60 protein-coding genes and 2 tRNA genes (2 of these 62 cut by a window edge) are annotated in these 57,671 nt (G+C 51.1%); 20 read left to right on the forward strand and 42 right to left on the reverse strand.

The features are described from left to right. Nucleotides 1-641: the 5' portion of a spermidine synthase gene (locus L9P87_RS08550; RefSeq protein ID WP_237444258.1), read on the reverse strand. 118 nt of this gene lie to the left of the window's left edge; 641 of the gene's 759 nt are visible here — the first part of the coding sequence; its start codon is at nt 639-641; its stop codon lies off the left edge, out of view. Nucleotides 642-925: 284 nt separating this feature from the next. Between L9P87_RS08550 and L9P87_RS08555 the strand changes: the two genes are divergently transcribed. From L9P87_RS08555 to L9P87_RS08580, 6 genes are all read left to right on the forward strand, one after another. Continuing rightward, nucleotides 926-2,098 carry an acetate kinase gene (locus L9P87_RS08555; protein ID WP_237444259.1) on the forward strand — a complete coding sequence of 391 codons (1,173 nt, stop codon included), beginning with the start codon at nt 926-928 and terminating at the stop codon, nt 2,096-2,098. A 34-nt stretch (nt 2,099-2,132) separates the two neighbouring features. Then, a complete protein-coding gene (gene pta, locus L9P87_RS08560; RefSeq protein ID WP_237444260.1) occupies nt 2,133-4,250 on the forward strand; it encodes a phosphate acetyltransferase in 2,118 nt (705 codons plus the stop codon). Nucleotides 4,251-4,392: 142 nt separating this feature from the next. Further along, nucleotides 4,393-5,073, forward strand: a complete 681-nt coding sequence (locus L9P87_RS08565) for an outer membrane protein (protein ID WP_237444261.1) — start codon at nt 4,393-4,395, stop codon at nt 5,071-5,073. A 69-nt stretch (nt 5,074-5,142) separates the two neighbouring features. Next, a complete protein-coding gene (locus tag L9P87_RS08570; protein WP_237444262.1) occupies nt 5,143-6,084 on the forward strand; it encodes a D-hexose-6-phosphate mutarotase in 942 nt (313 codons plus the stop codon). Further along, the gene (arfB, locus tag L9P87_RS08575) at nt 6,084-6,497 is read left to right on the forward strand and encodes an alternative ribosome rescue aminoacyl-tRNA hydrolase ArfB (RefSeq protein ID WP_237444263.1); all 414 of its coding nucleotides are present in this window, start codon (nt 6,084-6,086) and stop codon (nt 6,495-6,497) included. The genes L9P87_RS08570 and arfB overlap by 1 nt, the downstream gene beginning before the upstream one ends. A gap of 19 nt (nt 6,498-6,516) precedes the next feature. Beyond that, a complete protein-coding gene (locus L9P87_RS08580; protein WP_237444264.1) occupies nt 6,517-6,864 on the forward strand; it encodes a HopJ type III effector protein in 348 nt (115 codons plus the stop codon). Nucleotides 6,865-7,117: 253 nt separating this feature from the next. Here the strand turns inward: L9P87_RS08580 and L9P87_RS08585 are convergent, their stop codons facing one another. The 11 genes from L9P87_RS08585 to L9P87_RS08635 form a co-directional block, all read right to left on the reverse strand. Beyond that, nucleotides 7,118-9,457: a TonB-dependent receptor gene (locus L9P87_RS08585; protein WP_237444265.1), complete on the reverse strand. Its 2,340-nt coding sequence runs from the start codon at nt 9,455-9,457 to the stop codon at nt 7,118-7,120. A gap of 359 nt (nt 9,458-9,816) precedes the next feature. Beyond that, nucleotides 9,817-10,239, reverse strand: a complete 423-nt coding sequence (locus L9P87_RS08590) for a group II truncated hemoglobin (protein WP_237444266.1) — start codon at nt 10,237-10,239, stop codon at nt 9,817-9,819. Nucleotides 10,240-10,249: 10 nt separating this feature from the next. Then, nucleotides 10,250-11,545: a Tol-Pal system beta propeller repeat protein TolB gene (gene tolB, locus L9P87_RS08595; protein WP_237444267.1), complete on the reverse strand. Its 1,296-nt coding sequence runs from the start codon at nt 11,543-11,545 to the stop codon at nt 10,250-10,252. Next, nucleotides 11,542-12,291, reverse strand: a complete 750-nt coding sequence (locus tag L9P87_RS08600) for an energy transducer TonB (protein WP_237444268.1) — start codon at nt 12,289-12,291, stop codon at nt 11,542-11,544. The genes tolB and L9P87_RS08600 overlap by 4 nt, the downstream gene beginning before the upstream one ends. A gap of 5 nt (nt 12,292-12,296) precedes the next feature. Then, a complete protein-coding gene (gene tolR / locus L9P87_RS08605; protein ID WP_237444269.1) occupies nt 12,297-12,710 on the reverse strand; it encodes a protein TolR in 414 nt (137 codons plus the stop codon). 31 nt (nt 12,711-12,741) lie between these two features. Further along, on the reverse strand, nt 12,742-13,452 hold the full coding sequence (tolQ, locus tag L9P87_RS08610) for a protein TolQ (protein WP_237444270.1): 711 nt from the start codon (nt 13,450-13,452) through the stop codon (nt 12,742-12,744). Nucleotides 13,453-13,546: 94 nt separating this feature from the next. After that, on the reverse strand, nt 13,547-13,942 hold the full coding sequence (ybgC, locus tag L9P87_RS08615; protein WP_237444271.1) for a tol-pal system-associated acyl-CoA thioesterase: 396 nt from the start codon (nt 13,940-13,942) through the stop codon (nt 13,547-13,549). 45 nt (nt 13,943-13,987) lie between these two features. After that, nucleotides 13,988-15,007, reverse strand: coding sequence for a Holliday junction branch migration DNA helicase RuvB (gene ruvB, locus L9P87_RS08620; RefSeq protein ID WP_237444272.1), 1,020 nt, complete (start codon nt 15,005-15,007; stop codon nt 13,988-13,990). 15 nt (nt 15,008-15,022) lie between these two features. Continuing rightward, a complete protein-coding gene (gene ruvA / locus L9P87_RS08625; protein WP_237444273.1) occupies nt 15,023-15,643 on the reverse strand; it encodes a Holliday junction branch migration protein RuvA in 621 nt (206 codons plus the stop codon). A gap of 57 nt (nt 15,644-15,700) precedes the next feature. Then, complete coding sequence (ruvC, locus tag L9P87_RS08630) at nt 15,701-16,222, reverse strand: crossover junction endodeoxyribonuclease RuvC (RefSeq protein WP_237444274.1); 522 nt, start codon at nt 16,220-16,222, stop codon at nt 15,701-15,703. Nucleotides 16,223-16,356: 134 nt separating this feature from the next. Further along, nucleotides 16,357-16,704 carry a DUF1820 family protein gene (locus L9P87_RS08635; protein WP_237444275.1) on the reverse strand — a complete coding sequence of 116 codons (348 nt, stop codon included), beginning with the start codon at nt 16,702-16,704 and terminating at the stop codon, nt 16,357-16,359. A 175-nt stretch (nt 16,705-16,879) separates the two neighbouring features. Between L9P87_RS08635 and miaB the strand changes: the two genes are divergently transcribed. The 10 genes from miaB to L9P87_RS08685 all read left to right on the forward strand — a co-directional run bounded on the left by miaB (nt 16,880) and on the right by L9P87_RS08685 (nt 27,828). After that, the gene (gene miaB / locus L9P87_RS08640; protein WP_237444276.1) at nt 16,880-18,235 is read left to right on the forward strand and encodes a tRNA (N6-isopentenyl adenosine(37)-C2)-methylthiotransferase MiaB; all 1,356 of its coding nucleotides are present in this window, start codon (nt 16,880-16,882) and stop codon (nt 18,233-18,235) included. Nucleotides 18,236-18,303: 68 nt separating this feature from the next. Further along, entirely contained in the window at nt 18,304-19,299 is a 996-nt protein-coding gene (locus tag L9P87_RS08645; protein ID WP_237444277.1) for a PhoH family protein, read from the forward strand. Further along, a complete protein-coding gene (gene ybeY / locus L9P87_RS08650; protein WP_237444278.1) occupies nt 19,299-19,757 on the forward strand; it encodes an rRNA maturation RNase YbeY in 459 nt (152 codons plus the stop codon). The genes L9P87_RS08645 and ybeY overlap by 1 nt, the downstream gene beginning before the upstream one ends. A gap of 61 nt (nt 19,758-19,818) precedes the next feature. Further along, entirely contained in the window at nt 19,819-20,655 is an 837-nt protein-coding gene (locus L9P87_RS08655) for a CorC family transporter (RefSeq protein ID WP_237444279.1), read from the forward strand. A gap of 26 nt (nt 20,656-20,681) precedes the next feature. After that, complete coding sequence (lnt, locus tag L9P87_RS08660) at nt 20,682-22,154, forward strand: apolipoprotein N-acyltransferase (protein WP_237444280.1); 1,473 nt, start codon at nt 20,682-20,684, stop codon at nt 22,152-22,154. Between the two features lie 218 nt (nt 22,155-22,372). Next, nucleotides 22,373-24,967 carry a leucine--tRNA ligase gene (leuS, locus tag L9P87_RS08665; RefSeq protein WP_237444281.1) on the forward strand — a complete coding sequence of 865 codons (2,595 nt, stop codon included), beginning with the start codon at nt 22,373-22,375 and terminating at the stop codon, nt 24,965-24,967. Between the two features lie 107 nt (nt 24,968-25,074). Continuing rightward, nucleotides 25,075-25,686 (forward strand): LPS-assembly lipoprotein LptE, encoded by a 612-nt coding sequence (locus L9P87_RS08670; RefSeq protein WP_237444282.1) that lies wholly within the window; start codon nt 25,075-25,077, stop codon nt 25,684-25,686. A 6-nt stretch (nt 25,687-25,692) separates the two neighbouring features. Further along, nucleotides 25,693-26,706 carry a DNA polymerase III subunit delta gene (gene holA, locus L9P87_RS08675; protein WP_237444283.1) on the forward strand — a complete coding sequence of 338 codons (1,014 nt, stop codon included), beginning with the start codon at nt 25,693-25,695 and terminating at the stop codon, nt 26,704-26,706. A gap of 79 nt (nt 26,707-26,785) precedes the next feature. Beyond that, nucleotides 26,786-27,310, forward strand: coding sequence for a hypothetical protein (locus L9P87_RS08680; RefSeq protein WP_237444284.1), 525 nt, complete (start codon nt 26,786-26,788; stop codon nt 27,308-27,310). A gap of 92 nt (nt 27,311-27,402) precedes the next feature. Further along, on the forward strand, nt 27,403-27,828 hold the full coding sequence (locus L9P87_RS08685) for a globin (RefSeq protein ID WP_237444285.1): 426 nt from the start codon (nt 27,403-27,405) through the stop codon (nt 27,826-27,828). On the opposite strand, the gene L9P87_RS08690 is transcribed toward L9P87_RS08685, so the two are convergent. The 27 genes from L9P87_RS08690 to tsaE form a co-directional block, all read right to left on the reverse strand. Continuing rightward, nucleotides 27,823-29,061, reverse strand: coding sequence for a serine hydrolase domain-containing protein (locus L9P87_RS08690; protein ID WP_237444286.1), 1,239 nt, complete (start codon nt 29,059-29,061; stop codon nt 27,823-27,825). The two genes, L9P87_RS08685 and L9P87_RS08690, sit on opposite strands and share 6 nt — an antisense overlap. 151 nt (nt 29,062-29,212) lie before the next feature. Next, nucleotides 29,213-29,770 carry a hypoxanthine-guanine phosphoribosyltransferase gene (locus L9P87_RS08695; protein ID WP_237444287.1) on the reverse strand — a complete coding sequence of 186 codons (558 nt, stop codon included), beginning with the start codon at nt 29,768-29,770 and terminating at the stop codon, nt 29,213-29,215. A gap of 126 nt (nt 29,771-29,896) precedes the next feature. Then, a complete protein-coding gene (ureG, locus tag L9P87_RS08700; RefSeq protein WP_237444288.1) occupies nt 29,897-30,529 on the reverse strand; it encodes an urease accessory protein UreG in 633 nt (210 codons plus the stop codon). 26 nt (nt 30,530-30,555) lie between these two features. Further along, nucleotides 30,556-31,269: an urease accessory protein UreF gene (locus L9P87_RS08705; protein WP_354001892.1), complete on the reverse strand. Its 714-nt coding sequence runs from the start codon at nt 31,267-31,269 to the stop codon at nt 30,556-30,558. Next, nucleotides 31,223-31,717 (reverse strand): urease accessory protein UreE, encoded by a 495-nt coding sequence (gene ureE / locus L9P87_RS08710; protein WP_237444290.1) that lies wholly within the window; start codon nt 31,715-31,717, stop codon nt 31,223-31,225. The genes L9P87_RS08705 and ureE overlap by 47 nt, the downstream gene beginning before the upstream one ends. Nucleotides 31,718-31,767: 50 nt before the next feature. Then, nucleotides 31,768-33,471, reverse strand: coding sequence for an urease subunit alpha (gene ureC / locus L9P87_RS08715; protein WP_237444291.1), 1,704 nt, complete (start codon nt 33,469-33,471; stop codon nt 31,768-31,770). Beyond that, nucleotides 33,464-33,793, reverse strand: coding sequence for an urease subunit beta (locus L9P87_RS08720; protein WP_237444292.1), 330 nt, complete (start codon nt 33,791-33,793; stop codon nt 33,464-33,466). Before L9P87_RS08720 ends, ureC begins: the two co-directional genes overlap by 8 nt. Before the next feature lie 8 nt (nt 33,794-33,801). Continuing rightward, entirely contained in the window at nt 33,802-34,104 is a 303-nt protein-coding gene (ureA, locus tag L9P87_RS08725; protein WP_237444293.1) for an urease subunit gamma, read from the reverse strand. Between the two features lie 13 nt (nt 34,105-34,117). Next, nucleotides 34,118-34,981 carry an urease accessory protein UreD gene (locus tag L9P87_RS08730; protein ID WP_237444294.1) on the reverse strand — a complete coding sequence of 288 codons (864 nt, stop codon included), beginning with the start codon at nt 34,979-34,981 and terminating at the stop codon, nt 34,118-34,120. A gap of 96 nt (nt 34,982-35,077) precedes the next feature. Further along, on the reverse strand, nt 35,078-35,515 hold the full coding sequence (locus L9P87_RS08735) for an SRPBCC domain-containing protein (RefSeq protein ID WP_237444295.1): 438 nt from the start codon (nt 35,513-35,515) through the stop codon (nt 35,078-35,080). Between the two features lie 167 nt (nt 35,516-35,682). Then, nucleotides 35,683-36,723, reverse strand: coding sequence for a quinolinate synthase NadA (nadA, locus tag L9P87_RS08740; protein ID WP_237444296.1), 1,041 nt, complete (start codon nt 36,721-36,723; stop codon nt 35,683-35,685). Between the two features lie 113 nt (nt 36,724-36,836). Then, nucleotides 36,837-36,912, reverse strand: a tRNA-Lys gene (locus tag L9P87_RS08745). Nucleotides 36,913-37,125: 213 nt separating this feature from the next. Further along, nucleotides 37,126-37,201: transfer RNA gene (locus tag L9P87_RS08750), tRNA-Lys, on the reverse strand. 128 nt (nt 37,202-37,329) lie between these two features. Continuing rightward, the gene (ybgF, locus tag L9P87_RS08755; RefSeq protein ID WP_237444297.1) at nt 37,330-38,082 is read right to left on the reverse strand and encodes a tol-pal system protein YbgF; all 753 of its coding nucleotides are present in this window, start codon (nt 38,080-38,082) and stop codon (nt 37,330-37,332) included. Nucleotides 38,083-38,110: 28 nt separating this feature from the next. Beyond that, on the reverse strand, nt 38,111-38,623 hold the full coding sequence (locus tag L9P87_RS08760) for an OmpA family protein (protein WP_237444298.1): 513 nt from the start codon (nt 38,621-38,623) through the stop codon (nt 38,111-38,113). 244 nt (nt 38,624-38,867) lie between these two features. Further along, on the reverse strand, nt 38,868-39,461 hold the full coding sequence (locus tag L9P87_RS08765; RefSeq protein WP_237444299.1) for a TetR/AcrR family transcriptional regulator: 594 nt from the start codon (nt 39,459-39,461) through the stop codon (nt 38,868-38,870). 234 nt (nt 39,462-39,695) lie between these two features. Next, entirely contained in the window at nt 39,696-40,994 is a 1,299-nt protein-coding gene (locus L9P87_RS08770; protein ID WP_237444300.1) for an adenylosuccinate synthase, read from the reverse strand. 33 nt (nt 40,995-41,027) lie between these two features. After that, entirely contained in the window at nt 41,028-42,206 is a 1,179-nt protein-coding gene (locus L9P87_RS08775; RefSeq protein ID WP_237444301.1) for an ATP phosphoribosyltransferase regulatory subunit, read from the reverse strand. Between the two features lie 34 nt (nt 42,207-42,240). After that, entirely contained in the window at nt 42,241-42,429 is a 189-nt protein-coding gene (locus L9P87_RS17905; protein ID WP_354001885.1) for a DUF2065 domain-containing protein, read from the reverse strand. Between the two features lie 143 nt (nt 42,430-42,572). Continuing rightward, nucleotides 42,573-43,448 carry a protease modulator HflC gene (gene hflC / locus L9P87_RS08780; protein WP_237444302.1) on the reverse strand — a complete coding sequence of 292 codons (876 nt, stop codon included), beginning with the start codon at nt 43,446-43,448 and terminating at the stop codon, nt 42,573-42,575. Further along, complete coding sequence (hflK, locus tag L9P87_RS08785) at nt 43,449-44,612, reverse strand: FtsH protease activity modulator HflK (RefSeq protein ID WP_237444303.1); 1,164 nt, start codon at nt 44,610-44,612, stop codon at nt 43,449-43,451. Nucleotides 44,613-44,745: 133 nt separating this feature from the next. After that, nucleotides 44,746-46,059: a ribosome rescue GTPase HflX gene (gene hflX, locus L9P87_RS08790; protein ID WP_237444304.1), complete on the reverse strand. Its 1,314-nt coding sequence runs from the start codon at nt 46,057-46,059 to the stop codon at nt 44,746-44,748. Nucleotides 46,060-46,077: 18 nt separating this feature from the next. Beyond that, entirely contained in the window at nt 46,078-46,326 is a 249-nt protein-coding gene (gene hfq / locus L9P87_RS08795; protein ID WP_237444305.1) for an RNA chaperone Hfq, read from the reverse strand. Nucleotides 46,327-46,566: 240 nt separating this feature from the next. Then, nucleotides 46,567-47,556, reverse strand: a complete 990-nt coding sequence (gene miaA, locus L9P87_RS08800) for a tRNA (adenosine(37)-N6)-dimethylallyltransferase MiaA (RefSeq protein WP_237444392.1) — start codon at nt 47,554-47,556, stop codon at nt 46,567-46,569. A gap of 126 nt (nt 47,557-47,682) precedes the next feature. Further along, nucleotides 47,683-49,545, reverse strand: a complete 1,863-nt coding sequence (mutL, locus tag L9P87_RS08805; protein WP_237444306.1) for a DNA mismatch repair endonuclease MutL — start codon at nt 49,543-49,545, stop codon at nt 47,683-47,685. A 48-nt stretch (nt 49,546-49,593) separates the two neighbouring features. Beyond that, a complete protein-coding gene (locus L9P87_RS08810) occupies nt 49,594-50,958 on the reverse strand; it encodes an N-acetylmuramoyl-L-alanine amidase (RefSeq protein WP_237444307.1) in 1,365 nt (454 codons plus the stop codon). 98 nt (nt 50,959-51,056) lie between these two features. Further along, complete coding sequence (gene tsaE / locus L9P87_RS08815) at nt 51,057-51,506, reverse strand: tRNA (adenosine(37)-N6)-threonylcarbamoyltransferase complex ATPase subunit type 1 TsaE (protein WP_237444393.1); 450 nt, start codon at nt 51,504-51,506, stop codon at nt 51,057-51,059. A 214-nt stretch (nt 51,507-51,720) separates the two neighbouring features. Here tsaE and queG point away from each other — a divergent pair, with 214 nt between their 5' ends. Beyond that, nucleotides 51,721-52,803, forward strand: coding sequence for a tRNA epoxyqueuosine(34) reductase QueG (queG, locus tag L9P87_RS08820; RefSeq protein ID WP_435531796.1), 1,083 nt, complete (start codon nt 51,721-51,723; stop codon nt 52,801-52,803). An 8-nt stretch (nt 52,804-52,811) separates the two neighbouring features. Here queG and orn read toward each other — a convergent pair whose 3' ends face one another. Beyond that, the gene (gene orn, locus L9P87_RS08825; protein WP_237444308.1) at nt 52,812-53,354 is read right to left on the reverse strand and encodes an oligoribonuclease; all 543 of its coding nucleotides are present in this window, start codon (nt 53,352-53,354) and stop codon (nt 52,812-52,814) included. A gap of 186 nt (nt 53,355-53,540) precedes the next feature. Between orn and rsgA the strand changes: the two genes are divergently transcribed. From rsgA to asd, 3 genes are read left to right on the forward strand one after another with little or no spacing between them, the layout of a single operon-like run. Next, on the forward strand, nt 53,541-54,563 hold the full coding sequence (gene rsgA / locus L9P87_RS08830) for a small ribosomal subunit biogenesis GTPase RsgA (RefSeq protein WP_237444309.1): 1,023 nt from the start codon (nt 53,541-53,543) through the stop codon (nt 54,561-54,563). Nucleotides 54,564-54,574: 11 nt separating this feature from the next. Further along, a complete protein-coding gene (locus L9P87_RS08835; protein ID WP_237444310.1) occupies nt 54,575-55,408 on the forward strand; it encodes a sulfurtransferase in 834 nt (277 codons plus the stop codon). A gap of 23 nt (nt 55,409-55,431) precedes the next feature. Continuing rightward, nucleotides 55,432-56,283 carry an archaetidylserine decarboxylase gene (asd, locus tag L9P87_RS08840; RefSeq protein ID WP_237444311.1) on the forward strand — a complete coding sequence of 284 codons (852 nt, stop codon included), beginning with the start codon at nt 55,432-55,434 and terminating at the stop codon, nt 56,281-56,283. A gap of 37 nt (nt 56,284-56,320) precedes the next feature. On the opposite strand, the gene epmA is transcribed toward asd, so the two are convergent. Further along, nucleotides 56,321-57,283, reverse strand: a complete 963-nt coding sequence (epmA, locus tag L9P87_RS08845; RefSeq protein ID WP_237444312.1) for an EF-P lysine aminoacylase EpmA — start codon at nt 57,281-57,283, stop codon at nt 56,321-56,323. 85 nt (nt 57,284-57,368) lie between these two features. After that, nucleotides 57,369-57,671, reverse strand: the 3' portion of a protein-coding gene (efp, locus tag L9P87_RS08850) for an elongation factor P (RefSeq protein WP_237444395.1). The gene runs 267 nt beyond the window's last position; only the last 303 of its 570 coding nucleotides appear in the window; its start codon lies beyond the right edge, outside the window; the stop codon is at nt 57,369-57,371.

Genomic DNA, 57,671 nt, shown 5'->3' on the forward strand with positions numbered 1-57,671 from the left:
ACTATAGTCGCCTTGGTGGCAATAATAATCCAGTTACCACTGGCCGTAGAACAAACCCGCACATCACCAAACAACCGCTGCAATACATCTTTCAGGGTCTGGTCATAACGATGCTCCTGCCAACAGTTGAGTACCAGTACACCGCCGGTTTTTAAACGCAGGTGGCATCGCTCGATAAATTCGGCCTCGGTCTGTCGTGCATCAACGCCCTCTGCGGTATAAATATCAGCAAACAAAATATCTGTTTTTTTCTGTGAGCAATCCTGCAGGAATGCATTGGCATCAGCATTGATCACCTGCAAGCGCTTGGAACGGGGTAGTTGGAAATATTTATAGGCCAGCACAATCACCTGCTGACGAAGTTCAATAGCCCGTATTTTAACACCCGAAAAACAATGATGTACCGCCGTGACCAGGCAGCCACCACCCAAACCAAGTACGATGATATTCTTCGGGCTATTAAACAAGAACGCCAGACACATCGCCTGGGTATATTCGTGCTGCAAGACCGCCGGAGCAGACTTTAATTGACAGCTTTGCTCGTCCTCTAGGCCAAAGGATAAGTAGCGATATTCAGGGCTGTCTATCACAACCAGCGGGCCAAAAGGATCAAAGCCCCGGTGTATTTCTTTGCCGTTCATTTTTGCCCTGTGGTATTCGAAGGTAAATTAGATTACAGATATTAAACCAACTAACTGACTGAGTTAGGGTTTCCCCCTATTGCTCACCCTTTTTGAGCGCACTATTATTACACAATGTTAACAACGGCAATTCATGTCCCGCCTCGAGAATTCTATACCGCATTGAAGTTAGAAGCATCGTCAATCAGCGACTATGCTAATAATTGTTTTTATTGGCGTCTTTATTCAGTAAGTTCGAGAACGTCACACCCATTCATTTTTTAACAACGTAAATGGCCATCACTATGAATAACTGGATTTTGGTTTTAAACGCAGGCAGTTCAAGCCTTAAATTTGCCCTCGTCGATGCAATCACCGGTGACAGTGGCTTCGAAGGATTAGCCGAGCGACTCGGCAACACCGATGCCGTTATCACCATTAAATCCAACGGCAATAAAAGTGAGAGCAAAATAGCCGATGGAAAGATGGCTTCCGCTATCGCCATGGTCATGTCAGCACTGCCGGCCGACACCGTACCCGCCGCCATCGGCCATCGTGTGGTTCACGGCGGTGAAAAGTTCCGTCAATCGGTCGTCATAGACGATAGCGTCAAGGCGGGAATTAAAGATTGCGCCAAACTCGCTCCGCTGCACAACCTGGCTAATTTAGAAGGTATCGAGGCCGCCCAACAAGCCTTCCCCAACCTTCCTCAGGTTGCTGTTTTTGATACCGCTTTCCACTCCCAGTTAGAGCCTCAGGTTTACCAGTATGCCATCCCACAAAGCCTCTACCGCGACCATCATATCCGCCGCTACGGCATGCACGGCACCAGTCACCAATACGTTGGCGAACAGGCTGCCATCGCTCTCGGCCAAGATTTTAACAACATCCAAATCATCACCGCTCACCTCGGTAATGGCTGTAGCGCCAGCGCCATACGAAACGGCCACTCTGTCGATACCACCATGGGCATGACGCCACTCGAAGGCCTGGTCATGGGTACTCGCTCCGGCGATGTCGACCCCGGCATTATTCTCTGGCTGGCACAGCAGCAGGGCATGGATGGCGACCAACTGTCAGATTTATTGAACAAAAAATCGGGGCTACTCGGCCTCAGTGAATTGACCAACGACTGCCGTGGCATCGAAGAAGCTGCCGCCGAAGGTCACGCTGGCGCCAAGCTGGCGCTCGATGTTTTTTGTTTCCGTTTAGCGCGGACTATTTCTGCCTTAACCGTGGGGCTCGACAGGCTTGACGCGTTGATCTTTACCGGTGGCATCGGCGAGAACTCAGAACTCATTCGCGCCCGAGTAACCGAGCAACTATCCATTTTTAAACTTGCCATCAACGAGACTGCCAATGCTGATCGTAAGCGCAGTAACCCCAATATTGCGCAGCCGGGAACAACACCCGTACTGGTGATCAATACCAACGAAGAATATATGATCGCCAAGCAAACTTTGTCACTTTGCCAATAAGCTGATTGCCCGCTAATTACCGATAGGAATTTTAATGAAACACTGTTTTATGCTCAGCCCAATGGGTTCATCCACCGGCGCCAGTTCTGTCGCCATGGGCGTTTTACACCTGGCCGATCAGCGCGGACTATCGGCGGCGTTTTTTCTGCCCGTTGCTCAATCGGTGCAAAGTCTCAGCACTACATTCGGCGCCAAACCTGCGATGGGAATGGAACAACTTCATCAATACCTCAGCGACGGCGAACTCGATGATGCCTTAGAATTAATTGTCGCCGCCTACGAAGAAGCCGCCAAAGATGCTGATATCGTTATCGTCCTCGGCTTGGCCGCCAATGACCAAGCCCCCTTTGCCGCTCGAGTCAATGCCGCGCTAGCCAAGTCTCTTGACGCCAAGGTTATTTTGGTTACAACAGACACCGAGGCCTCGCACCAATACATGAACCGCAAGCTCGAAGTGGCCTCTGAAGTTTATGGTGGCTCTGTGCACGGTCGCACTCTGGGTGTGGTCATTAATAAAGCCGGCGCGCCTCGCGATGTTCATGGCACGATTCGACCCGAGATGTTCGATACCCAAGGCCGCGAGATCCCCTCCGCCGCAACGCTGGAAAAGCAACTGCCTATCTTCCGTGGCGGTCACTTTAAACTGTTCGGTATTATCCCGTGGCAGAGCCGCTTGATGGCTCCTCGCAGCATCGATTTGAACCGCGTTTTACCGGTTCAAATGCTACATGAGGGCGAGGCACATACTCGACGCATTGAGCACGTCAGTATTGGCGCACGCTCTCCAGGGAATCTGGTGTCAGTATTACAACCCGGCACCTTGATTGTGACATCTGGCGACCGTAACGACGTCCTGCAAGCCGCAGCGCTGGCTGAAATTAACGGCAAACATCTGGCGGGGGTTCTGTTAACCGGCGGCTTAGAGCCCGCTGAATCAACTCTGCAGCTCATTGCACCCGCTCTTAAATCCGGTCTGCCAATTATGCTGACCAAGATTGCCACCTATCCAACAGCCACGCGTTTGCCATCACTCTATCCCTATACACCGGATGATGACAACGAGCGCTTCGACGCGGTAACAGAACATGTCGTCGCCCATTTAGAGCGGGAAAAGTTCCGCGAAATGATCAGCGTCGATGGCGAGCGTCGCTTGTCACCAGCGGCCTTCCGCTACAACTTGGTCCGGGTCTCATCGGCACTGAAGAAAACCATTGTTTTGCCTGAAGGCGATGAGCCTCGCACCGTTGAAGCCGCCATTGCCTGCGCCAAGAAAGGCATCGCTCATTGTCAGCTATTAGCTGAGCCCAAGATCATTGATGAGCTGATGAAAAAGCGCGGCTGGGACTATCCTGAACGTAACTTTGAGATTGTCGACCCTCGCTCTATTCGTAATAAATATGTCAACGCCTTCGTCGAACTTCGCAAGCACAAAGGCATGAACGAGGTTCGCGCCCATCAGCTACTCGAGGACAACGTCGTGTTAGGCACGATGATGCTTCAGCAGAACGACGTCGATGGCTTAGTCTCTGGTGCGGTACATACAACCGCCAATACGATTTTACCGGCTTTACAGCTCATTAAGACAAAACCTGGCTCAAGCTTGGTGTCATCGATCTTTTTCATGTGCCTGCCGGACCAGGTAATGGTTTACGGTGATTGCGCCGTTAACCCGGACCCCGATGCCCAGCAGCTCGCTGACATTGCCATTCAATCGGCAGATTCCGCTGCCGCCTTTGGCATTCCTCCTCGCGTCGCAATGATCTCCTACAGCACCGGTAGCTCTGGCACCGGCGCCGATGTAGAAAAAGTGCGCGAAGCAACACGACTTGCCAAGGAATTACGCCCCGACTTGTTGATTGATGGGCCGCTACAATATGATGCAGCCACCACCGCCAGTGTCGCAGCCAGCAAGGCACCGGACAGCCCTGTCGCCGGCAAGGCAACGGTAATCATATTTCCTGATTTGAATACCGGTAACACCACCTACAAGGCAGTGCAACGAAGTGCCTCTGTGGTCAGCGTCGGCCCGATGCTGCAGGGTTTGAACAAACCGGTCAACGATTTGTCACGCGGCGCATTGGTAGACGATATTGTCTATACCGTCGCACTAACCGCCATTCAAGCAGGCGCAGACAATCCCGAGACTAATTAATACTCAGCGCTTTAACCACTAACAAAAAGCCTCAACTTTCTGGTTGGGGCTTTTTTTTGGACAAAATAAATAGCCTGTTAATTTTTCCCGCCGGTTAATCTGATATACACTGGAGGCATCTCATACAAAAAGAATAATGACTATGAAAAATACAATATTGCACCTCGCAGTGGTGACATTGACCGGCCTGTTTACCAGCCAGTCATTCGCACAAATGTTTATCGAGAGCGGCCAGCGCTCAGGCCGTACAGAGTTTACAATTCAAGCTGCCTATCAAGGCTCAGAGACCTTTGACCTCGGTGCAGGCAGCGAGATGAAAACCAGTAGCGATACCGGTTTTGGCATGAGCTTTGGCCACAATATTGATAACCATTGGAATATTGGTTTCAATATGAATTTCAATAATGCCAATTACAACGCCACTGTGCCGTTAGAAGGTTCTACCGAGACTACTAACATTAAATCCAAGGTCGACAGTTTCAATGGTCAGCTCAACGCTACCTACCACTTATTTGAGGGCAACTTAACACCCTTTATCAGTGGCGGCATTGGCTGGACTTATACCGACTCGAATATTGCCGACGGCCCACCGAGCTCTGCCTGTTGGTACGACCCTTGGTATGGTTACTATCGCTGCGGCTATTATCAAACCACCCACACCGACACCAGCTTTTCCTACAATGCCGCCGTCGGCCTACGCTGGGATATTAGCGACAAGCACTTTCTTCGCGGCAGTGTCGGCAAACAGTGGGTCAATATGAGTATTGCCGATAACACACCAAGTTTTACCACCGGTCGAATCGAGTTCGGCTTTATGATGTAATAGCATGAATGCCTTAGACGCTCAGCCTCCGCCGAGCGTCCATCACCCTCTTTATAAGCAGTAATCCCGATGACCATAAATCAACTAACCGACCTACAGCAGCAGTTTAGCGATAAGCCGACCGTGCAATTTGAGCAGTGCAACGAACTCATTGCCTTGCAAGTCAACAATGCCGTCGCAAAGGCTACAATCTTCTGTCAGGGTGCTCAGATCAGTTTGTATCAACCTCATCAGAGCGCTGCCGTGTTATGGACCAGCCCCGCGTGTGATTATTCGGCGGGGAAATCACTGCGCGGCGGTATCCCGATTTGCTGGCCGTGGTTTAGCGGCCTGGCCGACAACCCCAAAACGGTGACAGAGCAGTACTCGACAGAGCAGTTAGCAGCCGCCCCTCCCCATGGCATAGTGCGAGAACTCGATTGGCAATTAGCCGAGATCAATGAGCATGAGAACGTCACTGAGTTAGTGTGGTTTCTCGATTTAGCTAAGGATAGTAGTACATACTGGCCCTATAAAACATCGCTCAGCTACCGTGTATCCATCGGCAAAGAGTTAAATATCGAGTTTAATGTCTGTAATAACGGTGTGGATAAGTTTCACTTCAGCACGGCATTACACAGCTATTTAGCGGTCGATAATATCGACAATGCGGTAATCAGTGGCCTGGACGGCTGCGATTATGTTGATGCGTTAGACGAAAGAAAATTACACCGGCAGCAGGGCGGCATTCGCTTCACCGGTGAAACCGACCGAATCTACCGTGGCTGCAATACCGATATCACACTGACAGAAGAAGGCAGCGACAATGACAGTCTCGTCATCAGCAGCTCTAACAGTGACTCCGCCGTTATCTGGAACCCCTGGATTGAAAAATCGAAGACGCTCAGCCACTTTGCCGATGACGCTTATCAATCGATGCTTTGCATCGAGACAGCCAATGCCGACAAAGATTTTGTCACCCTCGAGCCTGGCCACAGCCATTGCCTCACCGTCACCTTAGCCCGCCGCTGATGATTGAAATAAGCAGCCATGTAAGAATTAAAGAGTGGGAGTTGGAACTGACCGCTATTCGCGCGCAGGGCGCCGGTGGACAAAATGTTAACAAGGTCTCCTCCGCCATCCACCTACGCTTTGATATCAAACGCTCTTCATTGCCGCCGTTTTATAAGGAGCGCCTACTGCTGTTAAAAGATAGCCGTATTAATAAAGACGGCGTATTAGTCATCAAGGCACAGCGGTTTCGCACGCAAGAAAAAAACCGTGAGGATGCACTCGTGCGGTTAAAGGAAATCATTGTCAAGGCAACCGCTGTAACCAAGGCGCGCCGCGCCACCAAGCCAACAAAAGGCTCGCAACGCAGACGAGTCGACAGCAAAGTAAAACATGGCAAGAATAAATCTTTGAGAAAGAAAGTCGATTACTGATACAAACACTGGAAACACTATGAACAAGCTAGAACAACTGATCCAACAACTAAACAATAGTGCTGACACGGTTGAATTCACCGACGTCATCGCGGTCATCGCTGAGTACTATGATTACACCCCGGCGGCATTTACCAACGGCGGCACACGCAATGAAGCAGGCACCAATGAGGGCTCTGCCAAAATTTTCGCCTTTGGCCTGCTGAACGAATTAACACCGGCGCAAACACTGAGTTGCTTCGGCACTTATTACCGTCACGATGTGTTGAACCACCCCGACAACAACGATCACCAAAACATTCGAAACTTTATTAACAGCGGCTGGAATGGCATCTCATTCGACCAACCGGCACTGAGCAAAAAGTAAGCGCCGCCACAACGACACACCTTTTCATGACGGTGTGTCACACCCCGCCACACCCTACTCTCCAGCGCCCAATATTCGACCAATATCGTCCAGCCCTCAGCAGAGCTGGCTGCTGGCAAACTACCCCGTACTTACACACCTGCTTATGCACAGAAACAGTGGAGAACTTATTCAGTAAAGTTACCCACAGCACTTTTACCAGCCACAAAAAAGCCGCTCGGAAGCGGCTCAAGGGATAACAATACTTCTTCGCTTAGAAGCGATAGCCGCCTTGCAGGGCAATCGTTCTTGGCGCCTCAACAATACCGTACTGGCTCTTATAACCCAGCGTCGACGCCAGTGGCGTGTCGGCAGAGTATGAAACTACCGTCTCATCGCTCAGGTTCTTGCCGACCAGCGACACATCCCAGCTACCATCTTCACCACCTAAGCCAATTCTGGCGTTGACCGTGGTATAGCCTTGCTGCTTGGTATCTTCTTCCAAGCTACCTGCGGTGTAATAGCTGTCTTTGTAGAGCAGATCGAGGTTGGCCAACACTTCAACACCGCTGCCGCCGATGGGGCGAACATATTCAGTCATCAGGTTAACCGTCCAGGGCGAGACAAACTGGTTGGTTTCTCCCGATTGATCACAGACTGATGCACCGGCAGCAATTTGCTCATAACGACACGTGCCGTTCTCATAATCTTCAAATTCGAAGTCTAGATAAGCAATCGAGGTAGAGAAGGTTAGATGCTCTGTTGCCCTGAAGCGTCCGTCGACTTCAAAGCCCTGGCTGACTGCGCCGGCAGCATTACCGACGTTGAAACCGAGGGTACCATCAAAGACAGAGACCTGTAAGTCATCATATTCGGTTCTGTAAACCGCCGCGTTCAATGTCGCACGACCGTCTAACAGACGAGACTTCATGCCCACTTCGAAGTTAAGCGCTTCCTCATCATCAAACTCGAACGCACCTGGGTCACTGCCATCGGTAGGATAAGGAGTGTTGTTCGAGCGCGCATCAAAACCACCCGACTTAAAGCCACTAGAGACGGTGGCATAGGTCATCATATTGTCGGTTAAATCAAACTGAACCGTCGCCATCGGGGCAAAGTTAGACTTACTACGCTCGTCTTCAATTTCAAACTCGTACACTTTAAACAAACCGTTTAACGTGGCATCAACGCTGGGCTTGATCGAGGGATCAATATCACTGCCATCAATTGTTTTAAAGGCAAGTGACTTATCCGCTGATTTCTTTTCTTCAGAATATCGGCCACCAACAATGGCTCGGAAGCGATCTGATATATTCCAGGTCACCTGACCAAACACCGACCACTCATCGCTGTCTTGATTTAGTTCACGTGGTGCCGAAATATCTGCAAGGTTGGGGTTCACAACTCTTGCCAACAAACTGTTTTGATCGATCTTAAGATTATCTTCGAAGGTCAATTCACTGGTTTGGGCATAGGCACCAACAATGTAATCGAACATTTCACCACCAGGAGAGGTAAAGCGAATCTCCTGGCTTAACTGTGAATAATCTTCCTGAGATTGTAAGTTAAAAATGTTGGCACCGGTGAAATCACAGTCACACAGTTCATCATAATCGTAGGCTAAATAGCCAGTAATAAACGTCAGCTGACTGTCATTATCAAAACTGTAATCCACATTCAAGGCAACACTGGTCACATCGTTGTTAGAGAACTCTTTATTATCAGCTGAGCGCTTATAATCGGCTTTCTGGTTGAGTACTGAATCATCGGCACCCAAGCGAACCAAGGCTTCGCCATAGTTACTACCAGCAGCATTATCAGGGGCGTTAATAATTTCAATGTTACGACCGGTATTATCGAAGCTGTCATGCTGAACCTTTAACGAGGCCTCTAGGCTGTCGGTAAAGGCAACATCGATGACGCCGCGAATGCTGGTTTCATCACGGGTAGGGCCATCTTCACCACGGGTGAGGTTTTCGGTATAACCGTCTGTATCCATTTTACGTACCGCTAAACGGCCACCGACAGAATCGGTAATCGGACCAGAGACCATGCCGGTCACTTCGGTGGTGTTGTATTCAGGTTCGTAATTACCGGTGATCTCAGCCTCAAACTCATCGCTGGGCTTGGCTGTGTGGAGATCGATGGCGCCGGCGATTGAGTTCTTACCAAACAAGATCATCTGCGGGCCACGTAATACTTCAACGCGTTCCAAATCTAAGAAAGGCGCACGTGACAGCTGCGCACGGCCATGGTAAATACCGTCGACGTACATACCGACCGATTGTTCAAAACCCTGGTTGATACCCGAGCCAATACCGCGGATGTAAATATTGGTGCCGATACCCGTTTCAGTCATCGTCAGGTTTGGCACGTAGCTCTGCAAACCTTCCATACGCTGAATACCAGCATCATATAAAGTATCACCGCTGACGGCAGTGACTGACACGGGTACGTCTTGCAAGTTTTCAACACGTTTTTGTGCTGTAACAATAACTTCTTCTAGTTGCAAAGATGCATCTTGTGCCACGGCCTGCGTATTGCCGAAACCTAAGATAGCCACTGACATGATTGCCGCAGAGAGCGGCTTTTTATTAAAGCGTTTCTTATCCATAAATCCCCAACCTATTATTATTCAGCACTAACGATATCGATATCTCGGCTGTATTTATTTGTCACTTGATAACGTTATCAGCGACTGTTTTTTATTTGTAGGAAAATGTTATCAGCTAACACATAAAAAGGACAAGCTCTATTTACAACGACAAAATACCTAGTTACCAAGGGTTACACTTGGCATTTTGTAGGGGAATATACGCACAAAAGGGTGAGCGACTTTAATTAAATCGCCCAGCATAACTAAAGAAAATGACGACCATCATTGAAAACAATGCCCGAGATTGGCCTTGACAGCAAGAAGTGGCGGGCCAACCTGAACAGAAAGTCAGCTAAGATAATCGGAAATAGCCACAGCTAACGCTGTGACTTTTGTGCCGCGATGCGACTGCGCTCAGCAGGGGTATACAACTCACGCAGCATGTAATCCTTGAACGACTGTTGATAAGGCTGCTTTGACAACGCAACCTCCATACACTTCAGCCATGCATCCCGCGCAGCCTCGTCGATATCAAGGTGGGCGTGCGCCCGGGGGATGGCAATACTGCCATATGTCTCACGGTACAACTTGGGGCCGCCCAACCAACCTGACAAAAACCGCGCCAGCTTATCGGTCGATTCAGCAAGATCACTGCTGTGCATGGCGCGGATTTTCCGCGCCTCTGGCAGCACGTCCATGGCGCAATAGAAAGCTGCGGCCAGCTTCTGCAGCCCTTCAAATCCTCCGGCAGCCTGGTAGGAGGTATCCCCATTGCCGTAAGCCAAGTTCATCTCGCTCATAACAGACCTCTTAATCTAAAAACGGAGACCATGAGGGCTCTCGTACATCACCCTCTTTCGATGGCAGGTTGAAGCGAGTATTTCCGTCGATGGACACCGCCGACAAAATACTACGACCATTTACCTTGGTGGCATAAAGCATCATTGAACCGTTGGGGGCAACTGTCGGCGACTCATCTAAAGCGTTATCGCTTAGCGTTCTAATCGTGCCTCGCTGCAAGTTTTGCAAGGCAATGTGAAAGTCCCCACCACGTTCGGGGCGATGCACCATGACAATGCCGCTGCCGTCCAACAACACCCTAGCTCGTGCGTTATAAGCACCCTCAAAGGTCAGTCGCTCCTGCCAGTTATCATCAAGGTTGATCTGATAGATCTGTGGGCTGCCGCCCTTATCCGAGGTAAACAGTATTCCCTTGCCATCATTGGTCCAGTTTGGCTCAGTCTCAATGGCATAGTGCTTGGTCACTCGAGTTAAACGCTTACTGTCGAGCTCCATAATATAGATATCGGGGCTGCCACCCTTCGATAAAACCATGGCTAAACGCTTGCCGTCTGGGGAGTAGGCTGGCGCGCTATTCAACCCCTTAAAATTGGTTAAGCGCTCACGCTTACCACTGCTAAGCTCATGCCTATAAATAGCTGGTCGAGAGGTTTCGAACGAGACATAGGCAATTTCCTTGCCGTTGGGCGCCCAGGTTGGCGACAATATTGGCTCGCGGGAGTTCAGCACGGTGGTCTCACGCTGGCCGTCTGCATCAGCCATCATCAAACCATACTGATATTGCCCTGCGCTGGTCGCATTACGGCGTACGTAGAGTATCTTGGTTGAGAAGGCGCCACGCATACCCGTCAACGCTTCGAAAATTTGATCGCTGGCGGTGTGTGCCATATCGCGCAACTGGGCACTGTTGCCAATGACTTCTTTGGCCAACATCTGCTTCTGCGCAGTCACATCGTAAAGTTCATAGTTGAGCTTATAGCTGCCTGCGGTATTTGTCATACGGCCGATGACCACATACTCGGAGCCCACCGCCCGCCAATCACGATAGTAAATATCGCTCTGCTTGGTCGGGTTGCCCAGCATATCACCCCGGTCCAGTGGTGCGAATTGACCGCTGCGTAAGAGGTTGTCGGCGATGACCTGCGAGACATCCTCACTCAAGCCATTGCCGCCAGCAAAGGGAACAACCGCTATCGGCGTTGGATTGTCTTGCCCCTGGGTGATCTCAATGGTTAGTTGCGCATTAGCCGTGGCGGCTAAAAACAAAACAAACGTTAGGGTAATGTACTGACTCAACCATCTCACAGTCGTAAATCCTCAGGTCTAAATAATAAATTAAATCGTCGAAAATATTGTTCAAAAACTGCCGGGGGCAAATCCTGTAATTCAACAAACCGCTCTGCCTTGTTGACCGCACGCACAGCAGACTGATCAAACACCGCACTGCCGCTGCCCTTCAAAATCTCGACACTGGAAACTTCACCGGTTGGCACCAAGTGTATCTGCAACAACACTTCCATATCATTACGGGCGCTGGGTGGTCGACTCCAACTCTGCCCAACTTGCTCACGGATCAAGGCACTATAGCTGGTCGCCAGCTGAGCATTAGAGGAGGCCTGTTGATAGTCGTCTTCATCCTCCAGCGCCGATAACAACTGCTGTTCGCGCTCTTTTTGCAACTGTTTCAGTCGTTGTTGCTCTGCCTCTTGCTGCTTTTTCACCTTCAGTGCCTCGGCTTTTTTGTCGAGCGCCTTTTGATCAATTTTTGGCCTGGGTTTAACCGCAGGTTTTGATTTGGGTTTGGGTTTAACCACCGGTTTTGGCTTGGGCTTATTCTTGGGTTTGGCCGCCGGCTTCGGTTTTGGCTTAACCACCGGTTGAGCCTTGATCTTTACCAACTTGGCGTCAATAAATTGCGGCGCCTTGGCCTTGAACGGTTTATGCTCAGGTTCAATACCTGTCAACATAAACCAAATCAAACCAGCATGAAGTAACACCGCAACCGTCAGCGGAATACCATACTCAGAGAGGCGAGATGTTCGGTAAGCCATCCGGACTATTTCTCTTCAGTCACAAGACCGACGCTGGGTGCTCCAGCACCCTGCAGTACCGTCATCAGCTCAACAACCTGGCCATAGGGTACCTGGGCATCACCCCAAACCAAAATTGGCGTCGCCGGCTTGGCGCGCAATATCTTACTGACACGATCGGTTAATTCATCAACGCTGATTGCATCTTTCGCGTTTTTACTGATATTTAAATAATAACTGCCATCAGCTTTAATTGATACGATCAGCGGTTCATCATCGACCTTGCCAATGGGTTCTGCTGGGGCATCAGGAAGATTCACCTTCACTCCCTGAGTCAACATTGGTGCCGTCACCATGAATATAATTAACAAGACCAACATCACATCGATGTAGGGTACGACGTTAATCTCGGCCATTGATTTGCGTTTCTTTCTCGCCATCAGCTTTATACCTATCGATTACAACGCATGACTATTTAGCCTGTGGCTCTCGACGCGCTGGGCGAGCATGAGCTTGACGGTGCAGAATTGAAGAGAATTCGTCGGCAAAGGTTTCATACTGACCGTATAGATTATCCGATCGAGCTGAGAAGCGGTTGTAAGCTAACACCGCAGGTATGGCGGCAAACAGTCCCATAGCGGTCGCAACCAGCGCCTCCGATATACCGGGAGCCACGGTTGCCAGAGTCGCCTGGTGTGCATTTGCCAGTCCGCGAAAAGAACTCATAATACCCCAGACAGTGCCAAACAAACCAACATAGGGGCTGGTCGATCCCACTGAAGCCAAGAACGGTAGATGTTTTTCGATGCGCTCTTCCTCCTTGTTCAACGCCACCCGCATAGCACGTTGCGTACCTTCCATCACAGCGTCGGCGTCCATTTTTTGCTGGCGCAACTTGCTAAACTCCCTGAAGCCGGCACGAAAGATCGCCTCACAGCCGCCAAAGCTCTTACCACTCTGCGCTGCCTCATTACCGCTGCGAAACAACTGAGCCAAATCGACCCCCGACCAGAACTCACCTTCAAACTTAACCTGCTCTTTTTTCGCCTGAGAAAAAAACAGGGAGCGCTGCACAATCATCATCCAAGAAACCACTGAGGCCACTAACAGCGACAGCATGACTAATTGCACCAAAAGGCTGGCGCTGGAGACCAAGCTCCAGATCGACATCTGTTCGTTCACGTTTAATCTGCTCCAAATTTCTAACGTTGAGTTGACGGTGCGCTAGTATGCCCCGACACCAATACTTAATTCGTTGACCCATCCAGCAATTTTGCTAGACGAATACTCTGTCTTTAATCTGCTTGGGAATAGCCCTCGGCGTCATTGTCTCTCTATCGACACAGACAATCTTGGCCTCACCGCTGCACAATAGCTTACCATCACACAGTATCTGCTGCTCTACCGTAAAATAGGCGGCACCTGATTTAATCACCCTGCTGGTGGCAATCAATTGATCATCCAAGCGTGCCGGGCTCTTATAGTCAGCGCTGACCGAATGAACGACAAACATCATGTCCTCTGCGAAAATACTGGTTTTACCAAAACCAAAAGAGCGCATCCACTCAGTGCGGGCACGCTCCATAAATTTGAAATAATTTACATAGTAAACAATTCCACCGGCATCCGTATCCTCAATATATACACGGATAGGGAATTCAAATGTCGACATCTAACTCTCGCCCCACTCTACTGCTTAATACAATAACGACTCAGCTTAGCGCTCTTTAAACTCGGCAGCACGATCAAAATGATCATAACCGCTACGAGTCACCACTCTACCGCGAGGCGTGCGCATTAAAAAGCCCTGCTGAATTAAATAAGGCTCAAGCACATCCTCGATGGTGTCGCGCTCCTCGCCTATGGCGGCTGCCAAGTTGTCGACACCGACAGGGCCGCCACTAAACTTATCGATCATGGTTAGCAACAAACGACGATCAAGATGATCGAAACCCGACTTATCCACATTGAGCATGTTCAGTGCCGCATTGGCCACCGCTCTGTGTGCTCGCCCCTCAGCCTTGACCTCGGCATAATCTCGCACCCGACGCAGCAACCTATTGGCAATCCGCGGTGTACCCCGGGATCGCTTAGCCACCTCCTCCGAGCCCTCGTGATCAATATTCATCTCGAGAATGGCGCCGGAACGGGTGACAATCTTGGTGAGATCTGCGGTATTGTAAAACTCGAGACGCTGAACAATGCCAAAGCGATCACGTAATGGTGAGGTTAGCAAGCCGGCGCGGGTGGTGGCACCGACGAGAGTAAAAGGCGGTAAATCCAGCTTGATCGAACGTGCTGCTGGCCCTTCTCCGATCATAATATCGAGTTGATAGTCCTCCATCGCAGGATAGAGAATCTCTTCAATATTGGGACTCAGGCGATGTATCTCATCGATAAACAAGACATCCCCCGGCTCAAGGTTGGTCATGATCGCAGCCAAGTCACCGGCTTTCTCTAACACCGGGCCCGAGGTGGTTTTCAGTGCCACCCCCATTTCACTGGCAATAATATTGGCCAACGTGGTCTTGCCCAATCCTGGGGGGCCAAAGATCAAGGTGTGATCTAACGGTTCGTCACGACGGCGAGCAGCATCGATAAAGATTTCCATCTGCTCCTTAACCGCCGATTGGCCAACATACTCGGCCAACGTGTTAGGTCGAATAGCGCGATCAATCGATTCACGCTCTTCCACTGGCGCCCGCTCGGCGCTAATTAAACGATCAGTTTCTATCATAAGGGTTGCCCGGCGTTATTTCGCCATTCCTTTCAGCGCCATTCTTATCAGTTCTTCCGATGAGGATACACCGTCATCGACGACACTGTTAATCGCCTTGGCCGCATCGGTCGGTTTATAACCCAGCGCCACCAGGGCGCTCTCGGCATCGGCTATTAACTGATTGATGTTCGCCGTGGCATCTTCGGTTTGCACCATCTTGCCATCAAATAATGGCGCCGGGGCCGCCTGCCAAGTCTTTAGGCGGTCTCGCATTTCAATCACCAGCCTCTCGGCGGTTTTTTTGCCGACGCCCGGTAGTTTCACCAGGGCAGAGGCATCACCGGCGTGAATAATCGAGACAAATTCTTCGGCCCCCATGCCAGAGAGAATGGCCAAGCCGAGCTTGGGTCCGACACCGCTGACCTTGATAATAACCCGAAAAAGCTCTCGCTCCTGTCGCTGACTAAAGGCATACAGGCTCTGGGCATTCTCGCTGACACTGAAGTGGGTATATAGCACCACCTCTTCACCGAGCAGCGGTAATTTAAAAAAGGTGTTCAGTGGCGCCTGCATCTCATAACCCACACCGGCAACATCGACCAACAAGTCTGGCGCCTGCTTCTCTACTAAAATACCGCGTATCCGACCGATCATGTTTGCTTTTATCCTGTTGTGTCCAAGGGGCGCTGGCGCTGATTTATGATGTGTTAGTTATCGTAACCGACCGTTGCGGTACTTGCGTGCGGCACCGGCCATGGCAATCATACTGGCTTGAGAATGGGCGTGGCACATGGCTGCCGCCAACGCATCCGCGGCATCTTCCGACGGGGCCGCTGGCAGCTTGAGCAGCGTTTTCACCATCTGCTGAACCTGCGCCTTATCGGCACCGCCACTGCCCACCACTGATTGTTTGATCTGCCGGGCCGAATACTCTGCCACTGGTAAGTCCTGGGTCACCGCCGCTACAATGGCTGCGCCGCGTGCCTGGCCTAGTTTCAGCGCCGAGCTGGCATTATTGCCCATAAAGACTTGTTCAATAGACACCTGCTGCGGGCAATATTGTTCGATCAACTCAGTCACACTTTCGAATATAATTTTAAGGCGCTCGGGGAGCTCGGCTTCAGGCAGGCGTATTATGCCGCTGGTAATATATTCATGACGACCGGAGACACTGTTGATAATGCCGAAGCCGGTTTTCCGTGAACCTGGATCTATGCCAAGAATAAGCGCCATATGCTTCTCAATATTAAAAACTACTGGTTATTATGCCAGTAGTTTTGGGAATTGCCAGCCCTGTTATTCACCGCCTGTAGATCGCACAAGTAAAAACACCGCCGGCGGCGGTGTTTTTGTATACAACAACTGTATTAATCTTCGCCGTCCTGCGGCTCTCGATTACGCACCGCCAAACGCTGCGGGAAAGGCGTTACCTTGGCCGATTTACGTTCGGCATCTCGAACCTTTACCTCACCTTCTTTCTCGACTTCATCGATGCGCACGATGTTATGCATCGGGAGAAAACTGCGCTTAACTCCACTGAATTCTGCCTTAAGCTTTTCTTCTACGTCGGTTTTTTCGCCATTTATATTATCGAATACAAACTCTTCAACCTCAATAAAACCGGGCATATCACTTTCAAAAATAGCGCGCGCATAAAGCTCGATGAGTTGATCGTGGCTGAGGAAAACTATTTTATAAACGGACAACGAAGACATGTATACAACTCTGTGTTGGCGAGGTGGTTTGAAAATCCCTGAGGACAAAAGCGATACTATCACAGATGATATTCAAAATAGGCTGATTTAGCCGTGGAAGCACTGGTATAATGTCCGGCTCTATTGAAAATTACTGCGGTCATTTTTGCCGCATATTTAGCTTTAAGGTATTACGATGTCCGAGACGGTCAAAAAACTCTTTATCAAAACCCACGGCTGCCAGATGAATGAGTATGATTCTGCCCGCATGAGTGACTTGCTGGGTGAGAGCCATAAACTGGTTGTCACCGATAACGAGGCCGAGGCCGACGTCTTATTGCTGAACACCTGCTCTATACGGGAAAAGGCCCAGGAGAAAGTCTTCCATCAGCTCGGGCGCTGGCGTTCGCTGAAGGAAACCAACCCCGATTTAGTCATCGGTGTCGGTGGCTGTGTCGCCTCACAGGAGGGTGACGCCATCAGCAAACGCGCCCCGTTTGTCGATGTAATCTTTGGCCCGCAGACCTTACACCGCCTACCGGAAATGATCGACGCATCAAAATCCAGCCTAAACAAGAAAGCCGTGGTCGATATCAGCTTCCCAGAGATCGAGAAGTTCGACCGCCTGCCTGAACCGAAGGTCGACGGTCCATCAGCCTTTGTGTCAATTATGGAAGGCTGCTCAAAGTACTGTACCTTCTGCGTCGTGCCGTATACCCGCGGCGAAGAAGTCAGCCGCCCCTTCGACGATGTCATCGCAGAGATTGCCATTCTCGCCGGCAAGGGTGTCCGCGAGGTCAATCTATTGGGTCAAAACGTGAACGCCTATCGTGGTGATAACCACGAGGGCGAAATCATCGATTTCGCTGAGTTGATCACCTTTGTTGCCGCTATTCCCGGTATCGATCGCATTCGCTACACCACCTCACATCCGACAGAATTCAGTGACGCCCTAATTGACGTATACGCCACCGTGCCGGAATTGGTCAGCCACCTGCATCTGCCGGTACAGAGTGGATCCGACCGTATTTTAGCGTTGATGAAACGCAACCATATGGCGATCGAGTACAAGTCTAAGATCCGCCGTCTGCGTAAAATCCGTCCTGACATATCGATGTCCTCAGACTTCATCATTGGCTTCCCCGGCGAATCTGAAAAAGACTTTCAAGACACCATGGATCTGATTGGCGATATCGGCTTCGACATGTCATTCAGCTTCATCTATAGCGCCCGTCCAGGCACCCCTGCCGCCGACTTGATCGACGACACTCCAATGGAGACCAAGAAAGAACGCCTGGCGATACTACAACAACGGATCAACCAAAAGGCGATGGAAATCAGCCGTCGCATGGTTGGCAGCGAACAGACCTTGCTGGTGACAGGGGTTTCAAGAAAAGACCCCGGCGAGCTCCAGGGCCGTACCGAAAACAACCGCGTGGTTAACTTCAAGGCCGACGATCACAGCATCATCGGTAAGTTCGTCGATGTCACCATCAATGACGCCTACGCCAACTCTCTTCGCGGCACGTTGCTAGACCGACCCGCCCGCTAACGGAACCGACTCTTGCGGCGGCTGTCTAAATACTGACAGCCGCCCGTCCATTTGAGGTACAGCCCGCATTGAACACATTTACAGCTACCGAAAAACGCGTCACCCTCGAGCCCAACACTCCTCAGTTACTCGCTAACCTCTGCGGCCAACTCGATTGTAATCTCCGCCAAGTAGAACAGCGACTTGGCGTTCGCATTCACAATCGCGGCAATCAATTTTCAATCCATGGCGGCCCGGATCAAGTCAGGGTTTGCGCCCAGCTACTGAAGCAACTGCATAAAGAAGCACAACAGCAGCAAGACATCAGCCCTGAACTGGTCCACTTGTATCTGCAGGAATCCGGCATGGAGACGCTGCTCGAAATCAATAACGGCGACAACATCGACGAACTCGATGGCGGCACCGTGGTCAAGACCAAGAAGATGATTATCAAGCCTCGCGGTGGTAATCAGCAACGCTATGTCGACGCGATCAACAAGAACGATATCAACTTTGGCATCGGCCCCGCCGGTACCGGCAAGACCTTTCTTGCCGTCGCCGCGGCAGCACAGGCGCTGGAACAGGATGAGGTTCGCCGAATTATGCTGGTGCGCCCAGCGGTCGAAGCGGGCGAGAAACTCGGCTTTCTCCCCGGCGATTTAGCGCAGAAAATTGACCCCTACCTTCGTCCGCTTTATGACGCCTTGTATGAGATGCTTGGCATCGAGAAAGTCGCCAAGCTGATTGAGCGCAACGTTATCGAGATTGCGCCTCTGGCCTTTATGCGTGGCCGCACACTGAACAACTCGTTTATCATTCTCGACGAGAGCCAAAACACCACCCGCGAGCAGATGAAGATGTTTCTGACCCGCATAGGTTTTGGCTCCACCGCCGTCATCACCGGTGACATCACTCAGATCGACCTGCCCCGGGGCACCAAATCCGGTCTTTGTCATGCCATCGATGTATTAGATGGGGTTAAGGGCATTAGCTTTACCCACTTCGAAAGCAAGGACGTGGTTCGCCACCCGCTGGTGCAGCGCATTGTCGAAGCCTATGACGACCACTCAGAAGAGTCATCCTGATGTCGGCCGACCTCGACCTACAAATCGTTATCGAGCAAGCCGTGCCGGAGCAGGCGCTGTTTCAACGCTGGGTCGATGCCGCCATTGGTGATCGCCGTGAACAGGCAGAACTGACCCTGCGCATTACCGACAGCGCCGAGGTACGCGAACTCAACAACACCTATCGCGGCAAGGACAAGACCACCAACGTGCTGTCGTTTCCCGCCGACTTGCCGCCAGAGCTCAACATCCCTCTGCTGGGCGACATTATTATCAGCGCCGAAGTCGTCGAGCATGAGGCCATGGAACAGGGGAAGACCTGCGAGGCTCACTGGGCTCATATGGTCATTCACGGCACACTCCACCTGCTGGGCTATGATCATATTGATGATGAAGAGGCCGACGCTATGGAGTCGCTGGAAACCTTGCTGCTGACACAGTTAGGCTACGCAAACCCCTATCGCCACGACGATATTTAGGTTACTTTAGCCATATTCATTGATCTGAATAATTCAACAAGAGAGAGATTAGACAAACCGAATGAGCGAAGAACGATCTAGCAACGATCCAGACGAGAAATCCTGGATCGGAAAACTAACAGATATTTTTTCACCCGAAGCAAAAAACAGCGACGATCTGCGCGAACAAATTCGCTCAGCAGAACAAAACGAGATCATCGACGCCGACGCCCTCAGCATTATCGAAGGTGCGATGGAAGTCTCTCGCCAGAAAGTTCGCGACATCCTCATTCCCAGTACAAAAATGGTCTCTATTGCCGGTGACTCCAGCATCGAAGACACGCTCGAAATGGTCATCGAATCCTCTCACTCTCGCTTTCCCGTCTTTGGCGAGGACCGCGACGATATTCTCGGCATTTTGCTGGCCAAGGATTTGCTCCCCCAATTACTTAAACGCGATTCAGACTTCAATTTAAAATCGGTCATCAGACCGGTCTATATTGTACCCGAAAGTAAACGCCTCAATGTGTTGCTGCGCGAGTTCCGCGAGAACCGTAATCACATGGCCGTGGTCATCGACGAGTATGGTTGTGTTGCTGGTCTTGTTACCATCGAGGATGTGCTGGAGCAAATCGTTGGCGACATCGAAGACGAGTACGATACTGAGACAGAAGAAGAAATCCACAACATCGACGACAATAACTTTCTCGTCAAGGCGATTACCAGCATTGAGGATTTCAACGAATCCTTCGACTCTGGTTTCAGCGATGAGGAGTTCGACACCATTGGCGGCCTCGTCAGTCAGAGCTTTGGCCGCCTGCCTGAGATCAACGATAAGATTGTCATCGAGGGCTTCGAATTTCAAGTTATCGAGGCCGATGGCCGCCGCATAGAAACTCTGTCGGTCACCACCCCTTAAGCCAGAGCCTACGACAGAGAGACAGCGTGGAAAAACTCCTTCAGATTATCACTCGGCCGGGCAGGCTCGGCCATTTTATTGCCTTTCTCTGCGGCGCCGCCGTCACTCTTTCTTTCGCCCCCTTCGATTTCTGGCCCGCCGGCATTATCGCGGTCACGGGTTTGATTGCCGGTCTTAGCAAGGTCGAGCTAAAACAAGGTCTGTGGCGAAGCTATTGCTACGGCTTTGGCCTGTTCATCGGCGGTGCGTCTTGGGTCTACGTCAGCATCCACGAATACGGTAATGCCCCTGTTGTCCTCGCGGCATTTTTCACCCTATTATTCTGCCTCGTGCTAGCACTGTTCTACATGATTCCAGCCTATATTCATATTCGCTGGAGCCGCGCCCTCCCGCTGGGTAGCGCCATTATCTTTCCCCTGCTGTATCTCTTTGGCGAGTGGCTACGAAGCTGGTTTCTGACCGGCTTCCCCTGGCTCTACCTCGGTTATGGCCACCTCAACACCGCTCTTGCTGGCTGGGTGCCAATCGGTGGCGTATGGGCGGCAACCCTGGCAACAACGCTGACCGCCGGCGCGATAGCCCTGATGCTGCAAACCCAAAAAAATGCGGCGCAGCAACTGTATGCTATTGCCTCGCTGTGCCTTATTTGGGGTGGTGGCTATTGGCTCAACAGCATCGAATGGGTCAAACCGAGCGGCAAGACATTGAGCGTGGCGATGATTCAGCCCAATATTCCACAGCAGCTAAAATGGCGGCCGGAACAATTACAGCCGACCCTCAAACTGCTGGCCGATGACAGCGCCAAGGTGTGGGGACACGACTTAGTGATCTGGCCCGAGGCCGCCGTGCCCATGCTCTACCAGCGCGCCAAGCCCTTTCTCAAAACCATGTCGGCACAGGCTCGGCAACATAACAGCACGCTGATAACCGGTATTCCCTATCGACGCAACATTACTGATAACGGTAAACAGCGGACGATTTTTCACAACAGCATTGTCGCCAGTGGCGCCGAACAATCGATCTACTTCAAACAGCGACTGGTGCCCTTTGGCGAATACGTACCACTGGAATCAGTCCTGCGTGGAGTGATCGATTTCTTCGACATGCCGATGTCAAACTTTCGTCCCGGCGACAGCAATCAGTCATTACTGATCACCGACCAGGCTAAACTGCTGCCATTGATCTGCTACGAAGTAGTCTATCCCGATTTATCGCAGCGCCATGCCGCCAATAGCGACCTCTTGCTCACCGTTAGTAATGACGCCTGGTTTGGCGCCTCAATCGGGCCGCTGCAGCACCTGCAGATGGCGCAAATGCGCGCCTTGGAAAACGGTCGCTGGATGTTACGCGCCACCAATAATGGTGTCTCTGCCATCATCGATCACCGCGGCAGAATCGTGCAGCAAAGCGAACAATTCCAGCATCAAACATTGACCGGCAGCGTCGATATCATGCAGGGCACGACACCCTGGGCGAGGCTGGGCAGCGCTGTTCAATAGCAGTGAATTGCCGCCCGCAGCGGCAATATCATCGCCAGCAAACCAATATCGTTGCTGATCGTTAAATAATGCACGCTAGTTTGGCCATATAAGGTGGCTTGAGCCCTGTCGCTGCGGTATCCTACGCCCCAAATTTTTATTATCCGCACAGCTGTTTCAGCCTAATTAGCTGTGTTGTTATTCTCCGCCTACGTGCGACCTAGCAGAAGAACGGTACGATGGAAGAACTATATTCTCCGAAAAAACTCGAAGCTCAATCTCAACAATACTGGGAGCAGAGCAAAAGCTTTGAAGTCGACATAGACGACAGCAAAGAGAAGTACTACTGCCTGGCCATGTTCCCTTACCCCAGTGGTAAGCTGCACATGGGCCATGTCCGCAACTACACCATTACCGACGTGATCACTCGTTATCAGCGTATGCTCGGCAAAAATGTCCTTCAGCCAATGGGCTGGGATGCCTTCGGCCTACCCGCCGAAAACGCTGCGATGAACAACAATACCGCACCGGCCAAGTGGACCGATGAAAACATCGCCTACATGAAGACCCAGCTCAAAAGTCTGGGCTTTGGCTATGATTGGAGCCGCGAATTAGCGACCTGTAAGCCTGACTACTATCGCTGGGAGCAATGGTTTTTCACCCGCCTGTACGAGAAGGGCATGGTCTATAAGAAAATGGCCACCGTTAACTGGGATCCCGTCGATCAGACCGTATTAGCCAACGAACAGGTTGTCGATGGCCGCGGCTGGCGCTCAGGTGCTCTGGTCGAGCGCAAAGAAATTCCGCAGTGGTTTATTAAAATCACCGATTACGCCGATGAACTGCTAAACGATCTCGATCAGCTGGATGAGTGGCCGGATCAGGTCAAGCAGATGCAGCGCAACTGGATTGGTAAGAGCCGAGGCATTACCATGCACTTCGCCCTGCAGCAGCCAATTGCCAACGTTGCCGACGGCTTCGATGTCTACACCACCCGCCCCGACACCATTATGGGCGTGACCTACGTCAGTCTGGCCGCCGAGCACCCGATAGCCTTAAAGCTGGCCGAGGACAACAGCGCCCTGGCCGACTTTATCGCCGAGTGCAAGACTCAATCTGTCTCCGAGGCGGATATGTCGGTGATGGAAAAGAAAGGCATGGATACCGGCCTCAAAGCCCTCCACCCCATTACCGGAGAAGAGGTCTCTGTCTGGGTCGCCAACTATGTGTTAATGGATTACGGCTCTGGCGCCGTCATGGCCGTTCCTGCGCACGACCAACGCGATTACGAATTTGCCAAGGCCTACCAGCTGCCGATCACCCAGGTGATCAAGCCCGCCGATGGCAGTGACATCGATCTCGAGCAAGCAGCCTATACCGAGAAAGGTATTTTGGTAAATTCCAGTCAGTTTGACGGACTCGACTTCGATGCCGCCTTCGACGCAATTTCCCAAGTGCTTATCGCTAACAACAAGGGCGAGACAACTACCAACTACCGTTTACGTGACTGGGGTGTCAGCCGCCAGCGCTATTGGGGCACGCCCATTCCCATGCTGAACCTGCCTGAGGGTGGCGAAATCCCAGTACCCATGGATCGCCTGCCAGTATTGCTGCCAACCGACGTGGTCATGGACGGTGTTAACTCACCGATCAAGAGCGACCTTGAGTGGCGTAAAACAGAGTACAATGGTCAGCCGGCAGAACACGAGACCGATACCTTCGACACCTTTATGGAGTCGAGCTGGTACTACGCCCGCTTCACCTGTAAGAACGTCAACGACATGATGCTCGACCCTGAGCAGGCCAATTACTGGCTGCCTGTCGACCAGTATGTCGGCGGCATCGAACACGCAATTTTACACTTACTGTACGCCCGCTTTTTCCACAAGCTGATGCGAGACGAAGGCTTGGTAAACAGTGACGAGCCCTTCAAGCGTCTACTTTGTCAGGGCATGGTATTGGCCGAGACCTATTACCGTGAAGAAGACAACGGCGGCAAGAGCTGGTTTGCCCCAACCGATGTTAAGGTAGAGCGCGATGAGAAAGGACGCATCGCCACTGCCACCTTGATTGCCGATGGACAGCCGGTTATTGCCGGTGGCGTTACCAAGATGTCGAAGTCAAAAAACAACGGCATCGATCCACAGGACGCTATTGAAATTTACGGCGCCGACACCGTCCGCCTTTTCACCATGTTTGCTGCGCCCCCAGAACAGACCCTGGAGTGGTCTGACTCTGCCGTTGAAGGCGCCAACCGCTTTATCAAACGTGTTTGGCGTCTTGCCTACAGCCACGTGCAAAATGATCAAGTCGCCCTCGACATCGACAGCTTGAACGACAAGCAACAGGGTCTGCGTCGCAAAATCCATCAGACCATTGCCAAGGTCAGCGATGACTGTGGCCGTCGACAAACCTTTAATACTGCGATCGCTGCGGTGATGGAATTAGTCAACGACACCAGCAAGTTCAAGGAAGATGGCGGCCAAAACTCCGCTATTATTCGCGAATCGCTGGAAGCGGTAACCCTGTTGCTATCGCCTATAACGCCCCACCTCAGCCACGCGCTGTGGCATGCCTTAGGGCATGAGGGCGCCGTGGTCGACGCCCACTGGCCCACCGTCGATGAGGCCGCACTCGTTCAGGCCAATATCCCATTGATTGTTCAGGTCAATGGCAAGGTACGTTCAAAGCTAAGCGTCAGCGCCGACTCCAGCAAGGAGCAGCTTGAGGCTATCGCCTTGGCCGATGAGAACGTCCAGCGCTTCATGGATGGCAAGGCCGTTCGCAAGGTCATTGTGGTACCGGGTAAGCTGGTCAACATCGTTGTCGGCTAGCGTCGCTATCTGTAGTAACTGCTTGCCAGCATTTACCGGCAGTTGCTACAGTCTTCTATTGAACACAAAGACTTAACCTAACACGACAGCAACGCATAGGATTCTGCATGCACACATTGACCAAGAGTCTACGCAACATAGGCCTCGCCACCGTTGTTCTTACCTTGACTCTACTTGCCGGCTGCGGCTTCCAATTACGCGGCAATGTCGATATTGCAGAGCCTATTACCAACTTGAAGCTCACCGGTAAAACTCGCGGCCCGATTATCGAGCAAATCAAACGCAGCTTCACTCTTTACGATATCAATGTCGCCGACATCACCGACAGCACCGCCTACGAACTCGCCTTTATCGAAGTCAAGGAAGATGAGCGCAGCGTTGGCTACGATGCTCAGGCAAGGACCAGCGAGTATGAGTTGACGATGGTGGTCGAATTCACTCTGCTTAACAACGAGGGCTTAACACTGATCCCGCCTCGAAAAGTCTATGCTGAGAAAATCTATTACAACAACCCCGATAACGTCATCGCCTCCGATAATGAAAAAGAGCTGTTGCTGCGTGATTTGCGCACCCAGTTAGCGGTCAGCATCGTCAACCAGCTCGCCACCATCGACGACCAACGCTTGCTAGAGCTACAAGCGCAGGCCGAGGAACAGCAACAACAGAATCCGACACCACCGGCTGCCACATCAGACTCATCGTTTTTCGATCAGCCTTAAACCACGATGAAACTGAGCCCAAACCAGTTCGACCAGCATGCTAAATCTGGCCTATTACCCATTTATTGGTGCTGCGGTGACGAGTCACTCTTAGTGCAAGAGGCGGGCGAGGCACTGCGCCGGGTCGCCGCCAGCCAGGGTTTTGATGAGCGGGAGTTACACCATGTCGACAGCAGCTTTAGCTGGGCAGAAACACTGACCAGCGCCAACAGTTTATCGCTGTTCGCCAGTCGTAAAATCATCGAGATTCGGCTGAAGGCAGGCAAGCTTGATGAGCAGGCCGGCAAGGCCTTGGCCAGCTATTTAGACAACCCCAATCCCGACACCATCATCCTATTAATCAGCGCCAAACTCGACAGCAATGCCAGCCGCAGTAAAGGTTACAAGTTAGTTGATAAAGTTGGGGGGATTGTCACGCTCTGGCCGATTGAAGGCTACCAACTGGTTAAATGGATAGAGCAGCGCCTCAATGCGGCCAAACTCAAGGCTGATCAAGAGGCCTGTCAGCTATTGGCCGACAGAGTTGAGGGCAACCTTCTCGCCGCCGTACAAGAAATAGAAAAACTCAAACTATTAGTCGACGGTGATACGGTGACTGCTAAGACAGTGATGCAGGTCGTTGCCGACAGTTCCCGATATACTGTGTTCAACCTCAGCGACAGGATGCTCACGGGTAACCCCGGCGAAGCTCTTAAGGTCCTCAATGGTTTGCGCGGCGAAGGAGCGGAAGTCATTTTGATACTGTGGGCGCTAACCCGCGAGGTTCGCATTCTCGTCCAATTGGCCAGCAGCACTAACATCAATGCCAGCTTTAAGCAGCTGAGAATCTTTGACCGACGCCAGCCAATATATCGCAAAGCCTTATCCCGGATGAGCAAGCGGCAAGGCCTCGGGGCGCTCGACCACTGTCGACGCATTGACAATATGGCTAAGGGAGCAGAAAAGGGTAATGTTTGGGATGAGCTATCACTGCTTGTTTTAACCGTCTGTGGTCACTCGCTCGCCATCCAGCAGCCCTGAGCCCCTCCTCAATGTTTACCTCTGACGCTTATCTGTTGCATAATAATACACGCACAAGCCAATCAGCATAGGGATAATCATGGGCTGCAAAAGAAGACTCTCCGGCATTTCCGCCACCGCCGCTATACTCCTTACCAGCGGCTGTGAGCTTTACCAGAACACAATTTACACCCCCAAACCTTGCGAAGGTATCGAGGAAGTCATTAGTCAATACCAGCATGGTTTCGAAGATATTCGCGGCACCGGCCAAGACTACAAAAAACTCACCATCTACGATACTAACTATCAGATTGTGTCCAACGCCTGCAGTATTTGGGTATGGAATGATGGACAGTCGAGCTATAGCTGCTCGAAAATGTACCCTTCGGAGCAGAGTGCCAGCAACGCCTATCAAACACTCAACAGCCGTATTGAGCAATGCTTAGGCAACGATTGGCAGCAGACGACGCAGGCCAGAACACTGGCAAAAAGCGGCGAGGTAACACGCTACAAGAATGATTCTGTCAAGGCTAAGATCGGCGCTCACCTGATCAAAACCGATGCGGTAATCAAAGATGAATGGGGCGTTTACCTGTTCATCGGCAGTGATAACAACGCGCTTTAATTCATTCTAAACAAGCGCCCTCGTCCCTACAGACGAGGGCGCCATCTCACTGTAATGCTATAACAATGCTATTCAATTCTATGGACAGCATTATGTATCAGCACCAGGCAGAAATTGTCGACGCCTCCATCAAACGCGCCAAAGAGCGCTGCAACGCCAACCAGTTGGCTCTGCAGATGATGACGACATTCTTCCAGCACTTCCCAGAAACGGCAGAAATCTTCGCCCCCTTCGACCTCAACAAGGTCAGCTTGATTAAGTTTTGCAAGGTTGGCGACGCATTACTGGATGCCGTTAAACACCCCGATTACTCCGTCACCGCCACCGAGGAAGAGCTTTACCGCCACCTGACCTATAACGTCAGAGACACGGGGTATTACTTCGGTCTCATTGATGCCTATGTCGCCACCATCCAGACGGCTCTTGGCAATGAGTGGACAAGTGCAGAAAACGAGGCCTGGCAGGATACTGTCGCCGGCATGCGGTTCAATATTAACCAGGCGTCCCAACAACTATAATACTGGCCTGTTATCGGCGAAATCAGCCAGCCCATGCCACAGCGTTTTCAGTGTTTTCATCATCAGCGCACTGTCTTGGTGTGGGTAGGAGCCCTGGCCGACCACCAGTAACTGTCGCGATTGGTCGACCCAGGCAAACTGGCCGTGAATCCCAATCATCGAATATCGTTGCTGCTCCGGCTCTAATACCCAGAATTGATTGTGATACTGACCAGAGGGGAAAAGAGTATCCTGGTCGTGGGCCTGATAGGCTTTTTTCAACGACGCATCGCTTACCACTAGGTCATCGAAGAAGCAGGCCGGGACGATTTGCTCGCCACGATAATTGACCCCCTTATTAAGGGTGAGCAAGGCAACCCGACAAAAATCCTGCAGCGACAGATTAATCTGCCCTTCGATAATGGTAAATCCCTTGCTATCGGTATTCAGCCAGGCTGCCTTTTCGGCACCTATATGACGGTAAAGCTTGAGTTCGAACAACTCGGCAAAGCTCCGCTGATAAATGGCCTCCAGTATCATCGCCAACACATTGGTCAGGCAGGAGTTATACACAAAGGCCTCGCCAGCAGGGTATTGTGCCTCGACTAGATTTTCCAACATCCACTGCTGCACGCCTATTGCACGGTCTTTTTCTGTTGGCGGATAATAACCAGCCGACCGGGTATACGACCAATAATGGGCATCCGCAGAGCTATAGTCCTCGCTATATAAAATCCCGGCCTGCATATCCAGCAGATGCTGAACCGTGACATCCTGCCATACTGCATGCTGAGAAAATGCAGGCAAATATTCGATCACCCGCCGCCCTAATTGCAATAGCCCCTCCTCTTCAGCAATAGCGACCATCATCGCACACAGAGACTTACTACAGGAGTGAATAACATGACGATCATCCGCCACCATGCCATTTCGGTAGGATTGATGTACCAGCTGCCCTCGGTGTACAACCATCAAACCATCATTGAACAGACGCCGGTTAAGCAACTGTTCGCCGCTGATCTGACGCCCACTCAGCAATGGGTCCGCAAAAATCATTCCCTCGACAGGCCAAGGTTTGGTGGCGACAGAAAAGTCGGCAACCTCGCCACCCGGCTCAACGGCAAGCGTCTTGAAAATTTCAACCATCTGGCTTTGGCTGGCGATTAGATATTCAGATTTATCCCAATTGCTGTGACCAATATCAAGAGTTTCATGAAGCTGAAAACGAGGACTGTTATTAACTGTTTTAACCATAATCAGTATCTTTTTTTTCATTATAGGCGTGATTAACATCAGCTTAACACGGCACCAAAAGATAACGATAGAGGTTAGCTGCGCATTATTGACAGGCATAAAAAAACGCCCTGTGGGGCGTTTTTTTTATGCGACCAACAGCGGCTACAAATCAATGATCTTTGAGGGCATAAATCGCAGGCAGGTTACGCAAATAACCTTTGTAGTCCATACCGCAACCGAAGATGAAACGGTCTTCTACTTCCAGACCAACAAAATCGCCAACCAATGCTTTATCGACTTTGCGGTCATGCAACTTATTGACCAGCACTGCGCTATAGATTTCCGCAGCGCCCTGAACCTTGCACGACTCGATAATCGACGCCAGGGTGACACCCTCATCAAGAATATCGTCAACCACAACCACCACGCGCCCCTCTAATGAACGCTGAGGTGTTGCGCGCCACTCCAGAGTCTCACCGCCGACTGTCTCGTCACGATAACGCGTGGCGTGGCAGTAATCGATCTGCGAAGGAAATTGTAAGCGCTTTGTCACTTCAGAGGTTGTCACTAAACCACCGTTCATCACACAGACAAAGATCGGGTCTTTATCGGCCAACTTATCGGTAATCTCCGCTGCCATTTTATCATAGGCTGCGTTGATTGTTTCCTCAGAAACTACAAGATCAGCTTCCGCCATTACTTGGCGTATTTCACTTACTTGGCTCATGCACTCGGTCTCGATATTGATAACTTTAGAGGCGCGGGATTATAACCCGAGCGATTTAAAAATTCATGCTAAAGCTGGCCTAATAGTCAAACTAACCGCTTATTGACTATAAGCCGTTGATCTAAATTATGTTGACACCACGATATGCTTATCCGTCAGCATTCCTTTGTCGACAATATAATCAATTATAGTCTGAATCCCCGTCTCGTCTTTAAGATTTGAAAATACAAAAGGTGCATCGCCGCGCATTTTCTTGGCATCACGGTCCATCACTTCCAGCGATGCCCCTACGAGCGGCGCCAAATCAATCTTGTTGATGATTAACAGGTCTGACTTGGTAATACCGGGTCCCCCCTTGCGCGGTATTTTATCCCCTGCCGAAACATCGATAACATAGAGGGTGAGATCGGATAGTTCGGGGCTGAATGTCGCCGCTAAGTTATCACCACCACTCTCAACAAAGACCAATTCCAAACCGTCGAATCGCTCGGTCAGCTCATCGACAGCGGCGAGATTCATCGAGGCATCTTCACGGATTGCCGTGTGCGGACAGCCCCCCGTCTCGACACCGATAATCCTATCGTTATCGAGCACCTTATGTTGCTGCAGAAACTTGGCATCTTCGCGGGTGTAGATATCATTGGTAATCACCGCCAAATTATAGTGCTCAGCCATATAACCGCAGAGCGCCTTTACCAGTGCTGTTTTACCCGAACCAACGGGACCGCCAATACCTATGCGTAAAACCTGTGTCATCATTACCTCAAAGAAAAATTGTGTTTAATTTACGAACGAAACAACCGGCTATATTGGTTCTCATGCCAACTACTGGCCATGGCCACTCCGGTTAGACTATTGCCAATTTGCTCATCATCCATAGCCAATGCATCCGTTACTGCGGCGGTGATGGCAGGCATCAGCTGTACCATTAATCGCTGACCTTCAGTTTGCCCCAACGGCACAATTTTAGTCGCCGCCTGCACCTGATTTTCCAACCAGCTAAAGGAAAAACCCTCGAGCAATGCCTCCACAGAGATGCCAGCATCGACGCCTGCGACGGCAAATAGACTGCAAAAACTTAGCTCTTTTTCACCGCCGGTAATAGACAGCGCGCCAATGTTCAGGCTTTTCAGCAAGCGCTTAAGCGCCGCACCCAACTGGCTATCCTCTAACAGTAACTCCTTGGTTTCACGGCTGGCTAACAGGTAATCATTCCAATCACTAAAAGCCGACTGATCACCGCTCTGAACCGCACGATGCAAACGGATCAACACCGGCAGATCTAAAAATGCCAAACCGTGAGTCATCACCCCCTGCAACCAATCACCGACCTCCTCTGCACAGGTAAGCCAACCGCAATCGATGGCATACTCCAAACCCTGCGAATAGGCATATGCCCCCACTGGCAAGGCTGGGCTGACCAACTGCATCAGCTTTAACCGCGCCAGTGAATCAGTGCTCATGATGATGACTTTGCTGCCCATGATCATGACTATCATCATGGCCATGACTATGACCACCATGATTACCGTAGGCACCATTCTCCGGGTGGAAGGGGCGTTGCTGCCGCTCTACCTCAAGGGCAAAACCTCGCACCATGTTATCCAACACGTAGTCGTGTTGATAACGTAACCAGCCCTCACCCAACTGCAGCGGCATATGGCGGTTACCCAAATGATAAGCCGCCTTTGCCAACAGCCAGGGGTTATCGGTAAGGACGACAGAGACATCTTCCAGTGCTGCCTTGACCAGAATCAGCTGACCATTCTCAGCCAGCAGGCAATCGCCATCGCTGAGTACCTTGCCCCGCTCTATCATCCAGCCCATGGGCTGACCACATCGTGTCTCACTCTTAAATCGAGAGCGTTTGCGCTGATCCCAACTGAGATCAACGATAAGCATCGTCGCCTCTGGTGCTGCAACCACTACTTCTTGGCACATCAACATATCACTACCACCTACTGTGAGTTGTTTGCTTTTTGTCGCGCAATAGCCGATCAAAACAGCGAATATAATTGGCTCATTGGCAACGCTGTCGCCGGTTCGCAATCGAGTAATTGACCGTCGGCCCGCACCTCATAGGTTTCTGGGTCGACCTCCATATGGGGCTGGTAGTCATTCAGTTTCATATCTTTCTTTTTGACACTGCGACAATTTTTCACCGCCACCAAGCGCCGATCTAAACCCAGCTTTTCACCAATGCCAGCAGCCACCGCAGCCTCGCTGACAAAGTTGACGGAAGTCTGACTAACCGCCTTACCCATGGCGCCAAACATCGGCCTAAAATGCACTGGCTGTGGCGTCGGAATAGAGGCGTTAGGATCACCCATCGGCGCGGCGGCAATCATGCCGCCCTTGATAATCATCGCCGGTTTAACACCAAAAAACGCCGGTTTCCACATCACTAGATCGGCCAGCTTACCCACCTCGATAGAACCCACCTCGTGGCTGATACCATGCGCAATAGCCGGGTTGATGGTGTATTTGGCAATATAGCGACGGGCGCGAAAATTGTCACTCCAGTCGCTGTCCTCTGGTAATGCCCCTCGCTGCTGCTTCATTTTGTGAGCCGTCTGCCAGGTCCGCGTCACCACCTCGCCTACCCGCCCCATCGCCTGAGAGTCGGAGCTAATCATCGAGAACGCGCCTAAATCATGCAAAATATCTTCTGCAGCAATCGTCTCTTTGCGTATACGAGAGTCGGCAAAGGCGACATCCTCGGCAATTTTAGGGTCTAAATGATGGCAGACCATCAACATATCGAGGTGCTCATCCACCGTATTGATGGTATAGGGGCGGGTTGGGTTGGTCGACGACGGCAGTACATTATCCAAGCCGCAGGCCTTGATGATATCCGGCGCATGACCGCCACCCGCTCCCTCTGTGTGGTAGGTGTGAATCGTGCGGCCATCAAAGGCCTTAATCGTATCTTCAACAAAACCAGATTCATTCAGCGTATCGGTATGAATAGCCACTTGGATATCGTGCTGTTCCGCCACCGACAAACAGGTATCGATAGAGCTCGGCGTGGTACCCCAGTCTTCATGCAACTTTAAACCACAGACACCGGCCAGCACCTGCTGCTCTAACGCCTCAGGTAAGCTCGTATTACCCTTGCCCAGCAGACCGATATTCATTGGCACCGACTCCACCGCCTGTAACATCTTGCCGATATGCCAGGGACCTGGCGTGCAGGTCGTCGCATTCGTCCCCGTCGCCGGCCCTGTGCCGCCACCAATCATGGTGGTCACGCCGCTCATCAATGCCTCATCGATCTGTTGCGGGCAAATAAAGTGAATATGGGCATCGATGCCTCCGGCGGTGACAATTTGCCCCTCTCCGGCAATGATTTCGGTGCAGGGGCCTATTTCAATATCGACACCGTCTTGAATATCAGGATTTCCCGCCTTACCAATAGCCACAATACGCCCAGCCTTGAGCGCCAAATCCGCCTTGACCACGCCCCAGTAATCGAGAATAACCACATTGGTAATGACGGTATCCGGTGTTAACTCGTAGCCCGCCTGACTCTGTCCCATACCGTCACGAATAACCTTGCCACCACCAAATTTAACCTCTTCGCCGTAATGGGTATAATCTTTTTCGACCTCGATCCACAGCGCTGTATCGGCTAAGCGAACCCTGTCGCCGGTGGTGGGGCCAAACATCTCCGCATAGGTGGTACGATCCATTTTACTCATCGCCCGCCCCCTCTTTTTGCAGCAGTCCCTGTATCTCACCACGGAAGCCATAGACAGCTCTTCGTCCGGCCAACGCAACCAATTCGACAGTACGAGTCTGACCGGGCTCAAAACGCACGGCTGTTCCGGAAATGATATTTAATCGATATCCCAGGCTCAGCTTACGATCAAACTTCAGCGCCGCATTAGTCTCATAGAAATGGTAGTGTGAGCCCACCTGTATTGGACGGTCGGCATTATTAGCAACAACCAACTCTACCGTCTTACGGCCGACATTGAATTCAATATCGCCGCCCTTGGTTTCAATTTTTCCTGGTTTCATTGCCATACCTATACAATTGGATTGTGGACGGTCACCAGTTTGGTGCCATCTGGAAAGGTTGCCTCGACCTGCACCTCATCAACCAAATCGACAACACCTTCCATCACCTGTTCAGCGGTCAGCACCTCACGACCGGCGCTCATCATCTCGGCTACCGTCCTCCCCTCTCGGGCACCTTCCATTACAGCACAGGTAATCAATGCAACCGCCTCTGGATAATTGAGCTTTAAGCCCTTGGCCAATCGCCGCTCGGCCAACAGACCGGCGGTAAATATCAGCAATTTATCTTTTTCTCTTGGGTTTAATTCCACGGTATTGCCCTTGTTAAGTATTCCATATTCGCGGCCGACAGAGAGCCAGCCCACGATGTTGACGAATCAGTGACCATAATAGTTCAAACATCTGCCGTGCAGGCTCGGCGTAAGCACCGAGATAGCGGCCAATCAATATGCCTTTACGGTATGTCAGCGCCAAACGGCCTTCAATACCACTGGCCTCACAACGCTGACGCCAACCATCAACCTCATCATCGCTGCAATCCAGTGTGGCGTAAAAGGTGGCTAACACACTATTACCCGAAAGCCCCCAACGCGCAGCCAAGGCCTCTTCGCCGCCATTAAGCCGTGTTTTCTCAATCAACACGGCGCGCCCCATTTTTTTGATGGTTAAATCGAGCACAACAGTGCCTTTATCAAAGGATTCATCACAGCTTGGTCTGGCCAAACAAATGATATCCCAGCCCAGCACATCGCCCTGTTTGGCCAGATTGATCTCTGTTTTAAGTTCGACATTAGCAGACTGAAAGATAATGGTTTCCTGAGGCAACCATTCGAGACAGCTATGACTGCCCACCGATAAAGAAATCACCTGACGCTGCCATTGTTGATTGGCACGGGCTCGATAAACCTTACCCGCCGCTGGGGTTGTTAGCAGCACTTGGCTATGATCGCGGGCATCTGCCGCAATCAGTAAATCGTCACCGCTGACCATGCCACCGGGCGGATGGAGAATGTAGATATGTGCCCGCCCGCCCTCTGGGTAAAAAGCACGCTGCACTCGCAGCGGCCCCAAATGCCGGCTACGCGTCAGTACTGTTTTTTCGGGACGAGATTCGAACACCAGCTCAAGCCTTGCCGGCCATGTCGTGGTTAACGACTGCGGCTGCTCGGGGGCGATAACGTTAGACAATACCTGCTCCAAACTATCTGATTATTAATCACAATAGTTTATCACCATCATACAAATACCGTCATTAGCCATATGACGTATATCACTCTGCCACAACTATTTAAGCTGCAGCGCTCGCTGACCAATGGCCGCCGACATCTCATTAAAGCCACGCTGCAGTTGGCCGCCGACGAACAGCTTAACCAAAGGAGACAGCCAGCCCTCGAGCTTGAAAGTAGAAACATAACAAGCCTTGCCCGGCTCGGTCTCTGTTACCCAGTGACGCCGATGACTCGACAACATACCAAGAGGCATTTTAATACCGTAACTCAACGCCTCACCCGGCAAGTGTTCAAGAATCGTCTCTTTTTGCGGCTGAGCAAAAAATGGCATCACCCGCACCTTCATGTTGATAGGTGAACCCACGGCCAGGGTCGAATGACAAGCCACCACAAAGGGGTTCCATTCACCGTATTTTTTGGTATCAGTAATCACCTGCCAAACGGTTTCGGTAGTGGTATCTATATCGATCTGATGATTAATCACGACAGCCATGGCCTTCCCTTCTTTTTATTATATTCAGACACTATTATGGTCATGCTAAACGCATAAGTCACTCTCAGGAAAAGGGCAATCCTTCGTGTTACTCCCCTGTTTTGGCGACAAAAAAGCCCGATAACAGATCAATGTTATCGGGCTTTTTTTATCACCTGACAGTGATATCAGCCGGCATTAAAATCCAGCATCCGCTGCAAAGGCTTCATCGCAGCAACCCGCAAGGTCTCATCCACCTGAATCTCATTTAAGCCAAATTCCAGTGACTGCAGCAGGTTTTGTAATTCGTTCATTCCCATCCACGGGCAACTGGCACAACTGCGACAAGTCGCACCGCTACCGGCAGTCGGCGCTACAATCAACTCTTTATCCGGCACTTCTTGCTGCATCTTGTAGAAGATACCCTGGTCAGTAGCGACAATAAATTGCTGGTTCGGCATCTCTTTTGCCGCGCGGATAATCTGCGACGTCGAGCCCGCCATATCGGCCAGCTCCACAACAGAGGCTGGCGACTCAGGGTGAACAAGAACCGCCGCATCCGGATAAACCTGTTTCAAATCCACAATGCCCTGCGCCTTAAATTCCTCGTGCACAATACAAGAGCCATCCCAGCACAGAACATCGGCACCGGTCTGCTTTTGCACATAACCACCCAAATGCTTGTCTGGCGCCCAGAGGATTTTTTCACCCAGGCTGTCGAGGTGATCTACCACCTCAAGCGCAATGCTCGAGGTGACCACCCAGTCTGCACGCGCCTTAACTGCCGCCGAAGTGTTGGCATAAACAACCACGGTTCTATCGGGGTGCTGATCACAAAAATCATTGAACTGATCGATCGGGCAGCCGATATCAAGTGAGCATGTTGCCTCCAGCGTCGGCATTAGAATGCGCTTTTCTGGTGACAGTATTTTTGCCGTCTCGCCCATAAATTTAACACCGGCAACAATCAGTGTTTCAGCTGCATGGTTCTTACCAAAGCGTGCCATCTCTAAAGAATCAGAGACGCATCCACCGGTCTCTTCAGCCAGCGCCTGAATAATAGGCGAGGTATAGTAGTGAGCAACAATAGCGGCATTCTTTTCTTTCAGGAGCTTTTTAATCTGCCCCACCAACAGCTGATCCTGCTCAGCGGTTGGCTTATCACCCTGCTCAGACGTTAAGTAGTCTCGGACCAAGGCTCGATCATTTTGTTGTTCAATAACAGACATAGCAAATACATAGTTCGATGAATGACGGCGCAATCATACCACGTCCGTATCGCGGGAGAAAATAATCAGACGCAACAAAAAAGGGGAGCCTAATAGGCTCCCCTTTTTAAATATGGTGGGTCGTACTGGATTCGAACCAGTGACCAATTGGTTAAAAGCCAACTGCTCTACCAACTGAGCTAACGACCCGTATAACGAAATTTAACTTTGCAGATAAATATTCTTGCGCTCAGTTGAGTGGCGGCGATTTTACCCACTGGCTTATACCTTGGCAAGTACTTTCTTGCTGTTTGCCCAACTATTTATATTCGAGCTTTTTTCAGTCTGTTTCGGCACGGAAAATTGCTAAATTTCAGACAAAAAAAGAGGACTTACCCGACGGCAAATCCTCTCTTTAAAATATGGTGGGTCGTACTGGATTCGAACCAGTGACCAATTGGTTAAAAGCCAACTGCTCTACCAACTGAGCTAACGACCCTCGTTGGAACGGCGCAAATAATACCTTTTGCCGAAAAAAACACAAGTACTATTTACAACTTTCTAATAACAATTTACAAATCGACCTCTAAAACTGTCCTAACTCAACAATCTTAAGGCCTATTACAATCAATAGTGCTGCCGCAAAAAGTCCTCAGCCATTTTACTGGTAGGAAGAGACTGGCCCTGGTACTTGCCTACAATATCCTCCATCAAAGTCTTGGCCTTGGCCTTATCACCCAATTGATAATATGTCTTGCCGAGTTTAAACATGGCATCGGGCGCTTTTCGATCATTCGGGTACTGACTAATCAGCTGCTCAAATAACTGCCTGGCCTTTTCGCTATCCGGCTTTAACAATGACAACTCGGCTGCCCAATAATAAGCATTTGGGGTGTATTTACCATTTGGGTAAGCCACTAAGAAAGCATCAAAGGCTGTCGTTGCCTGCTCGATTTTTTGTTGCCGAATCAGACCATAGGCCTCATCATAAGCCGCCTTTTCTCCTGCACCCGCAGACTGGCCTGACGCTGGAACCACAGCGGTAGCAGGTGAGACTGCTGTTGCTCCGCCCTGTATCGCAGTGAGACGTCGGTCAATACTCAGGTAATCATCTTTTCGCTGCTGCTGAAGCTGACGAATGGTATGCGATTGCTCTTCCACAATACCGCGCAATTGCATGACCTCTTGCTGCAACATCTGCAACTGGTTAAACAACTCCGCTCCACCTTGATTTTGACTGATAGGGGCTGCTAAAACAGGTTGCTCTATCGGTTTGGTGGCGGTGGCATCAACAATTTCTATCTGCCCAATAGCAAAAGGGGAGTGCAAAAGCACTCCCCCCGCAAAGGCCGAGATAATGGCAGTCATGCTGTTTTTCATCTAGCCCTCTTCGATATAACGTCAGTACTTATTTAGAGTACTTCAGCTCTACACGACGGTTCTGTGACCAAACTGAATCACCGTAACCCTGTACAGCAGGCTTCTCTTCACCGTAGCTGATGACTTCGATCTGAGCGCGAGGCACGCCCTGAATAGCTAAATAGTTGGCAACGGCCTGGGCACGACGCTCACCTAGCGCAAGGTTATACTCAGGAGTACCACGCTCATCGGCGTGACCTTCTAAGCGAATAACACCTGGCAGCTCCTTAAGAACCATGGCCTGCGCATCAAGATCGGCACGAACATCAGCGCTCAGCGTTGAAGTATCGAAAGCGAAAAGGTATACGTTGTTTAGTGCGGCTTCAGCAGCAGCTTGGGCATCGGCGGCAGCTTGAGCAGCAGCGGCTTCGGCAGCGGCTTGTTCAGCAGCGGCAGCTTCGGCGGCAGCGGCATCATCAGCTTCTTGGGTAGAAGAACAACCAGATACCAATGCCATTGCTACGGCTAGGCCGGCAGCAGTTTTTAACTTTTGTAGAGCCATGATAATAATCTCATCTTTAACGGTTAATGGCCGGAATCAGATTTCCTTTAACGGATCACTCATTCTACGTCCTGTTGTATACCAAACCAAGAATAGTAAAGTAAATCAGGTCTTTCCTGCAATAGCGGGTTTAGCGTTTTTTGATCTGTGGCACGCCAAAATGGTAGAGCCATGACCAGTTTCACACTAATTTGACAACTTGATTATAGTGCAATGTCTAAAAAATACACGGCAAACCAATTGGCTAGGCAAGAATACGCTTAATGCTATCGATCAACATATCGATAAATTGCTGCTGATCAAACTCACCATCATTCACAATATAGCTGCAAAGCCCTTGAAACATAAGGCTATCAATAAGCAACCACTTAATTTTTATCACGCTGGGCTCGCGCGCTGGCAGCAGCTCTCCCAGCATTTGCTTCAGCCTGATAGTGTTTGGCAGCTGAGCAACTCGCTTGCGGCGCAGCATGGCGTAATCCTGCTGCGACATGAGCTGACTGTTTATACGCAGAAAATAACGGCCCGACTCACCACCGTTGAGCATTTGCTGCAGCGGCAAAATCAGCACCTCTATGGCGTCGTGAAGGGTGTAATCAGAACCCAGCTTGTCAATTAAAGCGCCTCGGCAATCATCAACGGCCAGTGCATGTTTATCCAGCACCGCATCAATCAATGCCTGCTTACCACCAAAGTGATACTGCAGAGCGTTGCGGTTTTTTTGTTCTGCCTGTCGATTAATATCGGCCAGGGTCACACTATCTATACCTTTAACAGCAAATAAGTACTCTGCAGCGTCGATTAAGCGGTTGCGGGTAATATGGGTATCTTTTCTCACAAATTGGTCCTGATTAAAATCATTGGCCTAACACTTGGGCTTAGGCCAAAATATTACATTTTAGTCATAAAAGACAGCGGTTAATTCACAGCACTTAAAATACCAACACCAACAGTTAATACCTCGCCATTAATTAATGCAAGCACCCAACCGTCAAAACACCCATTCCAATACACCAAAAAACAAAAAACCCCGCACAGGCGGGGCTTTTATGGCTGCAAACAAAGCGAGCCGCTACGCGTCGTAAGGGTCGCGTAGAACAATAGTCTCAACGCGATCAGGGCCTGTCGATACGATATCGATTGGTGCACCGACCAACACTTCCAGACGCTTCACATAGGCGACCGCATTAGCAGGCAACTGATCGATCGTCTTGGCGCCAAAGGTCGACTCAGACCAACCTGGCATCTCCTCATACACTGGCGTTAAAGCAGCATAGGCCTCGGCATCAGTTGGCTGACCAATGTCATTACCGGCAGCATCCTTATAACCAACACAGATTTTAATTGTCTCCATGCCGTCCAGTACATCTAACTTTGTCAGACAGATGCCGCTGACAGAGTTAATACGAACCGCGTGACGAACCAACATAGCATCAAACCAGCCACAGCGGCGCTCACGACCGGTGGTTGCACCAAATTCATGACCACGCTCGCCAAGACCTTGGCCAACATCATCAAACAATTCAGTTGGGAATGGGCCGCCACCAACACGTGTGGTGTAAGCCTTGGTGATACCTAAAACATAATCTAAATACAGTGGACCGACGCCACTACCGCTAGAAACACCACCGGCAGTGGTGTTAGAAGAGGTTACAAATGGGTAGGTACCGTGGTCGATGTCTAACAGCGTACCCTGGGCCCCCTCAAACATGATGTTTTCGCCAGCTTCGCGCAGCTCGTGCAGCGTCTCAGTAACATCTTCAATCATTGGTACAATCTGCTCAGCCATGGCGAGGCAATCGGCTAAGGTCTTATCGTAATCGACAGCCTCAACCTTATAATACTGAGTCAGGGCAAAGTTATGATATTCCAAGACTTCTTTTAGCTTCTCAGCAAAGCGCTCAGGGTAAAGCATATCGCCAAGACGGAGGCCGCGGCGAGCGACTTTATCTTCGTAAGCAGGGCCGATACCGCGACCGGTGGTACCGATCTTCTTGCCTTCACACTTAGCAGCTTCACGCGCCACATCGAGGGCAACATGATAGGGCAGGATCAGCGGGCAAGCAGGGCTTAAACGCAGACGATCGCGAACAGGGACGTTACTCGCCTCCAAGCCTGCAATCTCTTTCAATAAAGCGTCAGGGGCAACCACCACGCCATTACCAATCAAGCACTTAACGTTTTCACGCAAGATGCCTGAAGGAATCAGGTGTAGGACAGTTTTCTTACCATCGATAACCAGTGTATGACCTGCGTTGTGGCCACCTTGAAAGCGGGCCACTGCAGCAGCCTTATCGGTTAACAAGTCTACTATTTTACCTTTGCCCTCGTCACCCCACTGGGTACCGAGTACGACTACGTTTTTGCTCATGGGTACGTATCTCAACGTTGAGTTAAATCAGTATCATTTTGTGATTGGCTGTAATGACCACTGGTCACCACTGCCAACTAATAAATGAGTACAATTTGAACCGGCAGCCTGTTTTGGCAGGCCACAAATTACAATTTTCTTTTCATGACGCAGGTTTTGAATCTGCTGCCACTGGCCGTGATCGTCGCTGTAAGGCGCGAAGATAATATCGGCGTTTTCAACCTTATTCACCGCCAAGTTCAGCAGCGATTTTAATTCGGTGGTAAAACCTGTCGCCGGACGCGCACGGCCAAAAACCCTGCCAATATCATCATAGCGACCACCATTGGCGACGGCATAACCACAGCCATTGGCGTAGGCGCCAAAGACCAAGCCTGTATGATAGTGATATCCCCGCAACTCACTTAAATCAAAGTATAAGTTCAAGTCGCCGTGGCGCAATTGGATCTGCTCTGCCACTTCGCGTAATTGTTTGATGGCCTGAATGACTTCGTCACTGGCATTCGCCAGCAACGCCTCGGCCTTAGCCAGCACCGAAATATCCCCATAGAGCTGGGTAAAGGCCGACATCTGTGCAGCCAATTCAGCATCGGGGATGTATTGCGCGATCACCGCATTGATTTCGCCGACAGCCTTGCGCTGCAGCACTTCAAATAATTCGTTTTCTTGGTCTGTTGTCAAACCAGCATCAGCCGCTAAGCTGCGGAAAATTCCCACATGTCCCAGTTCTAGCGTAACATCCCCGATCCCCACACTGCTCAGTGTTTCTAGCATCAAAGAAATGACTTCAATATCGGCTGCGACACTGCCTTCACCGTACAACTCGGCACCCAGCTGTATCGGCGAGCGAGAGGCCATTAACGACTTCGGCTTAGTGTGCAGCACGCTGCCTGCGTAGCATAGTCGAGTAGGCTCATCACTGCGAATACTGTGCGCATCGATTCTGGCAGCCTGAGCGGTAATGTCGGGACGAATAGCCATCTGACGGCCGGATAGCTGATCGGTAACTGTAAAACTGCTTAACTCAACATCACTGCCCATACCGATCAGTAGAGAATCGGTAAATTCAATCAGCGGCGGCATGACCAACTCATAGCCCCAGCTGCGATATAAATCGAGTAGACGTCGGCGCATGTTTTCTGCCTGCTGAGCCTGTGCCGGCAACAATTCCTCGACACCCTCTGGAAGCAACCACCTATCCGCTACAGTCATTTATTTGCCTCTACCACTTGCATCAATCAATCAATTAGCTGCGAACAACTGTTAATAACATTGTTCCCAACACCATAATAATTAAACCAAACCAACGTATTGTATTATTCCGCTGGGCGGCTAATTTTAATAAGCTTAAACGCCATTGCTGCGGCGCCAAGAAAGGCATAACGCCCTCAATAATCATGACCAAACTTAGGGCTGTGAGCATCTCTATCCACATAAAAAACCCTCAAAAGCCACGCATAAAAAAACCGGGAATCCCCGGTTGACGAATACTAACACAGAACTATTCAGGCTAAAAACGACAATTGACCTTAACCTTCAATTTAATTGGCAGCCGCCCTTGGACGACCGCCAATCAACTTACTTTTTACCTTTGCTGTCACCCAGGTAGCGGAAGAAATCGCTGGAAGGATCGACGACCATAATGTCGGACTTATTAGAGAAGCTATTGCGATAAGCCTCTAAGCTACGCACGAAGGCATAGAACTCCGGATCTTGATTGTAAGCATTGGCATATATTGAGGCAGCCTCCGCATCACCCTCACCGCGCAGTACCTGCGAATCCCTAAAAGCATTAGCCTCGATAATAGTACGCTGACGCTCGGCCGCTGCGCTGATACCTTCTGCTAATTCTCTACCTTGGGCGCGATGCTCACGTGCCTCACGCTGACGCTCGGTATTCATCCGCGCATAAACAGACTCAGATACCTCAGCGGGTAAGTCGATCTGCTTTACCCGGATATCGACAAGCTCTATACCCAGCTGTGCACGCATGGTCTTGTCGAGGCGAGTGGTTAACTCCTCCATCAATTCATCCCGCTGCCCTGAGACAACCTCGTGCATTGAACGACGACCGAACTGGGCACGCAGACCATCATTGATTCGACGAGCCAAGATGTTCTGTGCATTCATCTCATCACCACTGGTCGAAGTGTAAAACTTCTCCACATCGGCAATCCGCCACTTGGCGAAGTAGTCAACGATAACGGCCTTTTTCTCCAGCGTTAAATAACGTGCAGAGGGCGAGTCCAGCGTCAGTAACCGGGCATCAAACTTACGCACGGTGTTGACGAATGGAATTTTTATATGCAGACCGGGCTTAACATCGGGCTGTACCACGGCACCAAACTTGAGCAATACAGCACGCTCAGTTTCTTTCACCACATATAAACTGTTCGAGGCAACTAACACCAACAGTGCTAACAGGCCCAATATCAACGGCGATTTATTATTCATTTAACGCCCCCCTCTGTTGCTAGTGCGAGTGTCACTGCTGCTGGTGCTGGCCGATTGGCGACGTAAATTCTCGCTAATCTTACGCAAATCACTGTCAGTCAAATTCACAGACTTAGCACTGCTCGGCGAACTGTTAATCATTTTATCGAGGGGGAGATACATCAGGTTATTACCACCTTCAACATCCATCAACACCTTCGAGCTACTGGTCATTACCTCCTGCATGGTATCAAGGTAGAGACGCTCTCTGGTTACCTGCGGAGCTCTCTTATACTCGGTCAACAGTGCGGTAAAGCGTTGGGATTCACCCTCAGCTTGAGCGACAACCTTATCCTTATAACCATTGGCCTCTTCGATCACACGCTGCGCAGCACCTCGCGCCTCGGGAACGATACCATTGGCATAAGTTTCTGCCTCATTCTTAACACGCTGCTCATCTTCACGCGCCTTGATTACATCATCAAAGGCCGCTTGCACCTGCTTAGGCGCCTGGGTGTTTTCGATGGTGACTCGCGCCACGGCAATCCCTGTGTCATAGCTGTCGAGATAACGCTGCAAACGTCCGGTCACATCGATAGCTACCTGATCACGACCCTCGGTCAAAATAGGGTGCATCTCGGTTGAACCAACAACATGACGCAAAGCACTCTCAGTGGCTTGAGCCAAGCTGCGCTCGGGATCACGAACGGCCAAAGCAAAATTCTTTGGATCGGCGACGGTATACTGAACCGATAGACTGACCTCAACGATATTCTCATCTTCAGTCAGCATTAACGCCGTATGCCCAAACGAGCGTATACGAGTGACGTTGACGACTTGGCGCTGATCGATAAGCGCTGGATTCCAGTGCAAGCCTGGGCCAACGATTTCATTGAACTGGCCAAGGCGCAAAACAACGGCGCGCTCCTGCTGGTCAATTTTATATACGCCAGCTGCAAACCAAAGACCCAGCACAACAAGCGCTACAAGACCGAGCAATGCACCACTGGCACCACCACCTGTAGAGCTGCCACCAGGCTTATTGCCGCCCATCATTTTACCGATCCGTTCTTGAAACTTTTTCATCGCTTCATCGAGGTCCGGTGGCCCGTTTTTGTCGCCACCGTTGTTATTTCCCCACGGATCCTTTTGGTTGTTACCACCGCCAGGTTCATTCCAGGCCATTATGACCCTCCGTCATATCAATAGTTGATGTGTATAAATAAACCCCCATCAGTTGCCGAGGGCTAATGTTTCAGTCTAACAGATTTATTTTACCTCACGGCTAAATTACTGCTTAGCCGCAGGTTAACAATATTTACTGTTCCCACTCCTCAACTGGCATCGCGATGCCGAGGCTTGTTGGATTAATTTTTTCTGCGCTGAGTAGCTTCAACAGTTCAAAACGAGGCATTCTCACCTCGATCTCAATATTACCACTATCATCATAGCGCTCGGCAAGCACTGACGATGTTTCATACAGCCTCGCCCGCAAACGAGAGAATTCCGGCGGCAGACTGATGGTTTGATGCAGCAAATCACCGGCTAACAATTCAGACAGCGCCTCGAACAATAACTCGACACCCTCACCTGTTTTAGCGGATAACCAAACGCGCTCCGGCACACCCTTGTCGTCGCGGTCAATTCTCGGCGCCATGCCATCGATCAGATCAATTTTGTTATAGACCTCTAAGCGCAGAATATTATCCGCATCAATTTCCGTCAATACCGCCTCCACCTGCTCAATATTAGCCAGGCGCTCCTCAGTGGCCGCATCAATAACATGCACCAGTAGATCTGCAGAAGCAGCCTCTTCCAGTGTTGCCTTAAACGCGGTAACCAGGCGGTGCGGCAGGTGCCGAATAAAGCCAACGGTATCGGCTAAAATGGTTGCACCGGCACCTTGGACATCAATACGACGCATCGTCGGATCCAGCGTGGCGAACAATTGATCCGCCGCATAAACCTCGGACTTAGTAATATAATTGAACAGCGTCGACTTACCTGCGTTGGTATAACCAACCAAGGACACTGTCGGTATATCAGCCCGCGACCGGGCACGACGCCCCTGCTCGCGCTGCTTCTGCACCTTGCTTAACCGACCATTGATATATTTGATTCGCTCACGCAACAAACGCCTATCGCTTTCGAGCTGGGTTTCACCCGGGCCGCGTAAACCAATACCACCTTTTTGTCGCTCAAGGTGAGTCCAACCTCGAATCAAACGCGTCGACATATGGTGCAACTGAGCCAGCTCAACCTGCAATTTACCCTCATGCGTTCGCGCACGCTGAGCAAATATATCCAAAATCAAACCGGTACGATCAAGCACGCGACACTGAAGCTCGGCCTCGATATTGCGCTCTTGGGAAGGACTTAACTGATGGTTAAAAATAACCACTTCGGCTTCGTGCACAGCAACGGCTTGACGAATTTCCTCAAGCTTGCCGGTACCAACGAAAAAGCGTGGCGTGGGGAGCTTTCGCTGCCCCATTACAAAAGCAACCGGATCGCCACCAGCAGAAAGAACAAGCTCTTCAAATTCTCGAGGGTCTTCTCTCTGCGCCTCATGACCAAAATCAATATGGACAAGAACGGCTAGCTCACCGGTTTCGGGTCGTTCAAAAAACAACGATTATTACCCCGTTTATTATTCTTCGCCTTCGTCGCCCTGGGGCGCCTGCATAGGAACACGTACGGGACGTGAAGGTACGACAGTTGAAATAGCGTGTTTGTAGACCATTTGGCTAACAGTATTTTTCAACAACACGACGAACTGGTCAAAAGACTCAACCTGGCCCTGCAGCTTAATACCATTAACAAGATAAATTGAAACTGGAACGCGTTCCTTACGTAAAATGTTTAAGTAAGGGTCTTGTAGCGTATGCCCCTTTGACATAGTGATACTCCTAGTGCTCAAAACGAGCCAAAAAAAAGAATGGATTAAAATAATCCTGTAATAAGACCTAAATTAAAGTACTACTTCGGCAATGACGCCAATGTGTCTATTGATTTCCCTACCAATTTCTACCCATTGGCCGCAACTCAAACCAAGTTTACGACATTTCCAATCCAGCATTATACTACGGTTTCGCCAAATCAACGAACACCGCGTTGCGAATAATTCCCATGCTAGACCTTATATTTGACCTATTCGGTATTTTTTCAAGTGCTCGAGCGCACCTTCAACGATTTCTTTTCCCTTTAATGACTTAGGTTCAACAAGTATTCGTCCCGAATCATCGGTCAACAGCCAAAACAGCTGCTGCCAACTGCGCAACCAGGTCAACTGACGTTTTGCCAGCTGGCGGGTCGCAATCACCCCTCGCTCAACCATTTCATCATAGGATAACAAGCCATCCAGATGATCCCACATCTGACGGTAACCCACCGCTCTCACCGCCGGCATCGAGACATCTAAGTCACCACGCTGGCGTAACGCTTCAACCTCAGCCACAAAGCCCTGCGCCATCATGGTATCGAAACGTTTGGCTATGCGACGATGCAAAACCTTCCGGTCCTGTGGGGCTATAGCAAACTGAATTGGGCGGTAGGGGAAGTCATCGGCAAAATTATCGCCGCCATCCTTTTGACTGCCATTATTTTTTTGCTCGGCCTGCCATTGAGTCAGCGTTTTGCCGCTAACCCGGAAGACTTCCAGCGCCCGCTCAATTCGCTGCGAATCATTCGGTTTGATCCGCTCAGCAGCAACGGGGTCCACCTCAGCTAATTGCTGATGAACAAAAGGCCAACCGCGCAGCCGGGCCTGATGTTCAATATCGGCTCTGATCGCGGGATCGGCTTTAGGTAGCTCAGCAATACCAAATAGCAGCGTGCGAAAATACATCATCGTGCCGCCTACTAACAACGGGATCTTTCCCGCTGCGGTTATCTCAGCCATTTGCGCCAACGCATCACTGCGAAACTGCGCGGCGGAATAGCTTTCCGCCGGATCAAGAAAACTGATCAATCGGTGCGGCGCCTGAGCTAATTCTTCAGCATCAGGCTTAGCAGTACCAATATCCATATCACGATATACCAATGCAGAATCGACGCTGATGATTTCTACCGGTAGGTGCTGCTTAAGTTTGATCGCCAAATCGGTCTTGCCGGAGGCCGTCGGCCCCATCAACATAATAGCCGGCGGCATATCGTCTCGGTTGATCACATTTAACCCTTTCTTGTACGGCGACGAACAATAAATTCGAAGCTTGAAGACACATTATACCTGAAACTTGCGCCTCAATAGCGACGGTTAGCGCCCCCGCAGGAAAAGTTTATCCAACTCCGACAGACTCATGGTGCTCCACGTAGGGCGCCCGTGGTTACATTGGCCGCTGCGCTCTGTCCTCTCCATATCACGAAGCAGGGCATTCATTTCTGGAATAGTTAGGCGCCTGTTGGCGCGGACCGAGCCGTGGCAGGCCATAGTACCGAGCAATTCATTAATATATGACTCCACCCTGTCGCTGCTGCCGTATTGCAACAAATCTGCCAATACATCCCGCAACAACTGCTCGACATCGCCGCCAGAGAGCATAATGGGGACTTCACGCAGCACCAACGATTCATCGCTGACGCGCTCCACACCAAGGCCTATTTTTAACAACAGCTGCTGGTTTTGGTCGCAGCACTCTGCTTCTTTGGCGCTTACCGCCACCGCCTGCGGCACAAGTAAAGGCTGGGAGCGGATACCATCGCCCGACCAAGACTGCTTCATGCGTTCATAGATAATTCGCTCATGGGCTGCATGCATATCCACCACAACCAAACCCTGCTGGTTCTCGGCCAAAATATAAATGCCCTTAAGCTGTGCCATCGCATAGCCCAGTGGCGGTACTTCACCGTTCTCTGCTGACTCCGCTGCCAAGGCCTGGCCAGCATTATTCGCAGCGGACTCACTCACCTGCCAAGGTGTCGATTCCTGCGCTGGGTGAAGCTGCTGGTAGGCCGAGACCTGAGCGCCAACCTGTCCCGCTGACTGCGGTTTATTCTCTTGAAGGGGCATCACGCCCTGTGGCCCAAACTCACCACGGTGCAGGGGCTCCACCGCAGGCGAACCGCTTTCATTCGCACGCTCCTCGCGGGCCTCTGCCGCCTGCAAATGCTGCTCCGGTCGAACCTCAGCAAGGGCTCGATGCAGGCTGCTGAACAAGAAATTATGCACCGTACGCCCATCGCGGAATCTTACCTCGTGCTTGGTCGGATGGACATTGACGTCGACAACCTTAGGATCGACCTCCAAATACAAGACAAAGGCGCTGTGTCTGCCACCATAAAGCACATCGCGGTATGCCTGCTTGATCGCATGGACGACCAAGCGGTCACGAATAACTCGACCATTGACAAAGAAATACTGCAAATCAGCCTGCGAGCGTGAAAATGTCGGCAGCGCCACCCAGCCATTCAGCTTCATGCCGGCACCCTCGGTGCTGATATGAACGGCATTTTCCATAAACTGCGGAGAGCAGATTGCCGCCACTCGACGCTCTTGCTCCGGCAGCGATTTAGCCCTGCGCAGCGAGTGAATTACCCGCCCGTTATGGGTCAGCTGAAAGCCGATATCGAAGCGCGCCAGTGCCTGGCGTTTAACCACCTCATCGAGGTGACTGAACTCGGTTTTCTCGGTGCGCAGGAATTTGCGACGGGCTGGGGTATTAAAGAACAGGTCTTTTACCTCAATCGTCGTCCCCTGCGGATGAGCGGACGGGGTGATTTCTACCGTCATATCACGGCCAGCGCTAGCGGCTTTCCAACCGGCACCGTTTTCACTGTCATTGGTTGTTACCGTCAAGCGGGCAACCGAGCTAATACTGGCCAGCGCCTCACCCCGAAAGCCCAATGTTTCCACTCCCTCTAGGTCGTCGAGGGTCTCTATCTTACTGGTAGCATGTCGGGCCAGCGCCAGCGGTAAATCGTTTTCACCGATACCGCAACCATTATCTCGCACCTTCATTCGTTTAACGCCGCCACTCTCAACATCGATATCTATACGATCGGCGCCCGCATCGAGGCTGTTCTCTATCAACTCTTTGATGACCGACGCAGGGCGTTCGACAACCTCACCAGCTGCTATTTGGTTGGCAAGCCTAGGACTTAGCGCGTGTATTTTTGGCATAGGATTCTACCTAGACATCGAGGTTGCGAACCAGCTGATAAGCACGGTTTATGAGGATGGAATGGTCAGCCGCTGACCAACACGAATCTGGCTGCCACTGATATTATTGGCGCTTTTCAGCGCACCTTGGCTGACGTTATAGCGATGAGCAATAGCGCTAAGCGTATCGCCTGAGACCACGGTATAACGCTTACTGCCACCGGCTTTATTGGCCGCAATCAAACTACCGGCTGGCGGGTACTTCTGGAAATAGCCATCGACCCCCTGATAAATTGCCTTGGCCATTTTTCGCTGATAACTTTTCGTGCGTAATTTACTGGCTTCACCGGGATTCGAAATAAAACCTGTTTCGACCAGAATTGAGGGTATGTCGGCTGATTTCAGTACGGCAAAACCGGCATAACCAACGCGTTTGCTGTGCAGTCTTGCCACCCCGCCCATATTACTCAGCACCTTACTGCCCACCTTGGTACTGGCATCACGATTTGCCGTCATTGACAGATCCAGCAGCACGCCGGCCAACATATCGTCATGATCTGCCAGCGTTACCCCGCCGACCAAATCCGCTCGATTTTCTGTTTTAGCCAGATATTTCGCCATTGTCGATGATGAGCCCCCTTGCGAGAGAGCGAAAACAGAGGCGCCATTCGCTTGAGGATTGGTAAAGGCGTCAGCGTGGATGGAAATAAATATATCGGCCTGCTGTTTGCGCGCCAACGCAGGCCGCTGGCCGAGACCTATATAATAATCACCGGTTCTGGTCAGATAGGGGCGATAGCCTGGCTGCTTCTTTAACAGCGCTTCCAGCTCTTTGGCAATTGCCAACACCACATGCTTTTCACGCAGGTTGTTTGGCCCCAGCGCACCGGGGTCTTCGCCACCGTGGCCAGCATCAATCGCCACGACTATATCGCGGCTGCCGCTGGATTGTTTTGCCTGTTGCGTTTTGACCGCTCGCTTGCCGTTGCCCTCATCATAAAGATCTATGACTAAACGGTCTTTGAGCTCACCATCTGCCTTGAGGAGAAAGCTTCGCGGCTTCACCTTTTCTTTCAAATCCAATACGATACGCAGATCATGTTTGTCTTTATTGGCATAGCGAATATTTTTAATCGGCGACTCTGACAGTTGCAGCGATGACAGTGTAGAGGCCGTTGCCAGGCGGCCATTTTTAATGTCGACGACAATACGGTCTGGGCTTTGTAGGGTCAGAATGGAATGCTCTACGGCACCATTTAAGTCCAACACTAAACGGGTGTTGTCCGGCGCCCGCCAGACCCTGGCACCGACAATATCACTGGCCTGAATAATCGAAGAGAAGCACAGCGCTGAGATGGCGATTAATACGCTAATTGAAAAAGCCGGGGAGGCTTCCCCTGCTGCTGAGGGCTGTTTTTTAAACCGGCTGAACATCAAATTCCCTACTCAAATAAACGCATTACGCACACTGTGTGATGCTATTTTGTAACCTACTCGCTAACGTTAGTCCATAGTTGCCTTGAGAGTAGCAGCTATTGTTGCTTGCCGGCGACGCCGTAATGCTGCTGCCATTCGGTCGCCAGTGCTTCAGCGGCATCATTAAAGGCGCGCCAAACAACCCTCCGGCCAGCCCCCTGCAAGGTCAGCGTTAGCTCAAGATCAGCCTCTTTCAGCACCCCAATGCCACGCACAGGCCACTCGATCAAACAGAGGCTATCGTCATTAAAGTAATCACGAATCCCCATGTACTCAAGTTCTTCCGGGTCTCCCAACCGGTAGAGGTCGAAGTGATATACCGTTATTGCTTGAAACTCATAGGGTTCAACCAGCGTGTAGGTCGGGCTCTTTACTGCACCGCGGTGGCCAAAGCCGGTAATAACGCCGCGACTAAAGGTGGTTTTCCCCATGCCCAAATCACCCTGCAAGTAGACGGTAATCCCCCGACAATCGCAAAACGACAACGCTTGACCCAATTGCAGCAAGCGCTGCTCATTTTCTGCGATAAACTCACCGCTAACCGACACATCAGCCCCCTTTCAAAACACCTTATTTAGCCCGCTATCATACCTGCAAAGCTCAATGATGCGAATATTACAACAATGAAAATAGCAGTGATGCTGCAAACCACTGCACGCCAACGCTGGTCGGTGTTATTATCGCCACTGACTATTCAGCCTCTACTCTATAGGTGAAACCATCTCTTCCTCCTCCGTAACCGACACCGACACCGGCGAATTAAGCCAGCTCGCCAGCGACATCAAGCGCTGGGGAGAGGAGGCCGGCTTTGCCCATGTGGCGATTACCGATATCGGTCTGCAGCAGCATGAGCAACACCTGCAGGCTTGGCTGGCACGGGGGGATCATGGTTCGATGGGGTATATGGCTCGCCATGGTAATATGCGCTCCCGCCCCGACGAGTTGCAACCCGGCACGCTGCGCGTCATTAGTTGCCGCCTGGATTACCTCCCCGCCGACGTGGAGACAGTCAAGACCCTGCAGCAGCGTGACACCGCCTACATCTCTCGCTACGCCCTAGGTCGTGATTATCATAAACTAATCCGCAAACGCCTAGCGGCACTGGCCAAAAAAATTGAGGCGGCCGGCGGAGGTGAGCACCGCGCCTTCGTCGATAGCGCGCCAGTACTCGAACGCGCTCTCGCCGAGCAGGCCGGTCTCGGCTGGATCGGCAAAAACACCATGCTGATCAACAGTAAGGCCGGGTCGCTGTTTTTCCTTGGCGAGATTTATACCAGCCTGCCCCTGCCCGTCGACCAGCCGCAGCAAACCAGCCACTGCGGCAGCTGCACCAGCTGCCTTGATAAGTGCCCGACGGATGCCTTCCGCGCCCCCTACCAGCTCGATGCTCGAAAATGTATCTCATACCTAACCATCGAGAACAGCGGTGCTATTCCCGTTGAATTGCGAGCCAAGATTGGCAACCGTGTTTACGGCTGTGATGACTGCCAACTGGTCTGCCCATGGACCAAGTTCACCCAATACACCAAGGAGCAGGATTTCCACCCCCGCCAGCAACTCGACAAGGCCAAGCTATGCACCTTATTCAGCTGGTCGGAAACAGAGTTTTTGAGCAATACCGAAGGCTCGCCAATACGTCGCATTGGTTACCACGCGTGGCTACGCAATATTGCTGTAGGCCTCGGTAACGCCCCTAGCAGCATCGAGGTTATCGAAGCGCTGAAGAGCCGACTCACCGTCGATAACGCAATGGTCAAAGAGCATATCGAATGGGCGCTGGCGCAGCATGCTGAAAAGCTTTAGCGTCAGAGCTAAAGCTTGAAGAAGGTGTCACGATAATGACGCAACTCTTCAATTGACTCGCGAATATCATCGAGGGCCAAATGGGCGCCACTTTTACTGACCCCATCCAGCACCTCTGGACGCCAGCGCCTGGCCAGCTCTTTAACCGAGCTGACATCAATACTGCGATAATGAAAATACTCGTGCAATGCGGGCATATAACGCACCAGAAAACGACGATCTTGACCGATACTATTACCGCACAACGGCGACACACCCGCATCGACATGCTCTTTCAAAAAGGCGATGGTGGCGGTTTCAGCGTCGGCAACCGAGGTTGTCGATTGCTTAACTCGGTCGGTCAGGCCCGATTGGCCATGGTGGGTGGTACACCACTCATCCATACCATCAAGTAAACTATCAGGTTGATGAATAGCAAAAACAGGGCCCTCTGCGATAGTCTTTAAATTGGAGTCGGTAACAATGGTGGCTATCTCGATAATCACATCAGTTTCAGGCTCCAGCCCGGTCATTTCAAGATCTATCCAGACAAGATTTTGTGCTCGACTCATTGCAACAGCCCTCATTGGCTTGATTAATTGGCCCTGATTATAGGCTGACAGTCCCGACCAAACAATTGGCACAAGCACGAGCAAGACAAACTTCTGGGTCTATTGCGCAATTTGCGCGGTAAACTAGTGGCAAATTGCCCCGCCTGCCATAATAATAGCGGTCTTAACATCAACTAAAGCGAATTCATGGCAAAGCGCAAACTAAACCGCCGACAAAAATGGCGTATCGAAAAAGTGCAAGATGAACGCAATAAACGAGCCGATAGACGCGCCGAAGTTGCCGAAGAAAAAATCGACGAGGGTCAGTTAGGGCCCGAACAAACCGGGCTGATCACCGCCCATTTTGGCACCCAGGTTGAGATCGAAATCCTGGTCGGCGAGCAGCAAGGGGAGCGCCGTCGCGCTCATCTTCGCGCCAACCTTCCAGCCCTTGTTACCGGTGACAGAGTGACCTGGCGCCCCGGCAATCCGACGGGTGTCGTTGTCGCCTGTCACGACCGTCGCAGTGAACTATGCCGCCCGAACAACCGCGGCGAACTGCGCCCTGTGGCCGCCAATGTTGATTACATCGTCATCGTCGTTGCCCCCTACCCAACACCCTATGCCAATTTAATTGACCGCTACTTGGTGGCCGCCGAACACTCGGGGATTACGCCGATATTAGCGCTCAACAAGATCGATTTAATCGATGACAACAATCGCCAACAGCTCGATGAGTTAGTCACGCTGTATCCTACCATCGGCTATCAACTGGTTTATACCAGCGCAAAATCTGAAGATGGCCTCGATGAACTGAAGGCCAAGCTTGCCGGCAGCACCTGTGTTTTTGTCGGCCAATCCGGCGTTGGTAAATCATCGCTGATTAACGCCTTGTTACCGGGAATGAATATACCTGTGGGGGGCCTGTCTGAAACAACTCAGAAAGGAAAGCACACCACCACCACGGCCAAGTTGTTTCACTTCCCCAGCGGCGGCGACTTAATTGACTCCCCTGGGATACGTGAGTTTGGCCTCTGGCATATGAGTGAAGATGATATCGCCGAAGGCTTTAGTGACATTCGGCCATTTATTGGCCGCTGCCGTTTTCGCGACTGCAAACATCAGAGTGAGCCTAATTGCGCTTTATTGACTGCGTTAGAATCCGGTGAAATTACCCAGCGACGGATGGACAGCTTCCGCCACCTAGTGTCTTCACTAGACATGCTATAAAGGACAACAACATGACCGTTACCTCATTGGGGCTATTGATTCAGCCCCGCGACCTCGAGCAGGCAATCAATAACCACGATGACCTATTGATCATCGATGTATCGAGTGATGACAACTACCGCAAACACCATATTGCGGGGTCGCAGCATATCACCCCATCTTCACTGCTCTGTGGCATCAAACCCGCGGCGGGAAAAATACCGGACCGAGATGATCTGACTACGCTAATGCGGAGTATCGGCCTGAACAAACAGCAGCATATTGTTGTGCTCGATGACGAGGGCGGCGGCTGGGCGGGACGGTTGATTTGGACGCTCGATGTGCTCGGTTATCGCAATTACAGTTATCTCGATGGCGGCTTAGTCAGCTGGCTTAACGAGGGTCACCCTGTTACCACCGACCTGCCCGCCCCCATCAGTAGTGATTTTAGTATCGATGTCTATGACGAGTCTGTCATTGCTGAGGTCGACGATATTATTGGCGCCCTGAACGATAGCGACTTCCGCATTTGGGATGCACGCTCAGCGGGCGAATACGACGGCAGCAAAGTATTGGCGGCCAAGGGCGGCCATATTCCCGGTGCCAAACACCTCGAGTGGACCGATTTAATGGATAAGAGTCGCAACCTCCGTCTGCTGCCCCTCGATCAAATCCAGCAAATGCTGGATCATAGAGACCTTGGCAGAGATAAAAACATTGTTACCCACTGTCAATCTCACCACCGCTCAGGCCTGACCTATTTAGTTGCAAAGATTCTTGGCTATGACCGGATTCGCGGCTATCACGGTTCTTGGGGCGAGTGGGGCAACCACCCCGACACCCCGGTAGAATCAACCCCTGTTTAAACATTCAATATCGAGCAGACTTTATGAAAACAATGCTATTTATTTTTGCGCAGTACCTTTTGCCGCAACACTTACTGTCTCGTCTGGTCGGCAAAATCGCCGCCAGTGAGCAGCCATGGGTTAAAAACACTTTCATCAAACGCTTTATTAAGCAATATGATGTCAATATGGCCGAGGCGGAGACCGAGAGTTACTATGAGTTCAAAAACTTTAACGCCTTTTTTACTCGGGCGCTAAAGGCCGACGCTCGCATTATCGACGATAATGTAAATGCCATTGCCTGTCCCGCCGATGGAGAGGTCAGCCAGCTTGGTGAAATCAGTCACGGCAACATCTTCCAGGCCAAAGGGCAGCATTACAGCGCTGAGAAATTACTGGCCAGCCAAACATTGGCAGAGCAGTTTGATGGCGGCCAATTCGCCACCGTTTACCTGTCTCCCAAGGACTACCATCGCGTCCACATGCCGATCGACGGCACGCTACGCTCGATGACCTATGTGCCCGGCCAATTATTCTCGGTAAACGGTACCACCGCCGAAAACGTGCCAGAACTATTTGCCCGCAATGAGCGCCTGGTTGCTATTTTCGACACCGAGGTTGGCCCCGTTGCCATGGTCTTGGTGGGCGCCATGATTGTTGCCGGTATTGAAACAGTCTGGGATGGCCAGGTTGCACCGCCACCGAAGACGCCAAAGACGGTCAATTATGCCAACGATGAAAAGATTGTGCTGAAAAAAGGTGAGGAGATGGGGCGCTTCATGCTCGGTTCGACCGTCATCATGTTATTCCCAAAGGATACTGTCGATTTTCTACAGGATTTTGAAGCCGGCACCGGTACCCGTATGGGCGAACAGTTCGGCCTGTTGAAAAAATAGAGTCGTGCGCCGGGGGTGCTCACCCGGCGCTCCCCGCTTATGCGCGACTAAAATCGAAGCTCATCACCGCACTGATATGCCGCTGCCGCTGTCTTAACATAAGCAGGCGATCAAAGCCTATAGCCACACCCGCACAGCTCGGCATGCCAGCCTGCATTGCCGCTAACAACTTGTCATCCTCCGCCATTTGCTCATAACCCAAATCTTTACGCTTGCGATTGTCTGCCGTTGCACGCCTCGATAACTCCGCCGCATCCAGCAATTCATAGTATCCGTTGGCTAATTCAACGCCGCCGAAATAACACTCGAAGCGACGCGCTATCGACTGTCCATCTGAATCAGTAGCCACTTGAGACAGCGCTGATTGAGTCGCCGGATAGTCATAGATAACAGTCAGCACCGCTGGATCCAACGCAGGCTCAATGACGTGGGTAATCAGCACATCGAGCCAGCCGTCACGGTCGAGCCCATTATCGGAGAAGGAAAAGTTAGCGTGGCGGCGAGCCACTGCTGCCAACTCGCTGACGGAGGCATTATGAGGGTCAACATTCAGCAGTTGCTCAAATATCTCGCGATAACTCAGCCGCTGATAGCCCTCCACCGGCAAGATCAATCGCAGCAGGGCCTCCACCTCATCAATGAGGTTCCATTCATCAAAACCTGGGCGATACCACTCCAGCATGGTGAATTCAGGGTTGTGACGAGCACTTGCCTCGCCGTGGCGAAAAGCCTTACAAATTTGATAAATAGGCCCCGAACCAGACGCCAGCAGACGCTTCATCGCATATTCCGGTGAGGTCTGTAAAAAACGCCGGCCAGCGCCGGTGTCATCCACCGCCATCGCCCGAATAAAAGGGTCTGTTACTGCCGACGAGGCCAATAGTGGCGTTTCGACCTCCAGCACTTGACGCTCAGCAAAGAACTCTCGCACCAACGTTAACAACGCAGCTCGCTGCTGTAAAAGCTCTAAACTACAACTGGGTTGCCACTGATTATCCATCGCGTTCCACTACTAAAAGGGGGTTTTTAACAGAGACAAAAACGCCTGCACTAAGCAGGCGTTGTTCAATACTCAAGGCCGTTTATTACTGCTTGGCGCGGCCAACATATTCTCCGTTACGTGTATCTACACGGATGACCTCACCCTCGCACAAGAAAAGCGGCACCCGCACAACAGCGCCGGTGGCCAGTGTCGCAGGCTTCGAGCCGCCATTGGCGGTGTCGCCTTTGAGGCCGGGGTCAGTCTCGGTGATTTCCAGCTCAACAAAGTTTGGTGGCGTCACGGAGATAGGCGCATCATTGAACAGCGTGACGGTAGACACGTCCTGTTCTTTCAACCATTTATGCGAATCACCGACAGCCTTGGCGTCGGCCTGGACCTGCTCAAA

Source organism: Sinobacterium norvegicum (genome assembly GCF_923077115.1).
GTDB classification, from domain to species: Bacteria; Pseudomonadota; Gammaproteobacteria; order Pseudomonadales; family Sinobacteriaceae; genus Sinobacterium; species Sinobacterium norvegicum.

Bases quoted from the DNA above. Each gene is read 5' to 3' on its own strand.
- hflK (WP_237444303.1), bottom strand. From the start codon at position 44,612: ATGGCCTGGAATGAACCTGGCGGTGGTAACAACCAAAAGGATCCGTGG.
- L9P87_RS08810 (WP_237444307.1), bottom strand. From the start codon at position 50,958: ATGTTCAGCCGGTTTAAAAAACAGCCCTCAGCAGCAGGGGAAGCCTCC.
- epmA (WP_237444312.1), bottom strand. From the start codon at position 57,283: ATGGATAATCAGTGGCAACCCAGTTGTAGTTTAGAGCTTTTACAGCAG.
- tolR (WP_237444269.1), bottom strand. From the start codon at position 12,710: ATGGCGAGAAAGAAACGCAAATCAATGGCCGAGATTAACGTCGTACCC.
- L9P87_RS08670 (WP_237444282.1), top strand. From the start codon at position 25,075: ATGCACACATTGACCAAGAGTCTACGCAACATAGGCCTCGCCACCGTT.
- L9P87_RS08835 (WP_237444310.1), top strand. From the start codon at position 54,575: ATGACCGTTACCTCATTGGGGCTATTGATTCAGCCCCGCGACCTCGAG.
- L9P87_RS08580 (WP_237444264.1), top strand. From the start codon at position 6,517: ATGAACAAGCTAGAACAACTGATCCAACAACTAAACAATAGTGCTGAC.
- ruvA (WP_237444273.1), bottom strand. From the start codon at position 15,643: ATGATCGGTCGGATACGCGGTATTTTAGTAGAGAAGCAGGCGCCAGAC.
- L9P87_RS08680 (WP_237444284.1), top strand. From the start codon at position 26,786: ATGGGCTGCAAAAGAAGACTCTCCGGCATTTCCGCCACCGCCGCTATA.
- ruvC (WP_237444274.1), bottom strand. From the start codon at position 16,222: ATGGCGCTTATTCTTGGCATAGATCCAGGTTCACGGAAAACCGGCTTC.
- pta (WP_237444260.1), top strand. From the start codon at position 2,133: ATGAAACACTGTTTTATGCTCAGCCCAATGGGTTCATCCACCGGCGCC.
- ureE (WP_237444290.1), bottom strand. From the start codon at position 31,717: ATGTTGATGTGCCAAGAAGTAGTGGTTGCAGCACCAGAGGCGACGATG.
- ybgC (WP_237444271.1), bottom strand. From the start codon at position 13,942: ATGTCGACATTTGAATTCCCTATCCGTGTATATATTGAGGATACGGAT.
- L9P87_RS08720 (WP_237444292.1), bottom strand. From the start codon at position 33,793: ATGAAACCAGGAAAAATTGAAACCAAGGGCGGCGATATTGAATTCAAT.
- L9P87_RS08775 (WP_237444301.1), bottom strand. From the start codon at position 42,206: ATGACTGTAGCGGATAGGTGGTTGCTTCCAGAGGGTGTCGAGGAATTG.
- L9P87_RS08570 (WP_237444262.1), top strand. From the start codon at position 5,143: ATGACCATAAATCAACTAACCGACCTACAGCAGCAGTTTAGCGATAAG.
- ureC (WP_237444291.1), bottom strand. From the start codon at position 33,471: ATGAGTAAAATGGATCGTACCACCTATGCGGAGATGTTTGGCCCCACC.
- L9P87_RS08590 (WP_237444266.1), bottom strand. From the start codon at position 10,239: ATGAGCGAGATGAACTTGGCTTACGGCAATGGGGATACCTCCTACCAG.
- hfq (WP_237444305.1), bottom strand. From the start codon at position 46,326: ATGTCAAAGGGGCATACGCTACAAGACCCTTACTTAAACATTTTACGT.
- ruvB (WP_237444272.1), bottom strand. From the start codon at position 15,007: ATGATAGAAACTGATCGTTTAATTAGCGCCGAGCGGGCGCCAGTGGAA.
- L9P87_RS08585 (WP_237444265.1), bottom strand. From the start codon at position 9,457: ATGGATAAGAAACGCTTTAATAAAAAGCCGCTCTCTGCGGCAATCATG.
- L9P87_RS08705 (WP_354001892.1), bottom strand. From the start codon at position 31,269: ATGATAGTCATGATCATGGGCAGCAAAGTCATCATCATGAGCACTGAT.
- L9P87_RS08735 (WP_237444295.1), bottom strand. From the start codon at position 35,515: ATGGCTGTCGTGATTAATCATCAGATCGATATAGATACCACTACCGAA.
- L9P87_RS08690 (WP_237444286.1), bottom strand. From the start codon at position 29,061: ATGGTTAAAACAGTTAATAACAGTCCTCGTTTTCAGCTTCATGAAACT.
- rsgA (WP_237444309.1), top strand. From the start codon at position 53,541: ATGGCAAAGCGCAAACTAAACCGCCGACAAAAATGGCGTATCGAAAAA.
- L9P87_RS08770 (WP_237444300.1), bottom strand. From the start codon at position 40,994: ATGAGCAAAAACGTAGTCGTACTCGGTACCCAGTGGGGTGACGAGGGC.
- L9P87_RS08555 (WP_237444259.1), top strand. From the start codon at position 926: ATGAATAACTGGATTTTGGTTTTAAACGCAGGCAGTTCAAGCCTTAAA.
- miaA (WP_237444392.1), bottom strand. From the start codon at position 47,556: ATGGGGCCGACGGCCTCCGGCAAGACCGATTTGGCGATCAAACTTAAG.
- L9P87_RS08685 (WP_237444285.1), top strand. From the start codon at position 27,403: ATGTATCAGCACCAGGCAGAAATTGTCGACGCCTCCATCAAACGCGCC.
- L9P87_RS08565 (WP_237444261.1), top strand. From the start codon at position 4,393: ATGAAAAATACAATATTGCACCTCGCAGTGGTGACATTGACCGGCCTG.
- L9P87_RS08695 (WP_237444287.1), bottom strand. From the start codon at position 29,770: ATGAGCCAAGTAAGTGAAATACGCCAAGTAATGGCGGAAGCTGATCTT.
- miaB (WP_237444276.1), top strand. From the start codon at position 16,880: ATGTCCGAGACGGTCAAAAAACTCTTTATCAAAACCCACGGCTGCCAG.
- L9P87_RS08635 (WP_237444275.1), bottom strand. From the start codon at position 16,704: ATGTCTTCGTTGTCCGTTTATAAAATAGTTTTCCTCAGCCACGATCAA.
- ybgF (WP_237444297.1), bottom strand. From the start codon at position 38,082: ATGAAAAACAGCATGACTGCCATTATCTCGGCCTTTGCGGGGGGAGTG.
- leuS (WP_237444281.1), top strand. From the start codon at position 22,373: ATGGAAGAACTATATTCTCCGAAAAAACTCGAAGCTCAATCTCAACAA.
- ybeY (WP_237444278.1), top strand. From the start codon at position 19,299: ATGTCGGCCGACCTCGACCTACAAATCGTTATCGAGCAAGCCGTGCCG.
- orn (WP_237444308.1), bottom strand. From the start codon at position 53,354: ATGAGTCGAGCACAAAATCTTGTCTGGATAGATCTTGAAATGACCGGG.
- L9P87_RS17905 (WP_354001885.1), bottom strand. From the start codon at position 42,429: ATGTGGATAGAGATGCTCACAGCCCTAAGTTTGGTCATGATTATTGAG.
- hflC (WP_237444302.1), bottom strand. From the start codon at position 43,448: ATGAATAATAAATCGCCGTTGATATTGGGCCTGTTAGCACTGTTGGTG.
- asd (WP_237444311.1), top strand. From the start codon at position 55,432: ATGAAAACAATGCTATTTATTTTTGCGCAGTACCTTTTGCCGCAACAC.
- nadA (WP_237444296.1), bottom strand. From the start codon at position 36,723: ATGTCTGTTATTGAACAACAAAATGATCGAGCCTTGGTCCGAGACTAC.
- L9P87_RS08600 (WP_237444268.1), bottom strand. From the start codon at position 12,291: ATGGCTTACCGAACATCTCGCCTCTCTGAGTATGGTATTCCGCTGACG.
- L9P87_RS08655 (WP_237444279.1), top strand. From the start codon at position 19,819: ATGAGCGAAGAACGATCTAGCAACGATCCAGACGAGAAATCCTGGATC.
- ureG (WP_237444288.1), bottom strand. From the start codon at position 30,529: ATGATGACACAGGTTTTACGCATAGGTATTGGCGGTCCCGTTGGTTCG.
- holA (WP_237444283.1), top strand. From the start codon at position 25,693: ATGAAACTGAGCCCAAACCAGTTCGACCAGCATGCTAAATCTGGCCTA.
- arfB (WP_237444263.1), top strand. From the start codon at position 6,084: ATGATTGAAATAAGCAGCCATGTAAGAATTAAAGAGTGGGAGTTGGAA.
- L9P87_RS08760 (WP_237444298.1), bottom strand. From the start codon at position 38,623: ATGGCTCTACAAAAGTTAAAAACTGCTGCCGGCCTAGCCGTAGCAATG.
- mutL (WP_237444306.1), bottom strand. From the start codon at position 49,545: ATGCCAAAAATACACGCGCTAAGTCCTAGGCTTGCCAACCAAATAGCA.